Source organism: Synechococcus sp. MW101C3 (genome assembly GCF_002252635.1).
Classification (GTDB): Bacteria; Cyanobacteriota; Cyanobacteriia; order PCC-6307; family Cyanobiaceae; genus MW101C3.
The window spans coordinates 1-57,032 of record NZ_NQKX01000001.1; the positions used below are offsets into that span (position 1 = coordinate 1).

48 protein-coding genes and 2 pseudogenes are annotated in these 57,032 nt (G+C 61.7%); 38 read left to right on the top strand and 12 right to left on the bottom strand.

Annotated elements, in window-relative coordinates:
• Window positions 1–324 precede the first annotated feature (324 nt).
• From CJZ80_RS15225 to CJZ80_RS14770, 3 genes are all read right to left on the bottom strand, one after another.
• A complete protein-coding gene (locus CJZ80_RS15225; protein WP_158217381.1) occupies window positions 325–474 on the bottom strand; it encodes a hypothetical protein in 150 nt (49 codons plus the stop codon).
• 223 nt (window positions 475–697) lie between these two features.
• Window positions 698–1,309 (bottom strand): hypothetical protein, encoded by a 612-nt coding sequence (locus CJZ80_RS14765; protein ID WP_144036849.1) that lies wholly within the window; start codon window positions 1,307–1,309, stop codon window positions 698–700.
• Window positions 1,310–1,457: 148 nt separating this feature from the next.
• A complete protein-coding gene (locus tag CJZ80_RS14770) occupies window positions 1,458–2,624 on the bottom strand; it encodes a hypothetical protein (RefSeq protein ID WP_144036850.1) in 1,167 nt (388 codons plus the stop codon).
• A 100-nt stretch (window positions 2,625–2,724) separates the two neighbouring features.
• Here CJZ80_RS14770 and CJZ80_RS00005 point away from each other — a divergent pair, with 100 nt between their 5' ends.
• The 3 genes and pseudogenes from CJZ80_RS00005 to CJZ80_RS00015 all read left to right on the top strand — a co-directional run bounded on the left by CJZ80_RS00005 (window position 2,725) and on the right by CJZ80_RS00015 (window position 7,344).
• Window positions 2,725–3,912, top strand: coding sequence for an SLBB domain-containing protein (locus tag CJZ80_RS00005; RefSeq protein ID WP_233132665.1), 1,188 nt, complete (start codon window positions 2,725–2,727; stop codon window positions 3,910–3,912).
• Between the two features lie 458 nt (window positions 3,913–4,370).
• Window positions 4,371–5,440 (top strand): annotated as a pseudogene (locus CJZ80_RS00010) (DegT/DnrJ/EryC1/StrS family aminotransferase).
• Window positions 5,440–7,344 (top strand): ABC transporter ATP-binding protein, encoded by a 1,905-nt coding sequence (locus tag CJZ80_RS00015; protein WP_233132666.1) that lies wholly within the window; start codon window positions 5,440–5,442, stop codon window positions 7,342–7,344. Before CJZ80_RS00010 ends, CJZ80_RS00015 begins: the two are co-directional and overlap by 1 nt.
• A 113-nt stretch (window positions 7,345–7,457) precedes the next feature.
• On the opposite strand, the gene CJZ80_RS00020 is transcribed toward CJZ80_RS00015, so the two are convergent.
• Complete coding sequence (locus tag CJZ80_RS00020) at window positions 7,458–7,793, bottom strand: transposase (RefSeq protein ID WP_369802955.1); 336 nt, start codon at window positions 7,791–7,793, stop codon at window positions 7,458–7,460.
• A 626-nt stretch (window positions 7,794–8,419) separates the two neighbouring features.
• Here CJZ80_RS00020 and CJZ80_RS15840 point away from each other — a divergent pair.
• From CJZ80_RS15840 to CJZ80_RS00075, 12 genes are all read left to right on the top strand, one after another.
• Window positions 8,420–9,358 carry a glycosyltransferase family 10 domain-containing protein gene (locus CJZ80_RS15840; RefSeq protein ID WP_094509910.1) on the top strand — a complete coding sequence of 313 codons (939 nt, stop codon included), beginning with the start codon at window positions 8,420–8,422 and terminating at the stop codon, window positions 9,356–9,358.
• 53 nt (window positions 9,359–9,411) lie between these two features.
• On the top strand, window positions 9,412–10,419 hold the full coding sequence (locus CJZ80_RS00030) for a glycosyltransferase (RefSeq protein WP_094509916.1): 1,008 nt from the start codon (window positions 9,412–9,414) through the stop codon (window positions 10,417–10,419).
• Complete coding sequence (locus tag CJZ80_RS00035) at window positions 10,416–11,084, top strand: NeuD/PglB/VioB family sugar acetyltransferase (RefSeq protein ID WP_158217383.1); 669 nt, start codon at window positions 10,416–10,418, stop codon at window positions 11,082–11,084. The genes CJZ80_RS00030 and CJZ80_RS00035 overlap by 4 nt, the downstream gene beginning before the upstream one ends.
• 12 nt (window positions 11,085–11,096) lie before the next feature.
• Complete coding sequence (locus CJZ80_RS00040; RefSeq protein ID WP_158217384.1) at window positions 11,097–12,056, top strand: glycosyltransferase family A protein; 960 nt, start codon at window positions 11,097–11,099, stop codon at window positions 12,054–12,056.
• Complete coding sequence (locus CJZ80_RS00045) at window positions 12,053–13,009, top strand: glycosyltransferase (protein ID WP_094509926.1); 957 nt, start codon at window positions 12,053–12,055, stop codon at window positions 13,007–13,009. Before CJZ80_RS00040 ends, CJZ80_RS00045 begins: the two co-directional genes overlap by 4 nt.
• 37 nt (window positions 13,010–13,046) lie before the next feature.
• Window positions 13,047–13,523, top strand: a complete 477-nt coding sequence (locus CJZ80_RS00050; protein ID WP_094509931.1) for a glycosyltransferase — start codon at window positions 13,047–13,049, stop codon at window positions 13,521–13,523.
• Complete coding sequence (locus CJZ80_RS00055; RefSeq protein ID WP_094509935.1) at window positions 13,523–14,563, top strand: glycosyltransferase family 2 protein; 1,041 nt, start codon at window positions 13,523–13,525, stop codon at window positions 14,561–14,563. The genes CJZ80_RS00050 and CJZ80_RS00055 overlap by 1 nt, the downstream gene beginning before the upstream one ends.
• 378 nt (window positions 14,564–14,941) lie before the next feature.
• Entirely contained in the window at window positions 14,942–16,099 is a 1,158-nt protein-coding gene (locus CJZ80_RS00060; RefSeq protein WP_094509939.1) for a glycosyltransferase family 4 protein, read from the top strand.
• A gap of 554 nt (window positions 16,100–16,653) precedes the next feature.
• Window positions 16,654–17,571 (top strand): hypothetical protein, encoded by a 918-nt coding sequence (locus tag CJZ80_RS00065; protein ID WP_144036851.1) that lies wholly within the window; start codon window positions 16,654–16,656, stop codon window positions 17,569–17,571.
• Window positions 17,572–17,718: 147 nt separating this feature from the next.
• Window positions 17,719–18,444 (top strand): hypothetical protein, encoded by a 726-nt coding sequence (locus tag CJZ80_RS14775; RefSeq protein WP_144036852.1) that lies wholly within the window; start codon window positions 17,719–17,721, stop codon window positions 18,442–18,444.
• An 18-nt stretch (window positions 18,445–18,462) separates the two neighbouring features.
• Window positions 18,463–19,278 carry a class I SAM-dependent methyltransferase gene (locus CJZ80_RS00070; RefSeq protein ID WP_094509946.1) on the top strand — a complete coding sequence of 272 codons (816 nt, stop codon included), beginning with the start codon at window positions 18,463–18,465 and terminating at the stop codon, window positions 19,276–19,278.
• A 598-nt stretch (window positions 19,279–19,876) separates the two neighbouring features.
• Window positions 19,877–20,875 (top strand): glycosyltransferase, encoded by a 999-nt coding sequence (locus CJZ80_RS00075; protein ID WP_094509950.1) that lies wholly within the window; start codon window positions 19,877–19,879, stop codon window positions 20,873–20,875.
• Window positions 20,876–20,975: 100 nt separating this feature from the next.
• Here the strand turns inward: CJZ80_RS00075 and CJZ80_RS00080 are convergent, their stop codons facing one another.
• Complete coding sequence (locus CJZ80_RS00080) at window positions 20,976–21,890, bottom strand: glycosyltransferase (RefSeq protein ID WP_094509955.1); 915 nt, start codon at window positions 21,888–21,890, stop codon at window positions 20,976–20,978.
• Window positions 21,891–23,102: 1,212 nt separating this feature from the next.
• Here CJZ80_RS00080 and CJZ80_RS15520 point away from each other — a divergent pair.
• From CJZ80_RS15520 to CJZ80_RS14790, 17 genes and pseudogenes are all read left to right on the top strand, one after another.
• On the top strand, window positions 23,103–23,252 hold the full coding sequence (locus tag CJZ80_RS15520; protein WP_233132668.1) for a hypothetical protein: 150 nt from the start codon (window positions 23,103–23,105) through the stop codon (window positions 23,250–23,252).
• A gap of 385 nt (window positions 23,253–23,637) precedes the next feature.
• Window positions 23,638–23,967: a class I SAM-dependent methyltransferase gene (locus tag CJZ80_RS14780; protein ID WP_144036853.1), complete on the top strand. Its 330-nt coding sequence runs from the start codon at window positions 23,638–23,640 to the stop codon at window positions 23,965–23,967.
• Between the two features lie 1,283 nt (window positions 23,968–25,250).
• Window positions 25,251–26,189, top strand: coding sequence for a glycosyltransferase family 4 protein (locus CJZ80_RS00090; protein WP_158217386.1), 939 nt, complete (start codon window positions 25,251–25,253; stop codon window positions 26,187–26,189).
• Window positions 26,174–27,097 (top strand): glycosyltransferase family 2 protein, encoded by a 924-nt coding sequence (locus CJZ80_RS00095; RefSeq protein ID WP_094509963.1) that lies wholly within the window; start codon window positions 26,174–26,176, stop codon window positions 27,095–27,097. The genes CJZ80_RS00090 and CJZ80_RS00095 overlap by 16 nt, the downstream gene beginning before the upstream one ends.
• Window positions 27,098–27,107: 10 nt before the next feature.
• Window positions 27,108–27,944 carry an FkbM family methyltransferase gene (locus tag CJZ80_RS00100; RefSeq protein ID WP_094509967.1) on the top strand — a complete coding sequence of 279 codons (837 nt, stop codon included), beginning with the start codon at window positions 27,108–27,110 and terminating at the stop codon, window positions 27,942–27,944.
• Between the two features lie 7 nt (window positions 27,945–27,951).
• Window positions 27,952–29,796 (top strand): asparagine synthase (glutamine-hydrolyzing), encoded by a 1,845-nt coding sequence (gene asnB, locus CJZ80_RS00105; RefSeq protein WP_094509972.1) that lies wholly within the window; start codon window positions 27,952–27,954, stop codon window positions 29,794–29,796.
• A 10-nt stretch (window positions 29,797–29,806) separates the two neighbouring features.
• Entirely contained in the window at window positions 29,807–30,958 is a 1,152-nt protein-coding gene (locus tag CJZ80_RS00110) for a glycosyltransferase (protein WP_094509976.1), read from the top strand.
• Entirely contained in the window at window positions 30,955–32,421 is a 1,467-nt protein-coding gene (locus CJZ80_RS00115; RefSeq protein WP_094509978.1) for a hypothetical protein, read from the top strand. Before CJZ80_RS00110 ends, CJZ80_RS00115 begins: the two co-directional genes overlap by 4 nt.
• A gap of 83 nt (window positions 32,422–32,504) precedes the next feature.
• Complete coding sequence (locus tag CJZ80_RS00120) at window positions 32,505–33,677, top strand: glycosyltransferase family 4 protein (protein WP_094509980.1); 1,173 nt, start codon at window positions 32,505–32,507, stop codon at window positions 33,675–33,677.
• Window positions 33,678–33,690: 13 nt separating this feature from the next.
• Window positions 33,691–34,281, top strand: coding sequence for a WcaF family extracellular polysaccharide biosynthesis acetyltransferase (locus tag CJZ80_RS00125; RefSeq protein ID WP_233132670.1), 591 nt, complete (start codon window positions 33,691–33,693; stop codon window positions 34,279–34,281).
• Window positions 34,274–35,050: a glycosyltransferase family 2 protein gene (locus CJZ80_RS00130; RefSeq protein ID WP_233132671.1), complete on the top strand. Its 777-nt coding sequence runs from the start codon at window positions 34,274–34,276 to the stop codon at window positions 35,048–35,050. Before CJZ80_RS00125 ends, CJZ80_RS00130 begins: the two co-directional genes overlap by 8 nt.
• Before the next feature lie 80 nt (window positions 35,051–35,130).
• Window positions 35,131–35,964 carry a hypothetical protein gene (locus CJZ80_RS14785; RefSeq protein WP_144036854.1) on the top strand — a complete coding sequence of 278 codons (834 nt, stop codon included), beginning with the start codon at window positions 35,131–35,133 and terminating at the stop codon, window positions 35,962–35,964.
• Between the two features lie 78 nt (window positions 35,965–36,042).
• On the top strand, window positions 36,043–36,771 hold the full coding sequence (locus tag CJZ80_RS00140) for a class I SAM-dependent methyltransferase (RefSeq protein WP_158217387.1): 729 nt from the start codon (window positions 36,043–36,045) through the stop codon (window positions 36,769–36,771).
• Window positions 36,772–36,853: 82 nt separating this feature from the next.
• A pseudogene (locus CJZ80_RS00145) lies at window positions 36,854–37,858 on the top strand (IS5 family transposase).
• Window positions 37,859–38,873: 1,015 nt separating this feature from the next.
• Complete coding sequence (locus CJZ80_RS15845; protein WP_094509989.1) at window positions 38,874–39,224, top strand: methyltransferase domain-containing protein; 351 nt, start codon at window positions 38,874–38,876, stop codon at window positions 39,222–39,224.
• A 727-nt stretch (window positions 39,225–39,951) separates the two neighbouring features.
• Entirely contained in the window at window positions 39,952–41,361 is a 1,410-nt protein-coding gene (locus CJZ80_RS00155) for a glycosyltransferase family 4 protein (RefSeq protein WP_094509991.1), read from the top strand.
• Window positions 41,361–42,086, top strand: coding sequence for a hypothetical protein (locus CJZ80_RS14790; RefSeq protein WP_144036855.1), 726 nt, complete (start codon window positions 41,361–41,363; stop codon window positions 42,084–42,086). The genes CJZ80_RS00155 and CJZ80_RS14790 overlap by 1 nt, the downstream gene beginning before the upstream one ends.
• Before the next feature lie 110 nt (window positions 42,087–42,196).
• Here CJZ80_RS14790 and CJZ80_RS00160 read toward each other — a convergent pair whose 3' ends face one another.
• A complete protein-coding gene (locus CJZ80_RS00160; protein ID WP_094509993.1) occupies window positions 42,197–44,602 on the bottom strand; it encodes a polysaccharide biosynthesis tyrosine autokinase in 2,406 nt (801 codons plus the stop codon).
• 76 nt (window positions 44,603–44,678) lie between these two features.
• Here CJZ80_RS00160 and CJZ80_RS00165 point away from each other — a divergent pair, with 76 nt between their 5' ends.
• From CJZ80_RS00165 to CJZ80_RS00175, 3 genes are all read left to right on the top strand, one after another.
• Entirely contained in the window at window positions 44,679–45,476 is a 798-nt protein-coding gene (locus CJZ80_RS00165) for a hypothetical protein (RefSeq protein ID WP_094509995.1), read from the top strand.
• Window positions 45,477–45,544: 68 nt separating this feature from the next.
• Complete coding sequence (locus CJZ80_RS00170) at window positions 45,545–46,375, top strand: archaeosortase/exosortase family protein (protein WP_144036856.1); 831 nt, start codon at window positions 45,545–45,547, stop codon at window positions 46,373–46,375.
• On the top strand, window positions 46,372–46,893 hold the full coding sequence (locus CJZ80_RS00175) for a hypothetical protein (RefSeq protein ID WP_094509999.1): 522 nt from the start codon (window positions 46,372–46,374) through the stop codon (window positions 46,891–46,893). Before CJZ80_RS00170 ends, CJZ80_RS00175 begins: the two co-directional genes overlap by 4 nt.
• A gap of 637 nt (window positions 46,894–47,530) precedes the next feature.
• Here the strand turns inward: CJZ80_RS00175 and mtnC are convergent.
• From mtnC to CJZ80_RS00200, 4 genes are all read right to left on the bottom strand, one after another.
• Complete coding sequence (mtnC, locus tag CJZ80_RS00185; RefSeq protein WP_094510003.1) at window positions 47,531–48,292, bottom strand: acireductone synthase; 762 nt, start codon at window positions 48,290–48,292, stop codon at window positions 47,531–47,533.
• Window positions 48,293–48,294: 2 nt separating this feature from the next.
• Window positions 48,295–48,975, bottom strand: a complete 681-nt coding sequence (mtnB, locus tag CJZ80_RS00190) for a methylthioribulose 1-phosphate dehydratase (protein WP_094510408.1) — start codon at window positions 48,973–48,975, stop codon at window positions 48,295–48,297.
• Between the two features lie 17 nt (window positions 48,976–48,992).
• Complete coding sequence (locus CJZ80_RS00195; RefSeq protein ID WP_094510005.1) at window positions 48,993–49,838, bottom strand: DNA-formamidopyrimidine glycosylase; 846 nt, start codon at window positions 49,836–49,838, stop codon at window positions 48,993–48,995.
• Window positions 49,839–50,355: 517 nt separating this feature from the next.
• On the bottom strand, window positions 50,356–50,565 hold the full coding sequence (locus CJZ80_RS00200) for a photosystem I reaction center subunit IV (RefSeq protein ID WP_094510007.1): 210 nt from the start codon (window positions 50,563–50,565) through the stop codon (window positions 50,356–50,358).
• 211 nt (window positions 50,566–50,776) lie between these two features.
• On the opposite strand from CJZ80_RS00200, the gene CJZ80_RS00205 reads away from it, so the two are divergent.
• Both CJZ80_RS00205 and CJZ80_RS00210 read left to right on the top strand, forming a co-directional pair.
• Window positions 50,777–51,739: a hypothetical protein gene (locus tag CJZ80_RS00205; protein ID WP_233132729.1), complete on the top strand. Its 963-nt coding sequence runs from the start codon at window positions 50,777–50,779 to the stop codon at window positions 51,737–51,739.
• A gap of 67 nt (window positions 51,740–51,806) precedes the next feature.
• Window positions 51,807–53,315, top strand: a complete 1,509-nt coding sequence (locus CJZ80_RS00210; protein WP_198948186.1) for an ATP-dependent DNA helicase RecQ — start codon at window positions 51,807–51,809, stop codon at window positions 53,313–53,315.
• A gap of 37 nt (window positions 53,316–53,352) precedes the next feature.
• On the opposite strand, the gene CJZ80_RS00215 is transcribed toward CJZ80_RS00210, so the two are convergent.
• The gene (locus CJZ80_RS00215; RefSeq protein WP_094510011.1) at window positions 53,353–54,540 is read right to left on the bottom strand and encodes a LysM peptidoglycan-binding domain-containing protein; all 1,188 of its coding nucleotides are present in this window, start codon (window positions 54,538–54,540) and stop codon (window positions 53,353–53,355) included.
• Window positions 54,541–54,618: 78 nt separating this feature from the next.
• Complete coding sequence (locus tag CJZ80_RS00220; RefSeq protein WP_369802956.1) at window positions 54,619–56,034, bottom strand: aldehyde dehydrogenase family protein; 1,416 nt, start codon at window positions 56,032–56,034, stop codon at window positions 54,619–54,621.
• Between the two features lie 121 nt (window positions 56,035–56,155).
• On the opposite strand from CJZ80_RS00220, the gene CJZ80_RS00225 reads away from it, so the two are divergent.
• On the top strand, window positions 56,156–56,806 hold the full coding sequence (locus CJZ80_RS00225) for an alpha-ketoglutarate-dependent dioxygenase AlkB (RefSeq protein ID WP_094510013.1): 651 nt from the start codon (window positions 56,156–56,158) through the stop codon (window positions 56,804–56,806).
• Window positions 56,807–57,032: the final 226 nt, after the last annotated feature.

Genomic DNA, 57,032 nt, shown 5'->3' on the forward strand with positions numbered 1-57,032 from the left:
TGATGATGAATCGAGAGAAGCAAAACACTGAAAGCCACCCGAAAGGGTGGCTTTTTTGTTGGTTGCGTGTTGGCTGGAGGATGGATTGCTGGTGGGGCAGATTCAAGACACATGCTGGGCACCACTATGAATCGCTTGTGAAGGAGCAGGGAGCGCGGTTTTTGCGGCAGCTGTGCACCGCCCGCGGTGGATGCACTGCCCTGCCTGGTGCAAGAGGGGTACTCCCGCTTGTCCTAGGCACGGAGCCTTTCATACCCCTTCTGCTAGCTCATCGTCAGCACCGGCTTGGTGCCTTGGCATCTTGAGCGGCCTGACTCCAGCGGCTCACCTGCTCAGGAGAAAGCCCCCGGTCGCCGTCTCAAAACCCACTGTGAACCTATCTGCAGCGCTCCAGCCATCAAGTTCCTGCTCTGATGCTTGCACCACCTCTACCTGCAACCTCCCTGTCATCCTCAATGTGTAGAGGGTGATCATGTGGATGGCCAGCTAGTCTGCAATCCGGGCCATGCTCTGCTTGAGCGGCGGGCGCATCCGCCTCTTCACATCAGCCCATTGCCCAGCAGAGGCTGTGGCTGGACGGCCTCACTGTAACGACGCATTTCTCTACTCCTTCAGCCCCCGGATGCACGAATGAAAGGGGTGACATCTTCCCTGAAGCCAGGGGGCTTGACTATCTTCGCCGGCAATGATGCCTAGGCTACCGTGACGAATTACCGCCTCCACTACTGCTGGCCCCATTGCCAAAGCAACCAAGAGCAACACAACCAACCAGCGCCCCGGCTCCGACTACGATGAGTGGCAGCAAAATCCAAGCGGCAGAACCACTGCTTGCCCCGGTCACTGCAGTCCCTCCGGGTGCTTCGCTGGCAATGACTGTGAATCTCTTGATTGCATCGGTACAGCGTTCAGACCACGCTGCAGGAAGGTCCACCCGCACGATCTGTGTGGGTTGAATATTCAGGCTTTGCGGAATTGAGAGGGTAAAGCCAGAGATGATTGCTTTAGAAGTGTTGATCCTTGCCAGAATCTCTCCTTCTTCGCTTCGCGCAATGATCTTCTCGTCAGTCAAGGGGCTTAAGCTGGCATTGCATTGCAGGACAAAATCATCTGTCCCCTTCTTCATCTTGACTAGATCATTGCTTGCATCAGACTTGCTGGCAAGATTGGTAGTGGCAAGACGAAGGTCTGGCAGAGCGTGAATGCCGGATCGGTCAATCCGTAAGACCCTAATCCCTCCTTCCGGTATGGCCCTCGCGGGAAGGGTGGATAAGGTGAAGCAGGCTGCCAAAGCGGTCGAAATGTAGCGCATGGCTCATAAGAACTTTTGCACCCGCACGTTAACCTATATGAAGCCTCTTGACTGCGGCTTGGATGACAGGAGCAAGGCTTGCTTGGCATCTGAGCCGGCTTGCCCCCTCTCCAGGCATGCAAACGGGCAAGGCCTGGCTGAGGGTGGTTTAAAATGAAAGCGTCATCTTTCCGTAAAAGCGTGTTCTGCACGGATCGCTTGTGCAAAACCTAGCGATGTATTCGGGACGGTTGCCAAGGAAGTCGGTTGCATAGAGCGACAAGGTAAGTGGAATCTCCTTCATTGGTCTCACTGAAACTCCCGCGCCAAAGCCATAGCCAAACCATTCGGCACCAATGGAAATCCTGCTGTTCAAGTAAAGCTGAATGGAGCCGATTGGCGCCCAGTAGCAATCCCTGCCTTCGGGAAAACGGGGGCTGCTGATGTTGTTGCCGCTCAAGCAGTCGGTGGAGCCAAGACTTCCGCTATTACTGGTGTTGCCATAGCCATAGAAATCTGAGCCGATTCCCACTGTGCCCACGATCCACATTGATTCTGCCGCTTGGCCCAAGGGCACGGCCTGAGAGAGTACGAGATAAAAATTGCGGCCTAAATCAGTGCTGCTATCGAACTGTATAATGTGTTCTCCTCCGAACGCGATGCCGGTGGTTGGGGTGAGATTAAACGCGCTGCGGAATCCAAGGCTCTGCGCCGAGAATTGAGGTGTTCCGTTGCTGCGGCTGCTAAGGCTTTGCACTGCCCATTGGAATCCCAGGCTTGCGCGTTCACCCTTAAAGGGAGTGATTTCAAGATAAGCCACCGCATCGACACAGTCCCTTGAACTCGTTGTCCCCCCTGAAGGCTGGCAGCTCCGCGTGCGGTTCACACCGTCGAGGATGGCGGAAACCGTGAACTCCGGATCCATAGCGAAGCCGTTGGGCACAAAAAGCCCAGCATCTGGAAAGGGGTCCCCATTGACGGTGATCCCTCGGGCCAGACCCCTTACCTGTGTAGCTTGCGGCTTGGGTTCGGGTAGAGCTCCAGGATCCGGTCCCTCCAGTGCCTCTGAGACAGCCTTCTTCTGATCGATCACATCAGCGTCGGGAACTAGCTCCCAAACCAGGGTCTTGCGAAGGATGGCCTCTCCGGGGGGGGCTGGTGCCTGCGTTGGTGCTGCTTCTACAGGCTCCCAGTTCAGCCCAGGACCTGTGTTGGGTGGGGGTGAAGCCTCCAGGCTCCAGGCCCTGGGCTCGGCCCCCGATTCACTGACGCTCAGCACCAGGAGGGTCGGTGCAATCAAAGCTGCCAGTGTGCGAGAGAAAATTCGGAACAGCATCCGCAGACTCTGCCGTAAGGGCAAGAGTAGCGGTTAGTTCAGCTCTTGCTGGCTGCACTGGCGCAGGTCTCTCCACCCAGCCAGAACGTTTGGACAGGATATGCAGACAGCATTTACCATTTTCTTCGTTGACGTTGCCGATACCATTGGCTGCATGGATCCATTCTTTATCACGGAGCCAATGTTCCCGCAGGCCTGCAGGTTGCGCAGTTTTGGCGCCGTGCTGGCTGCGGCGTGTTTGGTGAGCCTTGCTATCCCCTCTGCTCAGGCACAGCTCCCGCTCGGCCAAGTGGAGTCCAGGGGTTCAAAGGTGCAGGGTTCCTTGTTGCAGGAAGATGTCTACATCCTGGGGCCGGGTGATGGCCTGCAGCTTAGGTTTCTTGCCGCCAAGGATCTTTCTGGTTCCCTTGACATCCTCAGCGACGGTACCGCTGCTCTCCCCCTGCTTGGAAACGTGGTGCTTTCGGGACTGACCCTTTCCCAGGCTTCAGAGTGGCTCCAGCTTCTCTACAGAGGGCAGTTGTTGAGGCCTGACCTCCAGCTCAGTCTGGTGCGCCCACGACCGCTGAGGGTCGCGGTAGTCGGTGAGGTGGAACGGCCGGGTCTTTACACCCTCACAACATCGGAAACATCGGCAACCCAGGCTGGGGTTGCGATCTCAGGTGTGTCCACACTCGTGGATGCGGTTCAGAAAGCCGGTGGAGTTACCGGATTGGCCAACCTTCGCCAAGTGACCCTCCAGCGCCGCATTCCCGGCACACCACACCGATTCAAACGGGCCAGGGTTGATCTCCTTGCGCTGGTTCAAGACGGCGATCAGCTCCAGAATCCCGTCCTGTTTGACGGTGACACCATCCGGGTAGAGCGCGCCGTGGAGGAAGTGGCTGAGCTCACAGAGCTGGCTGCCACTACCCTCTCTCCTCGGACCATCACGGTGAATGTGATTGGGGAGGTCAAGGCTCCTGGCCGCATTCAGGTCCCTGCCAGTACGCCGATGATGCAGGCAGTGCTCGCTGCCGGCGGCGTGGCTCCATGGCGTGCAAGAACTTCCAAACTTGATTTAGTACGGATCAACCGCAACGGCACCGCAACGCGCAGGAGCTACGCCTTCGATCTAAACCAAGGAGCATCCACGCTCAGAAACCCACCACTGCGGGAAGGTGACACTGTGATCGTTAACCGCAGCCGTTATGCCATTACTGCAGATGCAGTTGAAGCGGTGAGTCGTCCCTTGACCGGCTTGGTCAATGTGTTGGCGCTGATCCGCATTCTTGACAATAACAATTAGCGGAGATCTTCATGGGTTTGATCTTTGCTTCTGAGTCTATAGACAGTCAGCTTCTTCAGTCTGACATCGTTGATGACTGGCCTATCCGCCAGTACCTTTGGGCTGTTCACTTTTGTCTCCCCAAAGAACACTCCCTCCTTCTCCAGCGGCCCCCCTCAGCATGTCCACTTGCAATCCGGCTCTAGGGCCATGCCAAGCCTCTGGCTCCTCCTCCCTCGGGACTAATCGTTTATGCCTTTCGCGGCGAGCTTCTCAAGCTGCGTGCTTTGTGGAGTGGGACTCCTTCCCTATTGGCACAGAGACAATGTCCTTGCGCTCCACTCTCCACCAGATCACATGAGCACTCTGCTTGGCCTGTGGCTGATTGCTGCCCATACCTGAAGCTATTGATGGACAACCAGGACCTTCATTCGCCGATCTACGTCACCAAGCCTCACCTCCCACCCCTGGAGGATGTGATGAAGCTGTTGGAGGGGGTGTGGGATCGACGCATCCTCAGTAATGGCGGCCCCTTGCATGAGCAGCTTGAACGCGAGCTTGCGCGTCATCTCCAGGTAGAGCATCTCTCCCTGTTTGCGAACGGAACACTTGCTCTGCTGATTGCGCTCAAAGCACTGCGCCTGCAGGGTGAAGTGATCACAACGCCGTTTTCCTTCGTGGCTACGAGTGAGGCCCTGACCTGGAATGGTCTTGAGCCGGTGTTTGCTGATATCCAGCCTGGGACGTTCTGCCTGGACCCTTCCCGCGTGGAGGCCAGCATCACTCCTCGCACAAGCGCTATCCTGGCAGTCCATTGTTATGGCTTTCCCTGTGATGTAGATGCAATCCAGCGCATCGCCGACGACTACAATCTTCGAGTTATCTATGATGCTGCCCACGCCTTTGGAGTGGATTGCCACTGCGGATCACTTCTTCGGCATGGCGATCTCTCTATTCTCAGTTTCCATGCCACCAAGGTTTTTACTACCTTTGAGGGGGCGCGATCGTGAGCCCGGATGCAAAAACAAAGAAGAGAATCGACCGCCTCAAAAACTTCGGATTTGTAGACGAGGTAACTGTAGCGGCGAACGGAATCAATGCCAAGATGAGCGAGCTGCATGCAGCTGTTGGCCTTGCGCAACTTCCTGGGATCGTAGACTCAATCGCAAGACGAGCCGCTGTGGTGCAGGCTTACGCCGCGCTGCTCGCTGATCTTCCCGGGTTGCTATTGCCAGACTTCGGCCAAGTGGGTAAATCTAACTATGCTTACTATCCAGTGATCGTGACCGATCAATCCCTGCTCAATCGGGATCAGCTTTTGGATGTGATGCGCCGACACGGCATTGTTCCCCGCCGTTACTTTCACCCGCTCATCCCTGAATTCCAGTATTACCGCAGCAATCCCAGCGCTGAGCCGTCTCGTTATCCAACAGCGGTGCGGATTGCCAGGCAGGTGCTATGCCTGCCCATCTACCCCGATCTTTCACGGGCGAGCGTGGAGAGGATCAGCGCAGTGATCCGCACAGCACTGCTTGGCGAGCAAACCTGATGGGGCCTTCCCTGCCCAGGTTTGCTTTCCGCCTCTCCACCGCCCTTGGCATGCAAGTAAGCCAGGAACCGGCCTCGCGGCTGATCCGGCGCACGGCGCTGGAGCAGTGGAAGTTGTTGCTGCTTGCCACCGTCAGCACCCTGGGCCGGGCACTGCTGGAGGGGGTGAGCCTCGCCACGGTGTTTCTCGCGGTGGATCTGCTCAGCCAGGGCAGCGCCGGGGCGATGAGCTGGCAGACCAAGCCGCTGATTTCGCGGTTGCCGGCGCTGGTGGCACGGCTGGAAGGCCTGGCGCCCACGCGGCTGTTCGTGGGGTTGATCCTGCTGGCGGTGGCCCTGCAGCTGGCCCAGGCGCTGCTGCAGTTTCTCAACAGCGCGAGCGTGGGCTACCTCGCCGCCCGCTGCAACAGCCGCATCCGGGGGTTGATCCACCGCCGCATCACGGCCCTGAGCTTCGCCTGCGCCAGCGGCTACCGCGTTGGCGACCTCACCGAGCTGGCGGGCACAGCGCCAGAAACGGTGCGCCGCGAGATCGAGGTGAGCAACGCCCTGCTGATCCAGGTGCTGATGGGGCTTACCTATCTGCTGGTGCTGATCAGCCTCTCGCCTTGGTTACTGCTGGCCGCCGGGCTGATCGCACTGGTGGTGCTGCTGCTTCAGAAGCAGTTGCTGCCAAGAATCCGCCGCACGGCCGATCGCCTCACGGCGGCGAGCGTGGCGATCAGCAGCCGGCTCACCGAATCCATCCAGGGGCTGCGGCTGCTGCACAGCCTGGGCTGGCTGGAGGCGGCCGATGCAAGCTTTCAGAGCCAGCTGTGGGAGCAGGAGGCGGCGCAGCGGCGCCAGGCGCTGCTGCTGGCTGTGCTCGATCCGATCAGTGGCCTGCTGCCGCTGCTGGCCATGGCCGCCATCGCCATCGTGAGCGTGGTGGCCTTCGGCACCCGCGCCTCCGGGGTGATGCCCAGCCTGGTGGTGTTCGTGTTGGCACTGCAGCGGCTGAACATGGCCCTGAGCGGCATCGCCAACTCCTACTCGATGCTCAGCACGAATGCGGGAGATCTGCAGCGTCTGAACGGCTTCCTGAGGCCCGAGGACAAGGAGTTCCGGCGGCTGGGCGGCGTGCCGTTTGTTGGGATGCGGGAGGGCATCCGGTTAGAGGGGGTGGGGCTTCGCTACGGCGCCGATCGCCCTTGGGTGCTGCGTGGCATCGATCTGGAGATCCCCCAGGGAAGCGCCGTGGCGCTGGTGGGGGCCAGCGGGGCAGGCAAGAGCTCAATCGCTGATCTGCTGGCAGGCCTGTACGAACCCAGTGAGGGTCGGATCCTGATCGACGGGGTGGGGCTTGGCGTGCTGGATCTGGCCAGCTGGCAGCGGCGGCTGGGGGTGGTGAGCCAGGACACGTTTCTGTTCAACGCCTCCCTGGCGGAGAACATCGGCTACGGCTGCCCGGGGGCAAACCTGGCGGCGGTCGCGGTGGCGGCGGCGCGGGCCCAGGCGGCCGGCTTCATCGAGGCGCTGCCGGATGGCTACGCCACGCTGGTGGGCGAGCGGGGCTACCGGCTGAGCGGCGGCCAGAGGCAGCGCATCTCACTGGCGCGGGCGTTTCTGCGCGATCCGGAGCTGTTGATCCTCGATGAGGCCACCAGCGCCCTTGATTCTGCCAGCGAGCAGCTGGTGCAGGGGGCGATCGAGGCTTTCGAGCGGGAGCACACGGTGCTGGTGATCGCCCATCGGCTGAGCACGATCGTGAATGCCGATCAGATCGTGGTGGTGAATGGTGGAAGGATTGTGGAGCGGGGGCGTCATGGGGAGCTGCTGGACCAGCGAGGGCTCTACTGGGAGCTATGGGAGCGGCAAGCATCGGCTGTGCTGCACCCCCAGGAGATCATCAGCCAGCTCCATTGACATCCCAATAGCGCCGCTGGCTGGGCCTGCGACCCTGATTTTTAGCTCCCTGCCATGCGCTTCTGGCCTCTCGTTCGCGCTCCGCGCGCGCTCTCTCTATGTATCTACTCTCTCTATGTATCTATACGAGCATCAGAGGGGGTGACCGTGCGCAATGGCGGCCTGGTGGCGCCGCTGCAGGGGTGTCGCTGCGCAAGCTGGCCTGGGAGCCCAGGGCGCCCACCAAGGCATCGACCTTGCGGGTGGAGACGGCCGCCGATATACGCCTCGATGATCACGGCGTACAGGGCCTGGTTGACTCGGCGGCAAGGCTCGAGGATCGAGGGCAGGAAGCTGCCAGCCCGCAGTTTGGGAATCAGCAGGTCGAGATCCCCCACTTGGGTGGTGAGGCTGCGGGGCCGGTCGCCGAGCCTTTCACCGGTGCGTTCATGGCGGTCGGCACCGAGCACGACGGCGACCTCCAGCTCGATCAGCTGCTGCAGCCCGTGGCGGGCCAGCTCCGGGATCGCTCACCGGCAGTGCTGCCATCCAGTAGCGGCGCCAAGTCAACTGCGACACGATGGGTCATGGGCATGGTCTGTCTGGTTGAGCTGGTTCTCAAAGCAGGGAAACGGGCCTGCCCACCCCTTGCAACGCCAGCCGTGGAGCCGAATCGCCTGAGGTGCGCGCCTCATCCCGGCTACGCTGGGGTGAGGGTGCCGAGGGAATTACACCACTCCCGGGGACGCCAGCGAACAGGGAGCCGCTGCGCTCCCGGTGACCTCGCATCTCTGGTGGGCAGTTGGCCCATTTCGCAGAGATGGAAGGGTTTTTCAGCAAACTCTTAAATCCTGCCTCGCCAGCTGGCACTCAAAGCATCAGCATTTCATCTTCATCGGGATAGGTTCACAAGTACTCTCATTGATGTATTCTTTCTAAGCAAGGATTCCCGCCCAGGTCTTATGCTCTCAGCGTCACTGCGCAGCGGCAGCATTCATCGGGATAGATGGTCTGTCTTGATGTCGCAATGTCGCCTTGAATTAGCACAGTGAAGTGGGCATTAGTAGAAGGCCACACCTGGCCACAGGAAGGGGATATGGACCAGACAACGTATGGGTTTCGCAACTATCTCTTGCCGACCGGCGACTGTCAGGCCGTAGTCGATCTGGATATAATCAATGCTTGGCATCCTGAGTCTATACCCTATAGCTGTTTTCTTTTCGCAGATGAGCTATGCGAAAGTCGGCTGCCCCTGTACGTCCCTCGGCGGTTTCGAGTTGGCATACTCAAGGAGTCGCCTAACCACATCAAAAAAATCAATACAGCATATCTCCGCAGGCACTTTCCCTTGGTCCTTTCTCATCTAAGGAGTCACATTGAACTTGGCCCTCCTTTCCGCTTGCTTCCATATAGCTCCAACTTTTTGGGAGTTAGACCTTTTTGTCAGACTCCCCGCCTCCCTAGTGTTGGCAGGAAACAGAAGCTTTGTTCATTTGTAGGCAATCTCAATCATGATGTATCTTTTCCGGGATATCGGCTTAGGCGAGATGTCTATCACGTTGTACAAGGTGATTTACGCGTGAGTTGCTACGGTCGAAGTCTCCGCCCTGTTGAGGCCAAAATTGAGGCTCTTGAGCCATTTGCGTTTTCCATCGCCATGGAGAACTCGCGCGAAGACTTTTACTTTACGGAAAAACTGATTGATTGCATTCTGGCTGGAACTATCCCTTTGTATTGGGGATGCCCTTCAATCGCTAAGTTCTTCGACCCATGTGGCATTCTATCATTTTCATGCATTTCTGAGCTTCGCAAGTTAATTGACCAGCTAAGCATAGAAGAGTATCGTAGGCTGCGGCCCTATGTCGAGCTTAATTTTCACAGAGCGCTAAGCGAAAGAGTGGCCGACTTTCATGGCTATCTCCATCGCGCCAGCAAAGACATCCTTTCTCTTGATCTAGCCAATGACGAGTGTACCCATCTGTTGCAATACAGGCCTTCTGACAAGCTCGCCGCTCGCCTGAGAAAGTGGATCTAGTCGCTTCTACAACGTGGCAATGGCCTCAAGCGGGCTGGATCCACAAGGCAGAGATGCTGGCCATTCCGGCCGAGGAGAGTGCTGATCTGGCCGCTCTGGTGCAGCGACCAGCCGTGAGCGTGATCATGTTGGCCTACAACCATGCACCCTGGCTGGAGGAGGCCGTGGAGAGTGTGATGCGCCAGCAGATCGCCGAGCCCTTTGAGCTGCTGATCGGTGAAGACTGCTCCAGCGATCACACCCTCGAGCTGGCCCTCAGTCTGCAGCGGACTTGGCCCGAACATATCCGGGTCATTCACGCCTCCACCAACGTGGGCATCCGCGACAACGTGCTGCGCTTGCTGGTGCGGGCACGGGCCTCAGTGGTCGCCTTCCTTGAGGGCGACGACCACTGGGTGTGCGACACCAAACTTCAGCAGCAACTTGCTCTGCTGAAGGCCGACCCCTCCCTTTCCTGTGTGGCCGGCATCACCCAGAATCGCCCCGTGGCGCTGCCCCCTGGCGGGCGCAGCAGATTCCGGCTGCCGGATCTGCTGCGCCGCTATCCCGTTCATAGCTCGGCACTGATGTTTCGCGCTGAGCTTGCCATTCCTTATCCAAACTTCCCGGAAGGGGCCTTTGATTCGATGCTGCTGGCCCTACTCGCCTCCAAAGGGGATTGCGGCATGATCTTCGAACCCCTCTCCTACTACCGCCGCCATCCCGGCGGCTATTGGACGGGTGCCGAGCGCTGCCAGCGCCTGACCCTGAGCCGGGAGTGCATTGATGCCATCGATGCCTTTTTTTTCGGACGCTTTAGCCGCGAATTGGCCGACCGGGAATTCTGGATTTATGGGATGGACTGGCACCTGCCTGAGCACCAGCCCTGGGCGCATTGGCGCCAGTCGTGGGGAATCCTGTACAACCAGGGATCCAGGCTTCTGGCCCGTTCACCGGGGCGCTTTCTGCTGCTCAGTCTGCGCACGTTGTTGCAGCCCCTCAGCTTTGCGATTGGATGGCTGCGCCGGAGAGCGGCCCTGGGCAGTCGCTTCGGGTTTTTCCTTGGCATCTCCCAGCCGTGAGCGAGGTTCCGCTGCTGCTGTTCGGCGCCGGTGGCCATGCCCATGCGCTGCTTGCCGTGCTGGAGCGGCACGCTGGCTTCACGCCTGTGGGCCTGATTGATTCCTTCCAGACCCCAGGCACGTTGGCCCACGGGATTCCCGTCCTTGGTGGCGAGAGCGATTTGCCTCAGCTGTGCCAATCCCATGGGGTACACCATCTGCTCGTTGCCATCGGAGCCAACCTTCAGCGCCAGGCGATCACGCGTCGTCTGGCCGCCTGCCTGCCGGATGTGATGTTCCCGGCCCTGATTGATCCCACCGCCGTGGTGGCCGCCGATGCCCACCTCGGTGCCGGAGCGGTGGTGATGGCCCAGGCCCATGTGGGCGCGGGCTGTGAGCTGGGTGAGGGAGTGCTGGTGAACACCCGGGCCAGCCTTGATCACGATTCACGCCTGGATGCCTTTGCCAGCCTTGCCCCCGGGGTGATCGCCGGCGGACGCGTGTGGATCGGCGAGCGCAGCGCCATCGGCCTCGGCGCCATGCTCCGCAACGACATCGGAATCGGTGCCGACACGGTGGTGGGGGCAGGCTCTCTGGTGTTGGGGGATCTGGCTGCAGGGGTGATGGCCTACGGAGCGCCCGCCCTGGTGATCCGCAGTCGCCAGCCCGATGAGCCCTATCTCTGAGCCTGGATGCCGATGAGTGAGCTTCTCGTTTCCACAATCATTCCGGTGTTCAACCGCCCTGAGATGGTGCGGGCGGCCGTGGCCTCGGTGCTAGCCCAGACCCACCGGCCCATCGAGATCCTGTTGGTGGATGACGGCTCCACCGACCACACGCCACAGGTGCTGGCCGAGCTGCAGGCGGCCCATCCCGAAGAGATCCGGGTGCTCGGCCAGACCAATGCCGGCGCCGGTGCCGCGCGTGAAACCGGTCGCCTTGCCGCCGGCGGCGCGTTCATCCAGTACCTGGACAGCGACGACCTGCTCCTGCCCAACAAGTTCGCAGACCAGTTGGCGGCCCTTGAGGCCCATCCCGACTGCGCGATCGCCTACGGCACCTCCCGCCACGTGCATGCCGATGGCCGTGTGCTGGAGGATCCCAGCCGCCACACCGCCGAGCAGATCGATTACCTCTTCCCCCTGCTGCTGGTGGAGCGCTGGTGGCACACCCACACGCCGTTGTTTCGCCGCTGGATCAGTGATGCCGCCGGCCCATGGCCTCCCTTTCGCCCGGAAGACTGGGATCTCGAAGCCCGCATGGCTGCTCTGCAGCCCCGGCTGATCCACTGCGGCAGCACCGTCTCGGTGCAGGTGGACCATGAGTCGGCCAACCGGGTCACCCGGGGCTCCGGCGGGGCCGCCCTGCGCGATGCCGCCCACTTCTACCCCCGCCTCTATGGCGCTGCCCTGCTGGCCGGCGTGCCCTTCGATGCCCCCGAATGGCAACGGTTCAGTGACGAGTGTTTCGTGAGGGCGCGGCTGTTGCATCAGGAGGGGGAGGAGGCTCTCGGCGATCGCCTGCTGCAGCTGGCGGCACTCAGCGCTTCCGATAAAGGCCGGTTGATCCGAAGCTACGGGCTGCTCAGCCGGCTGCTCGGTCCGGCACTGGGGTCGCGCCTGGCGCAGTTGCTGCGCACCGGCCGCTGGCCGGTATGAGTCCGCACGCCCCACCCCTTGTGAGCGTGCTGATGCTCACCCATAACCACGCGCCATACCTGCAGAAGGCCATTGCCTCGGTGCAGGCCCAGACCTGGACCCACTGGGAGCTGCTCATCGGTGAAGACGCCTCCACTGACACCACCGCGTTGATCGCCTCCGCCGCTGTCGCCAGCCATCCAGCGCGCATCCAGGTGTTGTCGTCACCCGAGGGAGCGCTCGGCTTTCACCGCAACTTCGCCCGCCTGCTTGCACGGGCGAGCGGCGAATACGTGGCCTTTCTGGAGGGCGACGACTGGTGGCTGGAGCCCACCAAGCTGGAGCGCCAGATGAGCCTGCTCGACGCTGATCCCAGCCTGGCCTTCTGCGGTGCCCGCACCCGGGTGGTGGATGAGCGCCAGGCTCCAACCGCCGCCAGCACACCGCCCGAGATCGGTCCCCCGCCCGGCACGAGCCGCCTGAGCTTTGAGCAACTGATCGATAGCTATGGCTTCCACTTCTCCAGCGTGCTGATGCGGCGTGAGGTGGTGGAACTGCCGAGCTGGATCTTCGAGCAATACTGCCTCGACCGCCCCCTCTATCTGCTAGCAGCCAGCCATGGCGATGCGGCTGTGCTCGATCAGGTGGTGTCGGCGTATCGCCTTCATGACAGCGGCGTGTGGGGTCCCCTCTCGCCACTGCAGAAGGCCCGGCGCAGCCGGGCGCTGTTCCGCTGCTTCCGCCGGTATTTTCCGGTGCGCCACCGCCGCAGGTTCCGCATCGCCCTCAGCCACATCCTCTGGAGTTATCTGGCCGATGCCTTGTGCCAGGGCCAGCGACGTGAAGCACTGGCGATCCTGGCGATGGGGGTTGCAGCGGCTCCGGGGTTGCGGCTGCGGAGGCAGCCCAGGATCACCCTCGGCGCTCTGCGGCGATCGCTGATTCCGCCAGCCGCTCGCCTGCCATGCCGGTGATCTGCCACAGCCATCCCCCGGCAACGGCCGTGGGAAGGTGCTTCGGCCGGCGGAAATCGGCCTCAGCCCGCCACCCCACACTCCTGCCGAGCATTGGCGGCAGCGGCCGCTGCGGCTACTGTTCGTGGGCCGGCTGGAACCGGTGAAGGGGGTGGATGTGCTGCTCAATGCCCTCGCTCTGCTGCGCGATCGGGGCGTGGATGTGCAGCCGCATGAGATCCGTCGTGCCAGCCCCAACCAGGGTGCGGATCTCGACTGCCGGATCCGGGAGCTTGGTGCTCTGGTGCAGCGCCTGGGCCCGATTCCTCGCCGCGACTTGACTAAGCACCACCGCCGCTGCCATCTGGTGGTGGCTGGGGAGACGGGGGGGCTGGCGGATGCCCTGGAGCAACTGGATGCTGATCGCCTCACCGTGGCGCACCTGGCGGAGAAGGCGCGCGCGAGAGGGTTGCAGTTCGGCTGGGAGGCCAATGTGAAGGCGTTGCAGTGGCTGATCACAGCCACTCCGGTGTGATGGCATCGACACCCGTAAGCCAGCCTCGCGTCTCTGTTTTGATTCCCACCTACAACGGTGGCGATTGGCTACTGGATGCGATCCGCTCCAGTGTGGATCGTCAGAGCGTGAGCGTCGAGGTGATCGTGGTGGATGATGCCTCCACGGACGACACATCGGAGCGGGTCGCACGCAGCTTCCCCGAAGTGCAGTTGATCCGACAGCCTTGCAACAGCGGCTCGGGGGCCCGTGGCCGTAACACTGGCTTGGAGCATGCTCGTGGCGACTATGTGAAATTCCTGGATCACGACGATCTGCTGGAGCCGGAAACACTGCCCCTGGAGGTTGCTGCAGCAGACGCTGAATCCGCTGACATGGTGATGTGCCGATGGGGAGATGTGCGCACGGATCCCCAGGGCTCTTTGATCGAAGCCACCAGGCGTGTGTTCATCCCCCCAGCACCGGATCGGCTTGTGGAAGCGATCCTGCTGGACGAAAAAGTGCCCTACACGGCGGGGGTGCTCTATCGCCGAACCTACATCGCAGATCAGCGCTGGGATGCACGCCTTACGATCAACGACGACTTTGACTGGTTCTGCCGCAATGCCCTCAGAGGTGGGCGCATCATCCGCCTGGATCATGTGAGCTATTACTGGCGGCTGCACAGCCAGTCGATCCAGGGGCGCCAGGGTGCGAATCGGATGAGCTTCTTGGAAGCAGTCTATATCAGGAGTCACGTCTACAGCCAGGTGATGGATTCCCTTCTTCTCGCTGGGGGGATGACACCTGAAAGGGGAAGGCTGCTGGTTCGCCAGCTCTATAGCGGCCTACGCTGTTTAGCACGTTTTGATACAGCCGCATGTCAGAAAGTCTTGCAGCGCATCCAGCAGCTTGAGCCCCGCTTCCAGCTCGATGAAACCTGCGAGCCGAATCGCACGATTCGTGCGGTGGTGTCTGTGCTGGGGCTACGCAGATGGCTAGGCGTCTATCGCACTCTAAAAATTCCTCAGGATCGCCTCTGTCCACTCCAGGGGCGAGTGGAGTTCTTTACGAATAGCTGAAGCGAATGGCTCATGTTCAGCAAACTAGGTTTGTGGAACTCTGCATCGAACGAATTCCTGGAGTGGCGGAATCAGGCCGTGTCCTTGAGGAAGGCAGCTGGGCTGCCTGCGGGGGGGCGCAACCATCCTATGGATGCCAATGTCGAGGATGCGTTTTCTCAGCTTTGATTGAAATTCAACCCATCGCCCTGATCCTGAACCGATATTGTGTGGCCATGGTCTTTGTACGCTGTCCAGGAGTTAGAAAGACCCTAAACATGACCATCTCAGCTTGCATGATGCTAAGGGTCCCGGAGAATCACCCCAAGGATCTCCGGCCTCCCGCAGATGTGGAGCATCCGTGCGTGAGCTCCACACACCCTGGCGGGATCTGAATTCATGCGGATCGCCGCTGTGCTTCAGGAGCTTGATGGGGGTGGCTCCGTGGCCAGCTGTTGCCTCAACCAGCTTGCCGTCCTCGCCCATTCTCACCAGTGTTTTCTGATCACTACGGCTGGTTCTGGTGAGGAGCTTGTCGCCATGCCTGCCCCTGTGCGGGTGCGGAGGCTATACGTGCCAAGGCTGGGCTTGTTGCACCGCTTTGCCCATGTTCCGCGCCAGATCCTGTTCATCCTTTTGGTGGGTGTGGCCCTCTGCCGCTGGAACAAGCGGGAGCGACCAGACTTGGTGCTGTTCCACAGCCATCCCCCCACAGCTGTGTTGGCGCCCATTCTTCACAAGGTGCTGGGCTGCCGGGTGGCGATGGTGATGCATGGTGACATCCGCGATCGTCCGGCTGGTACCTACGATCCGCGTCTAACGTGGTGGTATCGGGTCACCACACCCGTCGCCTACCGGAGCGCAGATGCCGTGTTGGCTCTTTCGCCCTACATGGCCCAGTGGGCCATCGCCGGAGGGGCGGATTCCGGCAACGTCTATCTCACTCCCAACGGAGTGGATGCCGACGAGATCGGTGCCGATATGCCGCCCACCGCTCCGCTCGGGGAGGGTCTGCTGTACGTGGGGCGCCTCGAACACAACAAGGGGGTGGATCTGCTGATCGAGGCCTTTTGCCGCATCGCGCCTCAGTGGCCGGCCCTCCGCCTCACTTGCATCGGGAGTTCATCCCACGCGTTTCGCCTGGGGCTGGACCTGATCTTGGACACAGCACGCCTCTCCGACAGGGTTACCTTTCTCCCGCCCCTGTCACGCAAGCTACTTGGCCGTTTCTACCGAGAGAGTGTTCTGGTGGTGATCCCCTCCCGCAGCGAAACCCAGTCCACCGTGGCGATGGAAGCGATGGCGGCCGGCCGTGCCGTTCTCGCCTCGAACACTGGTGGTAACCCGATGCTGGTGGATGTACCCAGAACTGGTCTGCTGTTCACCAACGGTGACGCCGACGATCTCACCGAGCGGCTCGAGCAGTTGCTCCACAGTCCTGCAGAGCTTGCCGCCATGGGCCATGCGGGCTACCAACGACATCAGGCTCACTTTTCCCGGCAGAGAGCGGGCGAGAGGTTGCAGGTTGCCGTTGATCGCCTCACAGGACGCCGGTGACGCCCCTCAGCCTTGAGTTGGTCATCGACCTTGCCCAGCCCGCTCAGCAGACAATCGCCACACGGCTGCGAGAGGGTCTCAGGCCTGGTGAGGAACTGCGGGTTGTGCCTAGGCAGCATTGGCTTCCAGGCCTCTGTCGCAACCCTGGGGCAAGCGGCAGCGCTGCGGTGTGCGTGCTTCTGGCTGCGGCGGGGTGGCAGCCGGGGCAGGGGGGAGCCGCCGACCTCCCAGCCGCCGTGCTCATGCTTACTGAGCATGTGGACGGCCGTGCTCTCGAGATCGGCCCGGCCACAGGGCTCATGGCTTCAGCGCGGGGTGAGCCGGCCTCGCATTTTCTCATTGGCAGACCCTTCGTAAGCCAGAGGTCCGCGGAACTGCTCGGCCTGGTGCAGCTGACGGTGCCCAGCCTGGCCCGCTGGAGGTTCCACCAGCAGCGCTGCCTCCGGGGCGCTGCCGACTATCTGCTCTGGTGGTTGCGTCTCTGCGATCAGCGGCAGGCTCTGCTGACGATCACGCCGTTGTCACACAGGCTGCCCCTGCAACCGGCCCTACCCATGAGCCGCCGTCTTCAGCTGGGGGCCAGTGGCCGCTGGGCCCTTGCCGGCACCCGGCGCCGCATCGGGCAGCGGTTCGCGGGTGAGGCCCAACCCTGGCGGGTCGGCATCGGCCAGCTTGAGCCAGGGGGCCAGCGACTGCAAGTTCTGCACGAGCTACCACCGCGCGGCACCGATTGGTTCGCCGATCCCTTCCTGGTGCGAGATGGGCCGAACACGTGGCTTTTTTGCGAGCGATGGGATGGGGCGGAAGGCCGTGGGGTGATCGATCTGTTCTGCGTGCGCTCGTGCGGCCTAGAAGCCTGCGGCACCGTGATTGCAGAGCCTTTCCATCTCTCCTTCCCCCGTGTGGTTCAGCACTCCGGTGCCTGGTTCGCCACAGTGGAAAGTGGCAGCAACAGCGATGTGCGCCTCTACCGAGCTCTCGCCTTCCCCCATCGCTGGAGGCTGGAGAGGCAGCTGCTCAGTGGCGAGGCCTGGATCGACCCGATCCTGATCCCTTCCTCGGCGGGCTGGTGGCTGCTGGTCAACACCCATCACTGTCCGGCTCTGCCAGCTTCTTCGGCGGCCGAGTTGCACCTGTTCCATAGCCCTGATTTGCTGGAGGGGCAATTCACCCCCCACCCGGGTTCACCACTGCGTGTGGACAGCACTTGCGGTCGCAACGGAGGCCTGCTGCATCTGGAGGGTGAGCTTTTGCGGGTAGGCCAAGGCACCGGCATCGACAATGCCTATGGCCAAGGAATCCAGCTGTACCGGATCGACCAGATGGACAAAGGGCACTACAGAGAAACTACCCACGAGCTGGCATGGTTACGGAAGCTGCCACGAGACCTGAGAGCAAGCCATCTTCACACTCTGAACAACGCTGGCCCTTGGATGGCGGTAGACTATCGCACACATCGGCGAGGTTTTTGAGCTGTCATGTTGCATGCAATCAGCCCAATCAATATCAACCTGCTGAGTTCAAAGTCCAGGATTGCTGAAGCTTCTTGAAAGCACTGATACCTCCTCCTCCCATTTCCTTTGTTAATCCCATTAAAAGTAGATGGGGAACGGTGATCAATGATTGTCCTCATTCCAGATCATTACAAGAAGAGAGCCTTGCCCGTGAGGCATGTCTGGTTTGCTGAGCGCCCAAGGCTGCGGGACAGTTTGCTTCCGTCAATCTATTTTCATTCTCAATCCAGAGAAACCATTCCTGGTTTTAGCAGAAGAGTTCGCTACACCGGCTTAGTGCGTGTTGACAGAGAGGATTCAGAGTTGTTAAACTCTTTTTCGAAGAATACAAGGTACGAGATACGAAAAGAAAGTGCGCAGGCTGATTGGGCAATTAGCTTTGTCGAGCCTATCGGGATTTGGGAAGATGGCCCAATCGATTGCATTAAGAGCGGCGCTAAATACTACGCTGATTGCACTGTGATTAGTCGAGCAGTCTTCGATCACGAAGGAAGTGTCGAGCATCATTATGTCGTCGACAGAAAACTTGGAAGATCTCACCTCTTGCGCTCTCAGTCCGACTACGGCCAGTGCACGGACGCAGACAAGAGAAACAGATTTGGCCGGCTCAATCGGCTGCTTCACTTTAGGGACATGCTGTATTTTCGAGATCGCGGCGTTGCCACCTATGACCTCGGCGGGATGGCAAACGTCCGGCGAGGCAGCAAGTTGGGCAATATTGACGGATTCAAGCGAGGGTTCTCTGCCCAGCTTGTTGAGGAAAGCATTTATGTCAGCCTGTCATTAGTCCTTTACAATCGTGTCGTTCACCAGGCTCGAACAGCTGCCTAGTGGAAATCTGCTCGCGCAATGATTCTTGTGGAAATCCAGAACATTAATCATGCCTCCTACAGCAACAAGTCTGTTGCCAGGTATTGGGCGTCTTATTCTGACAACTTGCTCTACGGTGAGCAGCTAATCCTGCAATCACTCCATGACCAACTTGCCTGCGCTGATTTTGCGGACATTGGCGTGGGAGGAGGGAGGACAACTGGTCATTTAGCCGGCAAGGTGAGGAGCTACACCGGCATTGATTATTCGCAGCCACTTGTTGAGGCCTGCAGAAAACAGTATCCCAATGTGGACTTTCACTGTCTTGATGTCTGCGAGTCGTTATCGCTTGGCGAGAGCTCATACGATTTCATCTTCTTTTCCTTTAATGGTATTGATTGTCTGACTCAGGCCGAAAGAGATTCCTTCTTGAAGAATGCATTTGTGTCGCTGAGGCCTGGTGGCAGGCTGCTATTCTCTTCTCACAACTACTTCAAGGCTTCTCTGCCCATGCGCACACGAGAGGCGCTTTTAAAACTCCTGATGCAATCTGTTGCGGCTCCCTACAGGCCCAGGGTCCTGTACCATGGAATCCTGTCTTTCATTCGCTATTGTCGATTAAAGCATCATCAACGTGTCGCTGACGACTTTGCATCACTGCTGGATGCTGCCCAAGGCAATCGTGAGCTCTTGGCCTGGATAGATCCAGTGAGGCAGATCAATGATCTCGAGTGCCATGGTTTTAATGCCATAACTGTCTTCGACTGGTATGGCGTCTTGGTTCCGTCCAGTCATCTTCGCCGTATTGACACGTATTCTGTCTATTACTTGTGCCAGAAATCTGGAGGCGCATAGATTGTTGTCCTTGGATTCTGGCTTGCCTGGCTTTCACGGGCATAAGCTCTCGTTGGCAGTGCAGAATGGCCTGTGCCACTGGTTTGTATTCGGTGCCATTCTGTTGTAAATTGAGTGCAGCGTCCTGGAGATTTACGAGAAATGTCGCTGAAGCTTCTCCAAGACTGAATCTGCCGCCGTGTTCCAATGGAACGGCGCATTGTTTTGTTGTTGGCGGCCACGAACTGCTCAATCGAAGAGATCATCTCTCGCGCGTGGTGCTACGACCGGCATCCTCATGCACAAGCTGTGGCCAGCATTCAAGAGCGTAACCTGAGGCTTGTCAGTATAGAAGAGCAGGCCTGTATCTGCTCGTCTGCAGTGATGACTGAATTGAGCACACAGCCCGGCTGACTTTCAGCTTTCAATGGACCACCATGCCAGGAATACCCCTGTGCAAAGGCACCTACCGCATGGAATCGCATGTTGGCAATGGTTTTGGTGGACGCGCATTGCTGGTAAGCTCTGTTGAGTCCGTGGGTGGCATGGCCTGAGCATGGTTACCACGACATGCTTGCCATGATTCCAGCGGGGCTGTCTCTTCCAATGGAATTCCACATTGGCTAGCCGCGGCGAGACAGATCACTGTCCCCACCTTTCAGTCGTGATAGCGGCCCATGGTGAATCAACAGCTCTCCTGGACAGCTTGGATTCGGTGTTCTCACAGCGAAGAAGGGACTTTGAGTGCATTCTTGTCGTCGATGGTGGCTTGGATGAAGGCACAGAGGTGAACCTCTCTGCGCTAGTAGCCTGCGATCACCGTCTGCGGGTTCTTCGGCAACCTGCCTCTGGCCTCACCAAGGCACTGATCCGCGGCTGCGCTGCAGCCCGTGGTGAATGGATCGCCCGCCTCGATGTCGGTGATGTCATGGCAGCACAGCGGTTGGATCGTCAGGCCGAGGCTCTGGCCAGCTCTCCGGGATGTGTGCTGGCCACCAGCGACGTAGAGGTATGTGGGCCTGTCTGGGAGCATCTCCGTTTCGATTCCCAGCCCCAGCCCCAGGCACAGGCCACAGGCCATCCGATCCGGGCGGATTCCATCCCGGCGCAGCAAGGCCTCTCAATGGACATACCCCACCATGCCTCAGTGATGTTCCGCCGCAGTGCCTATGAGGCTGTAGGAGGCTATCGCCCGGAATTTTATTTCGGCCAAGACTGGGACCTGTGGTACCGCCTGGCCAGCCAAGGCCCCTTTGTGCACATCCCGGAGGTGCTCACACGTGTGCGCCTGTTCCCAGGTGGAATCTCTTCCCGGCACTGGCGAGATCAGCGCGCCATCGCTCAGCTCTCGCTGGCCTGCCATGTGGCCCGCAGTCGTGGTGAATCCGAACAGCCACTGCTCCAGCAGGCTGCCGCTATCCGGCCCCGTCCTCCTGCCATCCGAAAGCCCTTGTTCGATGGTGCTCGTGCGGACGGGGCCTACTTCATTGCTGAGGCTCTGCGTCGCAACGGTGATCGCCGCTGCTGGGCCTACTTTCGAGAGGCCCTGCGGCATGGCTTCTGGAAACCGTGGATCTGGCTGAGGGCGTTTCAGAGCCTGTTGCTCTTTGTTGCTTAAGGAAGGTCTAGATAACTCATGCCGTCGGCCAGGGGTTGACCAGACCTTCTTTCATGGGGTGACAGTTACTGCGCAAAACTTATCAATTTGAACTGTATATCTATCGGAGTATTCTGATTAGTATGCCGAGTGATACGCGTATCGTTTTGAAGTTCGAGAATCCATGGCGGGTCCTGAGGAACAGTGCATGCAATCGCATCGTTTTTGATTCATTCTCGTCAACTGCGATCTCATGGGACAGGACTTGAATGCGAGAGCGGATAATCTCGCCGCATGTGGTCCGCATCTTTCGATCGGACCAAAGAATCTTTTCTTGGAGTAGGAGACCTCTTCGCCTTGATGTATTGTTTGATCCTTGCCAAGTTCCTTGAGAGTGAATGCGATAGGCGGACATCTTGTCCTCCATGTATCTTATGTATCCAGTCTTTGCTGCTAAGTACAGAAAAAATGTATCGCATGCATGAGACGTGAACCATTGAGGAGGATTGTCATTTAGTATTGAAGCCCTAACGAGCAACGAGCAAGTTGGAAATCTTCCACGCAAGCTCTTCATGCTGTCTTTTAAGTCAAATTTATTCTGCAGATGATTGCAGTAGCTTGACGCGGTGACCCTTCCATCTGCATCTGTAACAATTGCGTCATGTATACATCCTGCATAATCAGCTTCTTTGTCAAGAAATGCTACTTGCTTTTTTAGCTTTGAAGTGGATATCCAGAAGTCGTCGCCTTCGCAAATCGCTATATATTGCCCAGAGCATAATTGCAAAGCTTTGAGAAAATTCCTGTAGGGTCCAAGGTTGAAAGGGTTTTGATAAATTCTTACAATTTCCGGATTTTTCCTTGAATAACTATTTAGGATGTCGTGAGTGTTGTCGGTGCTTGCGTCATCGACAGCTACTATTTCGATCTGGAAATCAATGTCCTGTTCTAAGATTGAATCTAGCGCCGCAGTGATAAACTTCTCGTGATTGAATGTTATGATGCAGACACTCACCTTTGGCTTCCGGCTTTTCATTTGGCTTGTGATTGCTCATGCTGCCATCTTAAGCTCTGCATCTTTCAAAAGAGCTTCTCAAGCAAGGGTTGGTGGCATAAAACGACTGAAGGCATGTTCCTTTAGTCATTCTCTTGGCCTGCCTGCGTAATGATCTACGACTTAATTTATAGAGCCGGCTATTATTGTTGTTAATGACTGAGAACCACTGCCCTGAATTGGTAAAGCGAGAATGCTCGGGCAAGCATGCGTCCTTTCATCTTCTTTGTGCTGTAGCAGGGCTAGGATCGCTCATACAAGTGTTTAGCGTGTACTTATTGAAGGGTCATCCCTTGACTTCAATGACTATACTGTTATGCAATAACGCTTTCACGAAGTAGGGAAGCTCTAGAGAACTGGGCCCGCCTGTGGGTCAATGGCCCTGTGATCGCTTCCCGGGAATGTGTTGGATTGGCGGCAATCAGCTCGGCTTCTCTGAATGGGAGCAGACCCCCGCCAATAAGCAGATCAAGCAGGTGAAGTCCCTAGCGGAGATGGAGGAAGTAGTGCACAGGAAGGACTGATCGTTCTGGTCGAGCCCCACCCCCTCAAAACCAAGAGAAAGGGCGGGAGGCCTCCATATACGCATGGCCACCATGCTGCGGATTCATCTGCTGCAAAGTGGAATTCTCTCTGCCATTCAACGATGGAATTATCCCTGATCGAGGTTCCCACCATGCGCGGGTTCGCTGGAATCGAGCTGATCAACGAACGCATCCTCAATGAGGCCACGATTCTCGCCTCCCTCACTTAATTGCAGAAGCAGGGCTTGGACGAGAAGATCTTTGAAGCCGCCAAGGCTCACCTGAGCGCGCGGGGTATGACGGTGCTCCAAGGCACGTCTGCGGAACCCACCTTGTTCTTAGTTCCCAGCTCCACCAGGAACAAGGATGGGAAGCGGGATCTGGAGATGCATCATACCAAGAAGAGCAACACGTGGTATTTCGGGATGTAGAAGCAGGCCCGCGAAGCGGTAGGTTCACCTGGGTAATGAGAAGGTCTCAGGTCTGAATCCACTTAGTCGTCACCACGGCCGCTAACGACCACGATCTCGCCACAGCTGCCGAGCTGCTGCATGGCGAGGGGGAAATCGTTTGCGCTGACGGCGCTTACCATGGAATTACCAAGAAGTCCGAGATGGAGAGCAAGACAACAACGTCTCGTTTGGCGATGCGACCTGGATAACGCCGGGCATTGCCTGCCACCGCTCATGGAAGGCTGCAGGATCTCATCGATACCGCCAAGGCCCGCATCAGTTCCAAAGGCAAGCACCCCTTCCGGGTGATCAAGCAGCAGTTCGGCTTTCTGAAGGCCCGGCTGCGAAGGCCGGCCATGAACCGCTGAAGGATTAATGTGCTGGCGGCACAATCCAATCTGTTTCTGGCCCGTCGGCAGTTGATCCCGGTAACCTGAGTACGGGATTGCGTGTGTAAATCCCTTGATACCCCTCCCAAAGCAGAGTCCAATGTGGCTGGACACGAGCTCATAGAGACACCACGAATTGGACTCATAGGCTATTCAATTCTACAGTCAGCTTGTGCTGAGACCATCATTCACTGATACTGCTTGGCAGCCTTAGTGCTTCCAGCGATTCAGTGGCCGCACAGACGCTGATTCGCTAGCGCTTGATATCGGAAGCGGCTCTCATCCTCGAAACCCTTTCGCGTGCTCTAGGGCATTCGGACTCGATGTTCGACCTTCTTAAGCGGTGATTCAATGTGATCTTTCGGTGGCTCCGATTCCTTTTCCTGATGCATCAGTGGGTGTGGCTACGGCATTTTCCTTCTTAGAGCATGTGCCACGTGTGCTTTCTGTTGTTGAGCCTGATTCGGCCGATACCATGTGGTTCCCATTCCTAGAGCTGATGAACGATGTACACCGCGTGCTCATCAAGCCAGGAGGACTTTTCTTCTCTAGCACTCCCTCCTATCCGTGGCCGATGGCATTTGCCGACCCGACCCATGTGAATATCATGACCGAAGAGACGATCGTTCACTCTTTTGCCAGCCGAGGCTATGGGTGCGCATGTTTGGCTTTTCAGGAGACTTTATGTTTCTAGATTGCAGATTGATTGTCATTACAATGCCCTTATCCAGAAGGCCGTATAGCAATGATGAATTCCGAGGCCTGCCATTATGCTCAGCTTGTCTTCACTAGAGGAGCAGGGCTTGGTAATCGTTTACTTCAATGGTCAAGAGCTCGGGCATGGTGTTATGAGCATCACGCCAGGATTGTTGCTCCGATCTGGCTCCGATTCTCCTGCGGCCAACTGTGGCGCCAGACCGTTCCTTTGTGTGATTTCCCTGGGAGGATTGCGTTGGCTGGACACTTTCTTGCTGATCCTGCCGACCTTCAAGCAATTGCTAGCCCCTGGCTGCACATGCGCTGCCGTGTGATCAGAGAAACGCGAAGCCCCTCGTGGAACCTCTCTGGCAATGATCGCAGCGTGCTTCGTTATATTGACGGCAGGGATGATACCTATTCTCGGTTGAATCACCACCAGGGTCGCCTCAGAGGCGACCTCCTGCGCATCGTTTCTACGCGCCAATGCCTGCGTGTCAATCAGCTGGCTGTTCCTCCGGTTGGCATCCATATCCGACTAGGAAAGGATTTCTCTCCACCTCCACCTCCAGAGCACTTGACTGAAGGATATGATTGGGTCGGCTGGCTCCAGCAAACGCCGATTTCTTGGTTCATAGAAACATTGGAGTAAATCCGGTCTCATGTCGGATGGTGTGTGCCTGCTGTTTGCTGTTGTGGTTTCCGACGGCTCAGCCTCTCAGTTGCTTCCACTCCTTAAGGCTCCCTCGGTTGAATGGCTCACTCCGTCCAACGCAGTCGTTGATTTCCTGTTATTGAGTCGCACGCAACTATTGCTTGGGTCTGGATCGTCAACTTTCAGTGCATGGGGCGCCTTCCTTGGTCAGCAACCAGCCTTCACGGCGCCGGGCCATCCGTTCACGAGGCTCAACCTGGAGCCCTTGGCGGGGCAGATGATCAGTGTTTTCGATCCCAGACGCCCAGACCGGAATGCCCTTGGGGCCATGAGCGCTGCCGTATCAAACACTGATCCCACTCCTCAACATCTACTGTTGGCCGATGAAACAGGCTCCATCCTACTCGTGCAGCTTAGTGATCATCCAGAACCGCGAAACCCAATTCGATGCCCCGCTCTATCAGTTGATCCACCAGAGTGAGTCCTTCTCTCTGCAGGTGATCTACACTACACAGGCCAACCCTGCGAACGAGGTAGACCCCGAGTCGGGCCGTGCACCGTGTTGGGATCATCTCAACCCTCAGGCCTATCCCAGGCGGACTCTCCAGCGCACACACCCCTGGGCGATGGCGAAGCTGGCCAGGCAGCTGCGGTGCCAACAGCCCACCCTGGTTCTGATCTGCGGCTATTTCCCCCGGAGCCATCTGGTGTTGGCGTTGCTGCTGCGTCTGCAAGGCCAGCGCATCGGCCTCCGTTCCGACAACACGCTCACCCATACGGCCTTCACTGGGTTGAAGGGGCGGCTGAGACGTGTGGCCGTGGGCTGGATCCAGGGGCTCTTCCACAGCTGGCACCCTGTAGGGGAGCAAGCCCTCGCCTACCTGTACACCCTCTCGGGAACGGAGCGCCCCAGCTTCCGCTTTGCCTACGCCGTGGACAACGAATGGTTCGCCGCCCAATCCGCACGCTCCCGCCTGGATCGCCCTGCCTTCCTCCATGCCCGCAGCTGGCCGGAAGACGCGTTTGTGGTGCTGGGGATTCTGAAGTGGACGCCTCGCGAGGATCCCCTCACGCTGGTGGAAGGCTTCCGCCGTCTGCAACGGGCCTGCCCCCGCGCCAGGCTGATCCTGGTCGGTGACGGGCCCTTGAGGAACGAAGTGGCTGCAGCCTGTGCTCGGCTCGCCGATCGGGTGCATTGCCCCGGCTATGTGCCCTATTCCCAGCTCCCCCTCTGGTATGGCCGCGCTGATGTGTTCGCACATCCGGCACCCGATGAACCTTGGGGTGTGTCGGTGAATGAGGCGCTGGCTTGTAGCCTCCCGGTGGTTGCCGCAGACGGTGTGGGCGCAGCTGTCGAGATGATCACCCTTGGGGTGTGTGGCTCTGTGTTCGCCAGTGGCAACGCGGCCGAACTAGCCGGCCAGCTGGAGGCCATGGCTGCCATGCCCGATGCCCGCCGTGCGATGGCACCGGCCTGCTGTGCCGCTGCGGATCGCTGGCACTACCGCCACAGCATCACCGCGTTCGAGCAGGCCCTCCAGGAGGTCGGATGCTCTCCATCGTGATCGTCACCTACCGGCGCGAGCAGGTTCTGCTCGACACCATTGAATCTCTCCAGCCGCTAAGGGCGGCCCTCCAGCAGCCATCTGAGTTGCTGATCATCGATCAGACCGAGCTGCATCAGCCCTCCACACAGGAAGCCCTGCAGCGGTGGGCTCAGGCTGGGCAGATTCGCTGGTTGCAGCTGCCTGCCCCTCACCTCACCCGCGCCATGAATACCGGCCTTCTGGAAGCCGGAGGCGAGATCGTTCTGTTTCTTGATGACGATGTCGTGCCTTCTCCAGGCCTGCTTCAGGGCCACGTCATGGCCTATGCCCGTTTCCCCGATGCCTGGGCAGTTGTTGGCCAGGTGCTGCAACCCGGGCAGAAGCCTGAGAACCTGCCCAGGAAGCCGCATGCCTCGGCCTTCTGGAGGGATCTTGATTTCCCGTTCCACTCCAACCTTGAAACTTTGGTCGAGAACGCGATGGGTTGTAATCTAAGCCTCAAACGAAGGCAGGGTCTTCTGATCGGTGGATTTGATGAGAACTTTCCACCGCCTGTGGCCGCTCGCTTTGAGTCTGAATTTGCCAAGCGTCTGGTTCGAGCTGGCGGCTGCATCCGTTTTGCGCCGGATGCTTCTCTTCGCCACCTGGCGGTACGAAGTGGCGGCACGCGTAGCCACGGATCGCACCTCACCAGTGCCTCGTCACGTTATGGCGTTGGTGATTGCTATTTCGCTCTACGCTTTGCTAAAGGCTGGGATCGGTTCTGGTATCTTGCACGCAAACCTTTTCGTGAGGTTCGCACACGGTTTCATCTCCGGCACCCCTGGTGGATTCCGGTGAAATTAGTGGGCGAGATCAGGGCGCTGCTGCTAGCACTCCGTATCAGTCGCAAGTCTCCCGCGTTGTTGATAGCTCCGCACGACTGATCCAATAATTATGTCTTCAGAATCCTGTCCGCTGCCAAAAGGGCTTGCCTTCCTTCGTTCCCTGGCTTTGCCGCGGAAGCTCGGCCTCCTAGAACGGCTGTTCGGGCGCAGGCTCGCCTCAAGAGGGATTGCAGAGGTCTGTCTTGCCAATGGTTGCGTCTGGACGATTGATTTCGGTGAAGTCACGCACCGCTGGATGGTGTATGGAGCCTATGAAGGGCCGGTGCAAATGAACTGGCTCAAGGGCTGGCTGAAGAACGGTGGAGTGTTTGTTGATAGTGGTGCCAATATCGGCCAGTTCGTTGTGAGCCTCTCGGCTTCTCCGGGTATTTGCACGTTTGCGTTTGAGCCTGTACGTGATCAGCGGCGGTGGCTTGAAGGCTGCCTTTGCCGATACCCGCAATGGGATGTTTCTGTGATTCCACTCGGGCTGGGAGATGCTGAACAGCAGGCGATGATCAAGCTCGCGGGTGGTCGCTCCACCCTTCGCCAGGATTGGTATCAGGGTCAGCAGCTCACCCAGGAGCTGATTGAGCTCACGACCCTTGATCAGTTTACGAGCCGTGAGGGGATTGATCGCATCCGCCTCTGGAAGCTCGATATGGAAGGCTATGAACCCAAGGCACTCGCGGGTGCGCAGCATCTACTTGCTCAACGGCGCATTGATGCCTTGCTGATCGAAGCCCAGACAGCCACGATCCCAAGGATCCTGGAGATCCTCTCCGCAGCTGGATATGGGCTTTACCGTCTCCAGGGATCCGGTAGCCTTTCGGCGATTACCGAATCAGTGTGGGCAGGTGGATTCGAAGGCAATCTGATCGCCCTGCCTCACGGTTCCGGTCGTTAGTGATCGCATGTGTGGCATTGCCGGCTGGCTGAATCCGGATCATTTCGGCCCGCATCCTTTGACTATTGCGGATCTCCTTCACGCTGCCCTCTCCCACCGCGGCCCCGATGATTCCGGCAGCTGGCAGGAGGATTCCCCAGAAGGACCCAAGGCGCTTTTGATCCATCGCCGCCTAGCCATCCAGGATCTCTCCGCGGCCGGTCATCAGCCGATGGTGTCGGCCTGCGGTCGCTACGTGCTGGTGTTCAACGGCGAGATCTACAACCAGCTCCAGCTGCGCATCGAGCTGGAAGCCCAAGGGCATCGCTTCCACTCCGGCAGCGACACCGAGGTGCTGCTCGAACTGCTGGCACGCGAGGGTGAGGCGGCCCTGACGCGGCTGCGAGGCATGTATGCCTTCTGCCTCTGGGATCGCCAGCGCCACAGCGCCCTGCTGGCCCGTGATCCCTATGGCATCAAGCCGCTCTACCTCTGGAACGGTGCGAGCGGGGAGCTGCTGTTCGCCTCGGAGGTGCGGGCCCTGCTGGCCAGCGGCCTGATCGAGCGGCGCCTCGATTCCCGAGCTCTCGTTGGCTTTCTGGAGACAGGCAGTGTGCCCGAGCCCCTCACCCTGGTGGCCGGCGTGCGCAGCCTCCCCCCTGGCCACTGCGGCGCCTGGCAAGAGGGCCGTTGGAGCCAGCGCCGCCACTGGCAGCCCAGCTACGCCCCTGCCGGCGCAACCGTGCCGCAGGCCGAGGCACCGCAGCGCGCGCGCCAGGCCTTGGAGCGCTCCGTGCAGGCCCACCTGATCGGCGATGTGCCGGTGGGGCTGTTTCTCTCCGGTGGCCTGGATTCATCGGCCCTGCTCGCCCTGGCCCCCACGCCGCTCACCACCCTTTCGATCGGTTTCGCACAGCAGGGGTTCGATGAATCCCAGCGGGCAGCGCAGCTGGCGCGCCACTTCGGCGCCCAGCATGTGCCCCTGCAGTTGGATGCGCCGGCCGCCGCGGAGTTCCTGTCGGGCTTCCTGGGCGCCATCGATCAGCCCTCGGTGGATGGCTTCAACAGCTATTGCGTGTCGGCCCTGGCCCGCCGGGAAGGGGTGAAAGTGGTGCTCAGCGGCCTGGGCGGCGATGAGCTGTTCGGCGGCTATCCCAGTTTCCGTGCCATCCCCCGCCTGCTGCGGCTGCATCGCAGCCTGGGGCCAGGCCGTGTGTCCATCGCCCGTGTGCTGGCCCGTCGCCGCACACACCGGGCCCGCCGGCTGGCGGCCTTTCTGGCCGACGCGGCCACCCCCGAGGCCGCCCATCGTTGCCAGCGGGGGTTGTTCGCCCCGGATGAGGTGCGGCAGTTGCTTCGGCACTGGCAGATCGATGCACCGCTTCATGTGCCCGCTCCGCCTGAGGCGGACGTGAATGAGCTTCCGGCTGTCGCCAGCCCCACCTTGGCCGACCGCATCGCCTGGCTGGAGAGCAGCCGCTACATGGGTCCCCAGCTGCTCCGCGACAGCGACACTTACTCCATGGCCCATGGCCTGGAGCTGCGCCTGCCCCTGGTGGATGCCCAGCTCTTTGGTGAACTCACCGCCATTCCCGGCCGCCAGCGCCTGGCCCCGGGCAAGCGGCTGCTGCAGCGCGCCGTGCCCGAGTTGCTGAAGGCGGTGCCTCTGGAAGGGAAACGCGGCTTCGCGTTTCCCTTCCAGAGCTGGTTTGAGCAGCCCGGTTCGCCCTTGCGTCCTGGCCATGGCCCGCTTGTTCTGCCCGGCTGCCCAGCCGACATCGATCTGCGCCCCTGGGCCCGCCGCTGGGCTCTGATCGTGCTGCGCCACTGGCTGCAGCAGCATCTGGGGCTGGCCCTGCCGGCGTCTCCATGACCCTGGTGGCATGAAGGTTCTCCATGTCATTCCGTCGATCAGCCCACTGCGTGGCGGGCCTTCCGCTGCGGTGCTGACGATGGTGGCGGCCCTGCGCCGCCGTGGCGTGGATGCGGCGATCCTCACCAGCAACGATCATGGGCCCGGCGTCGATCCCTCTCTGCCTCTGGGCGATTGGTGCGAGCGGCAGGGTGTGCCGGTGCTGGCCTTTCCCCGCTGGAGCCCGCCGCTGCGGCCGTTGCGGGAATTCGCGGTCACCCCCGGGCTCAACCAGTGGTTGGCCCGCAATCTTCACGGCATTCAGCTGCTGCATGTGCATGCTCTCTTCTCCTGGCCCTCCACCACTGCCATGGCCCAGGCCCGCCGCGCCGGCGTGCCCTACGTGCTGCGTCCCATCGGTCAGCTCAACCACTGGAGTCTGCGCCGCAGTGTCGGCCGCAAGCGCCTGCTGCTGCGACTGATCGAACGCCGCAACCTGGAGGGGGCGGCCTCGCTGCACTTCACCAGTGACGCGGAACGGCAAGAGGCCATGGCCCTCGCTCTATCCACCCCCTGCTTGGTGTTGCCGCTCGGCGTGGCTTCTCCTGCTGCCGGTATGGCCAGGCTGACTCCACCTCCAACGGTGTTCCTCTTCCTCTCGCGCCTCCACCCCAAGAAGCGGCTGGAGCACTTGCTGGAGGCCCTCGCCCTGCTGCGCCGCCATCACCCTGGCGCCGCCTGGGAGCTGCACATCGCTGGAACTGGCGATGCCGTTTATGTGGCTGGCCTGCAGGATCTGGCCCGCCGGTTGGGAGTCGCACACCAACTCCGCTGGCTGGGCTTTCTGGAGGGAGCGGCGAAGTGGCGGGCCCTGTGCGAAGCCCACTGGTTTGTGTTGCCCTCTGCCTCCGAAAACTTTGGCATCGCTGCGGTGGAGGCCCTGGCTGTCGGCACTCCGGTGATCCTTTCCCCGGAGGTGGCCGTGGCCGCGTCAGTGAAGCAGGCCGCTGCCGGCTTGATCTGCCCCGCCGATCCGCCGGAGCTGGCTGATGCCCTGGCCAGAGCCCTGGGAGGTCCGTCAGAATCCATGCAGCAGGCCGCCAGCCGGCTGGCGGCTGACCAATACAGCTGGCCCGGAATCGCCGAACGCCTGGAGCACCTTTACGACTCCTTGATTCATTGATCCTGTTGCTGCTGCTGGTGCTCTTCGGCCTACTGGCCCTTGTGCTGCTGAGTGGCGACTGGCGGGCCGGCCTCCTGCTCACCCTGGTGATCGGGTTTCTGCAGGACCCGATCCGCAAGCTCACCCCCGGACAACCGGGACTCTTCGTGGGGTTGGTGTTGATCGCCTTCCTCGCTTCGGCGTTGGTGCTACTGCAAAGGCGCCGAGGCCTGTTGGAGCTGCCGACCATGTTCTGGTCGGCGCCGGCCCTGCGCCGCTGGGTGCCGCTCTTTGTCCTGCTGATCGTTCTCCAGGCGCTCCACAGCCTGGTGCGCTTCGGGATTCCCCTGCGCACCGTGATCGGCGTGGGCTTTTATCTGTCCCCTCTGCTGGGGCTGTGGATGGGCTTCCAGATCGGCCGCGATCAATCCTTTCTGCGCCGCCTTTTGCAGTGCTACCTGCTCGGTTCCGCTCTAGTGGCCGTCACGGTGTTTCTCGACTATCAGGGGCTGGACTTCCCCCTGTTCCGTGAGGTGGGCGGCGGCATCCTCATCCACTTCCGCGCTGGTTTCTCCGTCTTTGGTGCCAGCGGCCTCTGGCGCACCAGCGAGCTGGCCGCCTGGCACCTCAGTGCCGCCGCCGCTTTGGCGATTGTGATGGCCGTGGCTGTCCGGAATCCGCAGCAACGGCTCAGCTGGCTGCTCCTGGCTAGCTGCTTCGCGCTGCTCACCCTTACCACCGGCCGTCGCAAGGGGATCGTTTTCCTGGCGGTGTTTGTGGTGGTGTTTGTGGGTCTGCTGGCCCGCAACACGCCCAGACGATCTGCCGCCCGCCTCCTGGGCATTCTGCTTTCGGCTGCAGGCCTGGCCCTGGTGCTGGTTTTTCTCCTGCCGGAGACCATTCTCGGCGACGACTTCGGGGCCTACCTGAGCAGGGCCGCCACGGTGCAGGAAGACCTGCTGGAGCGCTTCAGCGTGCTTGGCGTGCGCGGATTCCTGCGCGGGCTCGAGATCTCCGGGGGGCTTGGGCTCGGTGTGGGCACCCTCGCTCAGACCGGCGACCTCCAGGTGGGTGCGGCTGCCGGTGAGGGGTTCGCGTTCGTTTCGGAAAGCGGTGCGGGCAAGCTGATGGCGGAGTTGGGCCTCCCCGGCCTGCTGATCCTGGTGGCCATTGGCCTGGCGCTGCTTCGCACTGTGCTCCGCAACCTCCGCCTCATCCGCCAGCTCCCCCCAGCCACCGCCAGCCTCGAGCTCGGCCTGCTGGCCTTCTCGCTGGCCCAGGTTCCTTTCTTTGCAGCAGCAGCAGGGGTTTACGGCGACCCGTTCGTTCTACTGCTCTGTGGTCTCTGCATCGGCACTGTGTTTGCGGTGCCTTCCCTGTTGGGCGAGTATCAGCAGCGCCAGTCCCTCGCGGCTGCCGCATTGCTGCCCTCACCACTCCCCCCGCCTCCCGTGCCGACGGCTCCCGTGGGCTCTTCCTCCTGACATCCGCCCGCCCCTCCACCAGGTGCCTGATCAGCACGATCCAGCCCGAGAGCGGGGGCGTTCCTGCCAAGCTGCGCTGGGTGATGGCAGAGCTGCGCCAGCTCGGCATCGAGCCTCTGGTGGCCTGGTACGAGCCATGGAGTTGCCATCCGCAGCTCTCCGTGCCATTGCATCGCCTCGGGTGGTGGCGTAGGCCTGACCAGCTGCGGCGGCCTCTCTATGCAGGGAGCGAAGCCCTTGCCAACGAAGCCCCACCGATCGAAGGCCACGGCATCGGTGCCTGGCTGCCGGAGCTGGAGTTCACCCACTACCTGCCAGACCGATATTGGCGCAGGCTGATCGCCAGCGCCGATCTGCACCTCGCTGTCACGGGTACTCCGCTCTGCGCCCATCGCTTTCTCCCGTCCCAGGTGCCGTTCCTCGCCTGGATCGGCACGCCCTGGCTGGGCGACAGGACCGATCGGGTGCGCCGCTTCCCCTGGCCGCGGCGGCTGCTCGATCGTGCAGTGAATGGGCCGGTGCTACAGGCGATGGAGCGGCGCGTGCTGCGCGCGCCCCAGGGGCGGCTGCTCACCATCAGCCGCCACACCGCCGGCGAGCTGGAAGCCCTCTCGGGACGGGCCCCTGCTGGGGTGCTCCACCTCCCGCCCGACCCAGCCCTGTTCGTCCACGAGCCCGGCGCCCGGGTGCCGTGGCGCCTCGGTTTTGCCGGGCGCTACAGCGATCCCCGCAAGCACATCACGCTGCTCCTGGATGCAGTGGCCTGCTTGAGGCATCAGGGCCAACCCGTGCGGCTCGAGCTGGCCGGTGAACCCCACGGCGACGACCTGCTGGCACCGGCACTGGCGGCACGGGGTCTCCAGGGGGTGGTGCTCTGCCATCCATACCTCACGCTCCGGCAGCTGGCGGCAGTGCTGCAGCGCTGGGATCTTTTTGTGATCCCCTCCCATCAGGAGGGGCTTTGTATCGCGGGACTGGAGGCGATGGCTTGCGGGGTGCCTGTGGTGAGCACCCGCTGTGGCGGCCCGGAAGACTTCGTGCTGCCCGGCACCACCGGAGCTCTGGTTGTGTCCGACGCGGCAGCGATGGCGGCGGCCATCTCCGCGATCTGCACCGACCCCGAGCGTCGGCGACGACTCAGCGTTGGCGCTCGGGCCTGGGTGGCCCGCCACGCAGATGTTTCTGCCGCTCGCCTCAACTTCCGCGCCCATCTGGCCGCGGTTTACCCCCATCTGCGGATCGCCCATGCCGATTGAGTGGCTCCTCCCGATGCAGCGTCTTGATACGTACAGCACCCCGCCCCATTGGCATCCTGGCGCTACCGCTGCGGTACGCACGGTGTGGTTCTGCCTTGGATCGCCGTTGCTGGCGGCCCGCTGGCTACCGGGCTCGGCCTGGCGGGTGGCGCTGCTGCGCGCCTTTGGAGCGCTTATCGGTAAGGGCTGCCGCATCAAGCCCGGTCTGCGGGTGCAGTTTCCTTGGCGGCTGGAAGTGGGCGAGCACTGCTGGCTGGGCGAACACGCGTGGTTCGATAATCTCGCCCCGGTGAAGATGGGCCATCGGGTGTGTGTGTCGCAGGGGGCCTATCTCTGCACCGGCAACCACGATTTCCGTTCGCCGGGCTTCGAGCAGCGGCTGGCAGGTATCACGGTGGAGGATGACGTGTGGATCGCCGCCCGGGCGGTGCTGGCACCCGGCACGGTGGTGGGCGCCGGGGCCGTGATCTGCCTGGCGGCAGTGGTCCATGGGGCGGTGCCAGCCTGCGCCATCATGCGCGGGAATCCAGCGGTGGTGGTGGGCCAGCGTGGCCAAACCGCTGCGACTCCCACCACCCTGCCCGGTGCCCAATCCTGTGGCTGACCCCCTCGATCAGGTCACCCCGTTGATCCTCAGCTTCAACGAGGAGGCCAACATCGGCCGCACCCTTGCCGGGCTCACCTGGGCGCGGCGCATCGTTGTGATCGACAGCGGCAGCACCGACCGAACCCTAGACATCCTGGCCGCTGCGCCCCAGGTGGAGGTGGTGCACCGGGTGTTCGACACCCACGCCCGCCAGTGGAACGCCGGCCTGGAGCAGATCGACGACGGCTGGGTGCTCAGCCTCGATGCCGACTACGGGATCACGCCGCTTCTGCGGCAGGAGATGGCCGCAGCGTTGCAGGGCGCGCCGGCGGAGGTGGGCGGATTTCGCATCCCCTTCCGCTACTGCGTGGCCGGCCGCCCATTGCGCGGCAGCGTGCTGCCGCCGCGCATCGCCCTGTTCCGCCGCGCCGCGGGCGACTACATCGACGACGGCCACACCCAGGATCTGGTGCTGCAGGGCCGTTGTGAGACGCTGCGCGAGCCGATCCTCCACGACGACCGCAAGAGCCTCTCGCGCTGGTTCTGGGCGCAGGAGCGCTACTTGCGCCTGGAAGTGCAGAAGCTGCGTACCACCCCGCGCCACCAGCTCTCCCGCGCCGACCGTTTGCGCCAACGCCACTGGATCGCACCCTTCGCGGTGCTGCTGCTCTGCCTGATCTGGCACCGCGGACTGCTAGATGGCTGGCGCGGCTGGTATTACGCCTTCCAGCGGATGCTGGTGGAGCTGATGCTCAGTCTGATGCTTTGGGGGGCAGAAAAGCAGTAATAGGGTTCAAGCTGGTCTCACCAAACATCCGAAAAGGATCGACCATGCACCCAGCTGATCGCGAATGTCTTCCACGCCTAATGCACCATCCGCAGCGTCGACGGCTCGGTGAGGCAGCAAGCAGGGTTCTTGTTGTTGTTTATCGAGAGGATGTAGGGCAGCTTCAGCAATTTTTTGAACAGGAAGGATTCCTGGTTCAGCAGGTCAGGAAGCGCTACTCTGAGGAGGAGATGGGCTACCCAGCGCAAAACCGTTGTCTTCTGAGTCATCGAGATGCGTGGAATATTGCTAAGGATTTGCCGGATTGGACAATCGTTGTCGAAGCTGACTTTGTGCCATGCTTGGGATTCGGACTCTTTCCGCTTCCATTCAATGAATCAGAGCCTGATCCTAAAATTGGGTGGCTGTACTCGGTTGGTCCAGTAGTTTATCATGAAGATGATTCGGGTGGTTTTTTTGGACACAATGCGGGAACTGTGGCCTATATTCTCAATTCTGCATCTGCCCAGTGCTGGCTCCGAGTTTTTGATGAGTGGACCGGTGAAAGAAGTCTTGATACCTATGAGCAATTTGAAGTTATAATGCCAATACATCTTAGACACCGTTATGGCGTACGACTCTATATTTCTCCCAAAAGCTATGGCGAGCATGGAGGCCTTGCCAATCCTGAGCATACAAGGCTTGGCTATCGAGCATGGCATCAAGCTGATTCGCTTCAATCCCCGCTGGCTTTCTTGCCCGCTTATGCGCAGGGTAGTCAGTTGAGATATCTGTTGATTCGCTTGCGGTCTCGGCTGCGATATGTTTACAAGTTTCTGCATGGTAAGTACTTTGATTCTTGGAAGACATATTGGAAGTTGCCAGAGCCGCGACTGCGGAAGCTTCGTTTTGCGTTTAGAAGAGCCTTCTTGTGAGTGTAACAAATCTCTCGTCGTATGAATTGTACAGCTCTTAGCGATTAATTCCGCATGCTAGTCTATGGGCTGTACCGTATGTTCTTTGAAGTCAAAATGCCCAGTCCTTCGTTATGGATTAAACAAGTGTATCGCTTGATTCTGCCTGCTTCCATGAGAAGTAGTAAAGTAGTGTCGAGAGTGAAGAAGTTGATCGTCAACTCTCAACTCTTTCCTCATGACATGATATACGATGAAGATTACTACAGCAATGTAATCGAGGCCGCCGCAAATCGAAGTAGCGAAGTGATGGCCCAATCGATTATAGATGAATTCAATCCACAGAGTGTAATTGATGTTGGCTGTGGAACTGGTGCGCTGCTCGAGCGATTTCAAAAGAATGGATGTACAGTGATTGGCTTAGAATATTCCAATGCTGCACTTGTGATTTGTGATGCTCGGGGCATTAGGGCGCTTAAGTATGATATTGAGATCGGGCAAATGCCTGATCTGGGGACATATGATGTGGCGGTGAGTGTCGAAGTTGCAGAACACTTGCCTCAGGCTTGCGCAGACAGTTATGTACGCCTGTTAACTTCGCTTTCCGGTGTGATTGTTTTTGCCGCTGCGCCACCAGGTCAGGGAGGCACAGATCATGTGAATGAGCAGCCACCGGAGTATTGGATATCTAAATTTTCAGAGCATGGCTTTGAGTATTCAAGTATTATTTCGAATCGATGGAGAGATGCCTGGAAGTCTAGTGGCAAAGTCGAACTCTGGTATCACATGAACCTCTTGGTCTTCCTGAGCAGTGCTGATGCACAGTGATCTGAACAAGCCAGGGAAACTCTGGAAAACCCAGTCCACCTGCGGGACAATGGCCCCGTGATGGCCGGTCAGGGCTGTGTTGATGGGCGGCAAGCAACTCGGCTTCTCTGACTACGAGCAAACGACTGCCAAGCAACAGACCAAGCGCGAGAAGTTCCTGGCGGAGATGGAGGCGGTGGTGCCCTGGCAGGTACTGATCGCGCTGATTGAGCCCCACTACCCCAAAACCAGCAAGAAGGGTGGGAGGCCTCCTTATCCCCTGTCCACGTAGCCCCTGGCTTCCGCGAAGCGGTTGCTGAGGATTAACCTGTTGCAGCAGTGGTACGCACTCAGTGATCCGGCGATGGAAGAGGCCCTGATTGAGGTGACCATCATGCGCCGGTTTACGGCAATCGATCTGATCAGTGATCGGATCCCTGATGAGACCACGATTCTCACCTTTCGCCACCTGCTGGAGAAGCATGGCCTGGGCGAGCAGATCTTTGCGACCGTCAATGCTCACCTGAGCGCACGGGGCATGACGATGCGCCAGGGCACGATCGTGGATGCCACCTTGATTGCAGCGCCCAGCTCCACCAAGAACAGCGAGGGGAAGCGGGATCTTGAGAGGCACCAGACCAAGAAGGGCAACCAGTGATACTACGGAATGAAAGTCCATATCGGCGTCGCCCAGGATTCCGGGCTGATCCACTCCGTCGTCACCACGGCCGCCAACGTGAACGATCTCACCCCAGCTGCAGAGCTGCTGCAGGGCGGTGAGGAGGTGGTCTAAGCCGAGGCCGGTTACCAGGGCATCGCCAAACGGTCCGAAATGACGAGCATGACAGCGGAGTTCCGGGTGGCAATGCGGCCGGGACAACGCCGAGCTCTGCCCACCACCCCAGATGGAAGGCTGCAGGATCTGATCGAGACCGCTAAAGCGCACGTCCGCGCCAAAGGTGAGCATCCGTTCCGGGTCATCAGGCAGCAGTTCGGAGTTCAAAAGACCCAGCTGCGCGGGATGGCCAAGAATCGTTGCAACGTCAACGTGATCGCAGCGCTCACAAATCTGTTCTTGGCGTGGCGACAGCTGCTTGAGGCGTCATGAACGGCGGGAATGCTGTGCGTGGGGGGGGGACTGCTTGGAACTCCAAATCACGAAGAAACGGGTGACAACGAGCGGTAGAAGCCTGATGAAATGGCTGCTGCGTTGAGCCACAGGCAAACGTGGCGATTGCGACCGCTGTCCCGTGTCAATCTTCTGTTGCCCAGAGATTCCCTAGCCATGCACCCCCCCCTACACCAGCGCTCTAGTCACATGCGGATAGGTCGCCGATGGACTGAGATGGATGATGCCGAAGAGCCCTACCAGACCTGGTCGATTGCCTTATTGCGTCTGATAGGTGCCAGATGAGTGCTCCTGATTGGTGTTCAAGCACTCATGGGGAAGCCTTCCACTGGCTGGAGCATCAGGTTGGCAGACGGGATTACGGTGAGATGCCTGAGATATCCAACTTGTACAACCTCTGCTTCAAGCGATACCGAGGACTGGCAAGTGTCGATTACGGCAAGGCGTTCCGTAGCAGGTGATTGTCAGATCCGACAACGCTCCCAGACCACCGCACACACCCCTCTCCCGCAGCTCTCTGTTGGGCAAGCTGGACCCGCAGGGACTCCACTGGCAGCGCGACCGCCCCGGGCTGTTTGGGCCACGGTGGTGAAGCATTTCTTCCCCCCGTCTGGCGGCCTGCGGCCTGCTGAACCCCGGCCTACGACTGGACGACAGCCAAACGCTGGATCAGGACTCAGAACTTTCTGTGCATCTGGATGGTCAGGATCCTGCCTCCTCCTTCCCCCATCGGCGGATTACGGGTGGGATCACGGTGTTCCCCATACCCACGCCTACCTGACGGGACCGTTGCTGCACTTGCTTGATCAGGGCTCAAGCCCTGGCGACCAGAGTCTCGATGTGGGCTGTGGCAACGGTGCTCTTTGTGGGTTGCTCAACCGCCGGGTTTTCAGGTTGTTGGTGTTGACCCAAGTGCCAGCGGCATCGCAGCGGCGCGGCAATCCTTTCCCACGATTCCCTTTCATCAGGCGGCAGCAACCCCCGAGGAGATTGGGTGTTGGCTTTACCGCCTTTCGATGTGGTCATCAGCACGGAAGTTGTGGAGCATTGCTACGCTCCACGATGTTGGGCAGCCGCCACGTATTCCTGCTTGAAGCCGGGTGGCCAGCTGATCTGTTCCACGCTATATCATGGCTATTTCAAGAATCTTGCCCTCGCCCTCAGCGGCAGGTTGGATGCGCATTTCACCGCCCTCTGGGAGGGCGGGCACATCAAATCCTGGAGCCGAGATACGCTCTCTCAGTTACTCATTACTGCCGGTCTTACGGATCTACGATTCATTGGTGCGGGCCGCTTGCCGTGGCTGTGGATGTCGATGCTCGTCACAGCTCGTAGATCCTGGTAAACGCAACTCGAGAGCCATCAGCGTGGTGCTATCCGCATCAGTGCAAGTGGTAGTGCTGCCACGGGTTGATGCCAGATCAGCGAATTCCGCGACGGAGGCCGGATTTCTGCATGGTCGATGGTGTTTCTCAGTTGTGTGAACAATGGGCTGTCACGAGGACCAGCTTGATCGCTTCTCCATGTGCTAAGCGCGAAGGCGCTCCCCCAAGGACGACTAGGTGGGCTCGTGGCAGCACTAACAACGCCGAAAGAGGCGATACCATGGCATGAATTCAATCTGGATGCGGCAGAACAATTCTTGGATCACGGATCGCCCCTATTGTTGCTGGAAGAATCTGGGTGAATCGTCCCCTGGGTATTTGCTAAACAAGGAGGTTTTGGAGTTCCCCCTGAGGTTTCAGCTCAGGTCAGTTCGCTTGATGCAGGAGTTCATGCAGGAAGTCTTGGGGCTGCTGGAGGTTCCATCGCGACTGAAGCACAACCGTTGCTCATCCCATCCCGTCGCTGTCTCCGATGGCTTTTCTCGGCCGTTGGCTTGGACTTGCGCCTCAGGGCATGCGCCGACATGGCGCATTGTCGGAGCGACCCCGGGCAATTCAGCCACGAGCGGGCGCGTTTGATTAGCAACTGCCTGCTCGCGAGGCCAGCCACTTTGCATACTGCCTACGAATTGTTGAGGGAGCGGTTAGGCTGGCGATGCTCTGCTACAAGCCGGACGGCATTTCTTGATGGATCGCCAGAGTGGGTCGATCCCTGGTGTGCACGCCCTGGCCCACCTGCGCCAGCGGGCACGATGGCGGCGCAACCGCAGCCGAGCGGCGCGGGTGACGGTCGTCAATCAGTTTTTCCCGCCCGATTACGCCGCCACCGGCCAGCTGTTGGCAGACCTAACCGGCCGCCTGTCGGCGTCCGGTTTGCAGATCCAGATCCTCACAGGGATGCCGGCGTATGCCGGGCCGGCCACCGAAGCCGAGCGGATCGAGTTCGAACCCAACCGCTGCATCCGTCGCACGCGTGTGTCTCGCTTCTGGCCACGGCGCATCCGCGGCCGGGCTGTGAACAGTGTGATCTTCTGCATGCGCAGTGGGCTGCGGCTCTTGCGTTACGTGCGCCGCGGCGATCTGATCGTGTACACAAGCGAACCGCCCTACCTGCCGATTGTGGGCTGGCTGGTGCACCAGGTCACCCGCACCCCCTACCTGCTGATCGTCTACGACCTCTATCCCGATGTGCTTGAGGAGTTGCGTGTGCTCCCTGCGAGCCATTGGCTCTGCCGGCTCTGGCGCGGGCTTCATCGGCCGGCCCTCACTGGCGCCGCGGAAGTGGTGGTGCTGAGTGAGCTGATGGCCGAGCGTGTGCTGGCGCAGGCTCCCGGCATCGCCGAGAGGCTGCACGTGATCCCCAGCTGGGCTGATCCTGAGCTGATCCGGCCCTTGCCGAAAGATGCCAACTGGTTTGTGCAGAGGTATCGGCTGGAGGATTGCTTCACCGTGCTCTACTCCGGTAATCAGGGCAGATGCCATGATCTGGTCACTCTGCTTGGCGCTGCCCTGATCCTTAGAGGCAATCAGGCCGTGCGTTTCCTGATCGTGGGCGATGGGCCGCAGCACCGCCGTCTCCTGCAGCTTGCTCACGAGTGGGACCTTGGCAACGTGTGTTTTCTGCCGTATCAGGATCTTGAGGCCCTGCCCCAATCGTTGGCGGCGGCGGATCTGGCGGTGGTGAGTGTTTCGATCGAGGCGGTGGGCGTGGTGGCTCCCTGCAAGCTGTATGGCCACCTGGCCGCTGCCACTCCGATCGCCGCCATCACTCCCTCAGGTTCAGAGCTGCGGCGGCTGGTGGAGAGCAGCGGCTGCGGTCGCTGGTTCGCCAATGGCGATGCTGTCTCCCTGGCGGCGTGGATCCAGGACCTGGTGGTTGATCCAGATGCTGCCTTGGCTCACGGTGCTGCCGGCCTGGAGCTCCTGCGCCGGACCGCTACCCCGGAGCTGGTGAGCGAGCGCTATCGGCAGCTGATCTGCCGTCACTTACCGAATGGACGTGCGGTGGCCACCCTCTCGAGTCGAATGGATGTTGAGGCCACTAAGCCGCAGGCCATCAACCCCAAAGCGGCGAATGCACTTCAGGATGTTTGCTAATGGGTGAGCTCTATCGCCGCCCAATTAGTGGTTCAGCCTTGGCGGTTCAGGCAGATGCGATGCCAACGGCTAACCTGGGAACCATGAAAGTGAAGCCGCATGCAACGGATCCAGCAACCTTCAAGGGGGGCAAGCTGGCGATGTTTGGCCTTCAAGCGATTGCTGGCTTGGCGGTCATCTCGCTGAGCGATTGCCGGCCTGCAGAGGCCATCACGATCACGATCAATAACTTTACCGATGTTTATTCAGTATCTAACTGGACATCCATCCCCGGCACGGGAAGCATCAGCACGGCTGGCGCCCCCAACTCGATCCAGCTCACAAGCGGAAACAATGGGAGTAATTCCCCGAGCCAGACGAGCTTTAGCATTGTGGCTCAGGGAGCTGGCAATATTACATTTCGGTGGAGTTTCGTCACCTCAGACCGGGATGGCCCCTTGTGGGATCCTTTCGGTTACACACTGAATTCTACGTTTGTCCAGCTCACTAACAATATAGGGCCCAATTCCCAGGGTGGAACTGTTTCCGTGCCTGTTGTGATTGGTAGCGTCTTCCAGTTCACCCAGCGTACACAAGATAATCGGTTTGGTAGTGCCACTACTACGATCGATCAATTCACCGCACCCAAGTTAGTCCCAGCACCAACTCCAGGAGTGATGCTTTTCCCCTTGCTCACAGCGCTGGCAGTCTTACGCCGCCGCTACCGGCGACAATCTCTGAGGTGAGGGAAGTTGGTTGTTTGGTTGTAGAAGCTAAATCGTGTAGGCGGCAAGAGAACTATCCAGGCAGCAATGGAACGGTGCAAGTGTGAAAGAATCCCGTAGTTCAACTCTCCTCAGCAGCCGTCGAGCCACTGCCGAACTCTGCGACCCCAGCGCTGGCGGTTGGCTGCGTTCGGCAGCAGGGAACGCAAGCCTCTCTGCTTTGCCGCAGCCGCCTCGCCATCGCGGTAATAGGCGTACGAGCTACTCGGATCGAGAGCCGCCTCTCCTGCAAGTGTTCTATAGCTGCCATAGCCATAGCCATAGCCGTAACCCCCTTCGCTGCCACTGTCCTCCACCCGGGAATTCGTGAGCACACCAAGCAGAGGCGCCCCGGCGGCCTCGATACGTTTAATCGCCTCGGCCGGCAGGGCCCGGTCAACCCGGTTGAGGCTCACGAGCAGCACGATGCCATCCAGGTGCTCGGCCACCAGCGCCGCATCCGCCAGCCCTAGGGCCGGGGGCGTGTCGTAGAGCACCAAGTCATACCCGCCATGGGTGGCGATGTCCGACACCAGCTCACCCATCCGAGCCGAACTCAATAGCCGCGGTGGATCCGGCGGCCGCTGCCCTGCCGTGATCACATCCCAGTTCGGGTAGTCCGGCACAGTCTGCAGCACATCGCGCCATGCCCAGCCCTCCTCTGCGAGCAGATTGCTGAGGCCGGCGTGGTTGTCGAGGCCCAGGCGATGATGTATCTGCGGCTTGCGCAGGTCGGAATCCACCAGCAGCACGCGGCGGCCCAACTCGTGCATCGTCTTTGCAAGCAGCACGATCGCTAGGCTTTTCCCCTCTGAGGGCTGGGAACTGCTCAGCGCAAGGGATCGCAACGGCTTCTCCGTACTTAGAAATCGCAGGCTGGTATAGAGGTTCCGAAAGGCCTCTTGGTAATGGAAGCGCTGATAGCGCGCTACCCCACTCTCCTGGTTGTCAAGTTCCTTGAGCAGAAAGCGTTTTTCTGCTCTCACTCCCTCAAAAAAGGAGATGTAGGGGATATGGCCAAGCTGGGGTTTCTTCAGCTCGTCACGCACCTCTCCGGGGCTGTGGAACACATGATCGAGCCGGTCGCGCAGCAGCGCCACGCCAGCACCGGCCACCAACCCGAACAGCAAGCCCTGCAGCAGGCCCCGTCCCAGCTGCGGTTCCACGGGCGTCGAATTCACCACCGTGGGTGCGATCACCTTCCAGGGAACATTGTTCTGTGCAATCTCCAGCCTGAATTGCTCCCGTGTGCTTTGGTAGCTGGCCAGGTTGGCTTCGGCCGCCTTGAGTTGCCGCTGCAAGTCTTCGTATTCCCGCAGCAGCCCCGGCTGGCGCTCAAAGCGGCCCTCCAGCTGCTCCACCTTGGCCTGGTTCATCGCCATCGCCCCATCCAGCTTCTGGACCGCCGCATCCACGGCTTCCATCTCCTTTCTCTCCAACTGCGGCCGCAGCTGGTTGCGCGCCGCCAGGAGGTTCTGCAGGAATGGGGAGGAAGGCTGGAAGGTGACGCGGGCTGCGGCGATCTGCTTCTCGACGTTGCTGAGCTCTTCCAGGATGGCCTGATCCGGAAGGTTGACCCGCACGTTGGTGCCCAGGCCACTGTCAACACTGCCTTCAAGTCCGCTGGCGGCGCTGCTGCGGCTGTCACTGCTGAAGTCGCGCAGGCTTAGGCGCCCCGCCGCCACGTCGTCGCGTAGGCGGAGCAGCTGCTCCCGCTCCGCCTGCTGGCTGGCCAGCCGGGAGCGCAGCATGCCCACCTGCTGGCGCACCGCCGTGGCCTCCTCCGCAGGAAGCAGGACCCGGTTGGAACGGCGGAAGGCCTCGACCTGGTTCTGCAGGGTACGGAAGCGCTGTTGCAAGGCCGGCGCCTGCTCATCAAGGAAGCGCACCCCCTCGCTCAGCTTCTCGCGTCGCTGCTGCAGAGACCACTGCAAGTAAGCCTTCTCCGTGAGTGAAAGCGCACGGCCCACCAGATCCGGGTCTTTGCCGCGGGCATTCACTGCCAGCACCCCAGCTGCCAGCAACCCGGGTGCGTTGCCCCCGGCCGGCACCAGCGAGACCGATACCCCTGGCATGGCCTGGCCCGCATGGCTCTTCTGCAGTTGCTCGTACACCGGCCCCAGCACCGCCGGGCTTTCCAGCACCCGCATCAGGGTGGGCACATCAAGGCGGCTTTCATTGAGAGCCACCGAGGCGATGTCGGAGCTACCGGCTGTGCTCCCGCTGCTGCCCGAGCGCGGCTGGTTGATCGGATCGCTGATCAGGAGGGTGAAACCGCCTTGGAACACCGGTGCGTTCATTCGTTGCCAGACCGTTCGCGCCCCAAAGGCCACCGCGACCAGCACCATCGTGATCAGAAAGGGCCGACGCCTACGCCGCAGCACCCGTAACAGGTTGCCGGGGCGGAAGCCGGACTCCTCTGTATCAAAGGCCTCTGGTAGCGGAAGGGCCACCATGCGAGCTGAGGGCAGGCCCTTGGGCGGGGAGCCGCTGCTCATGGCGAAATGTCGATGGGCTGATTGTATGGGTGATCGAACGGCGCCGCCCAACCACTTCCCGTAAGGTGATCGCGTGATGGATTTCAGTGCCCGTCGGGCCGGCACACTGGCCCGCTTGAGTGCCTACACACTGCTGGTCACCTTTCTGATCACCTTGGTCGGTGGCTTGTTGCCCTTGCCGTTGGGCGATAGCCAGCGATTGTTCTCGCTGCTAACCGAACTGATTGCCAACTCCACCGTGCCGGTGGTGGCTCTCTTCCTTCTTTTTTACGGGCTCGCAGGCGAGGGTCTGCCTGCCCATTGGGAGTGGAGGTTGCTATGCGCGGTGCGGCCGTTGTTGCAGTTGGCAGCGCTTCTCTACCTGCTCACTGCTCTGGCGCTGGTGGGGGTGTTCCTTCAAGTGGAGAGCACCGCCACCGCTCACCATGATGCCGAGCTTCGGAGCGGTCTGGCCGAGCTGCAGCGGTTGCGGCAGGCCTTGCAGGCTTCCTCGGATGCCACTGCCCTCCAGCAGCTCTTAGCCAGCCAGCCGGGTCTGCTCCAGGCCGTCGATGCCAGCCAACTTGGGGGGCGTGTGCAACCTTCTGCAGCCCCGGCCCCTTCCGTGGCTGAGCGCCGGCGCCAGGCTGCTCTCTTGCTCGATCGCGCCGAGGCCAGCCTGCGTTTACAGGTCACCCGCCGCCGTGCTGATGCAAGCGGCAACCTGACCCGGCAGGTGTTGCGGTTGGGGCTAAGCGCCCTGGTTTACGCGCTCTTTCATTTGGTCTCCTCGCTGCTTTGGCCTCGCTCCCTGCTCCACACCCGCGAGAGCATCCTCGAGGCCCGTGCTGCCCGCCTCGCTATGGAGGAAGAGCAGCACGCCGAGCAGCTGTGACGGCCGTGGAGCCGGTGGATCCATGGCCTCGGTGGGAACGGTACTGCCGGCTTGCTCTCCTGGCCGGCTTGGCCTCCAGCCAGCTCACCCTCGCCGCCCGGGGGGGGGTGGGCGATTTCACGATTATGGCCGCACTTACCTGGCTGGCTGGCGCCATTCTGCTGTTGGAGCTCGAGCAGGGGGGGGGAGTGTGTGCCTTCGGGGCCATTCCGACCGGCCGGTGGTGCTGCGGTGTGCTGGCCCTGCTCTGGTGTCTGTTGGTCCTCAGCTTCGGCGGCCGCCTTTACGACCCGCTGTTCTGGCTGCTACCTCTGATGGCACTGCCTGGTCTTGCCCTGCTGGCCGGTATCGGCTGGCGGGCAACGCTGCTGCACCAGCTTGTAGTGCTCGGCCTGCTGCTGCCCTCCCAGGGGCTCTTCAATGTGGCCATCCCCGTAGCCCCGCTGGCACACGTCACCGCCCGAGTGACCGCCCAGTTGCTCTGGCTGTTCGGCCAGTCCGCGTATGCCCAGGGGGATCGCATTGTTACCACCACGCAGACGCTGCTGGTGGATGGCCACTGCACTGGCCGCAGCATCCTCGGCTTCAGCCTCGCCACCTTGGTGGTGCTTCTGATCCTGCTGCCCCTGCCCCGCCGCGGCCGCTTCGCCACCATCGCTGCATTGGCAGTAGCCACCTTCTCTGCAGTATTCCTGCTCAACGGAGTGCGCATTGCCCTGCTTGCCTTCACAATCCGGGATCCCGGACCCGGGCCATTGGCAGCATTGCGCGGTTTCGAGTTCTGGCATTCCGGCCTCGGCTCCCAGCTGTTTACCCTGGCTGCTAGCGCCCTGGTCTGTGGCACCTATGTGATGCTGCTCGAATGGCGGCTGCGCCGGCACGGACCCCGCGCAGGATGACCGCACTCCTTGATGGCTCCCAGCTTCGGCGGCGCCTGGTGCTCTGTTCCCTGGCCGGTTGGGCCTCCCTGCTGTCGCTGGAAACCCTGCTGCGCCAGCCGGGCTTTGCCCCCGCAGCCACCCTGCCACCCCAGCTGCGACTCGATGGGGTGCTGTACGCGCGTCGTCCGGCATCACCGCTGCAGCAAGACGCGCCCCAGCTGGATCTTCCTCCTGGTGTGGTGAGGCTGGCCGCCGCCCGCTACGGCGAGCACTCCGTGCTGCTACTGGGCCATACACGCAGCGGTGCAAGCGGCCAGATACCTGTGGAAGCCATCAATACTGCCCTCAGTCGTTCACCCAAGGGCGGCCGTTGTCTTGTGGTGGATGGGGCTGGCGATATACGGGCCGAGCTTGATAGCGCCGCCGATTGGTTGGCCTGGCGCCGTGCCCATCCTGCTACTTCTGCTCAGACGCTTGCATGGCTGGTGGGTCTGCAGCCTCGTCAGGCCAATCTCTGCCTGTGGATGGCCACGTGACAGCCGAATGGTCGCCCCTTGCTGCTGCTGTGGGAACTGCTTCTGCAGCCGCCTCATTTCCAACCTGGTGAGGTGGGCTGTTTGATCTGAGGGTCGGGCATGTGGGCCTCATTTGATGGTCATCATCAACCGCCGCTAGGTGAGGCTCACCGCAGCATTTTCCAGCAGCGATTGGGTGGAGATGCCTGGTTCGGGGTGTGAGCAGCAGTGCCTGGAGCAGGATCAGCAGGATCGCGCAGGCCAGCTCACTGGCACCAGAGAAGGCAAGCCGGTTCAGACGGTCCATCTGCTTCTCACCAGCCTGCACATCACCTCAGAACCCTTGCTGCAACTTGTGCGGCACTGGCGGAGGATTGAGGGCTGGCACTGGATTCATGACACCCTGCCCCATGAGGACGTTCACCGTTACCGGGGGCAGTGGTGCCGGCACGATGGCAAAGCTGCGAACTGCAGCGCTCAAACTGCTGAGGCTGGTGGATGTTTCGTCGATCCGAGCCGGTTTGCAGGCGGTGGGTGATGCATGGCATCACGGCCCTGCTGGCGATGGCGCGGCGCCAGCCAGCAACCCTGCTTTAACTTTTAGTCAGCTTTGGGGCAATCGGCTGGAGTGTGGGAACGTTCCTGTTGGAGGATGGAATCACCCGGAATAGACGCCGGCGAAAGACTGAACAACGGGAAACGTGCCTGCCTCGCGGGAGGGATTGCCGGGCCGGTCGCTGAGCAGGGGGTGCATGCCGGCGGTGTTGGCGGCGTCCAACTCCGCGATCGCATCGCTGATGAATAGAATGTGTTCGGGCTCTACCTTCAGTTGGGTGGCGATTCTGGTGTAGCTGGAGGATTCTTGTTTGGTACCGATGCGGGTGTCGAACCAGGCGGCGAAGAGTGATTGGAGATTGCCGGCAACGCTGTGTCCGTATAGCAACTGTTGCGCTTTTACCGATCCTGAGGAATACACCCCAAGCTCTATTCCCATCCGCGTCCAGCGCTGCAGCGCTGGTGGAACATCTTCGAAGAGGGGGGCGCACAGGTGGCCGGCCGCATAGCCACGTTCCCAGATGAGCCCCTGGAGATCCTTTAGCGGAGTCAGTTTCCTGTCGCACTGAATCAGCCACTTCAGATAGGGCAGCAGGCGTTGCGCCGTTGAGCCGTTGGCGCTCAATCGAGCCTTTGCCAGCAGCTCAAGCGCTTCGTTGTGATCCTCTTGCTCCCAGGCCTGCTCGACGGCCTGAAGCAGGACCTGTACTTGGGGAGTGCTGGCTTCTGCGGCAAGGAAGCCTTCCAGCTGATCTGCGGCATAGGGGAAGAGCGTGTCTTTCACAAAATCGAAAGGACAGGTGGTGCCTTCGATATCAAGAAGGATGTGGCTGATGGCTGTGCGAGCCGGGAGAGTGGACGTCATGGCTATGGCGCCGGTGTTGAGTGGGCAGATGCTGTCGGGTGCAGGGACTTGACCACCAATTCTCTCCATGCCTGATCAAGGAGGAACTCAAGAATTTCCACGTGCCGTTGGGCTGTGAACAGATTGCTGCCCCAGGCATAGAGCCCATGGCCGCCGACCAGCAGGCCATGGGGGGCGTCGTTGAGCAAAGGGGAGGCAAGGTCACTCAGCCGACGCAGATCCTGGTCGTTCGGTACCACCGGCAGCACCACGCGGCTGTGATGGGTGGTGATGCCTTCAAGTCCCTTCATCATCTCCAGCCCTTCAAACACAACCCCCGCAGGGCCATGTTCGTTGTGCTGTTGGCTCTGGAGAGCCAGGCGCGAAAGCAGGGTTGCCGCCGGTGAATGGGTGTGGAGCACAGCCCCCGCACCGCAGGTGTGCACGATCTCCAGGTGCAAGAGCGTCTCTGCGCTGGCCTGTCCGTTGCCCTCCACCACAGCGCCCGCTTCGTTCACCTGCACCAGGTCGGCGCCACGAACAGAACCTTTGTGGATCCCGCTGGGCGCCATGAGCAGCCGCAGAGGATCCCTGCTCAGTACGCAACTGAAATTGCCACCGGTGCCATCACACCAGCCGCGGCGATGAAGGTCCTGGATCAGGCTGGCCAGAGCCTCAGCGGTTGTGGGTGGATCGAAAGGCATCGGCAGATTGCAGCCCTTCAATGCTGGCAGGACGGGCACCAGTGGGTTCCTCGCCCAGCCAGCCGCTCCCGTTGGATTGGTGTTCCGCACGTCCGGCAGGGCTGGCCGCCGCGTCGGTACACCCAGGCCATGCCGCCGTAGTTGCCGTTGGTGCCGCTGAGATCTCTGAAATCGCTGAAGGTGGTGCCTCCCGCTCCGATGCTCGTTTGCAGCACCCGCACCACGGCCTGGTGGAGCCGGTGAAGCTGCGCCACCCCAAGCCTGCCGCTGGGGGTGTGCGGATCGATGCCCGCGGTGAACAGAGATTCATCGGCATAGATGTTGCCGATGCCGGCCACCAGCGCCTGATCCAGCAGGGCGTTCTTGATCGGTCGCTGCGACCCCTTCAGGCGTTGCCGCAAGTAGGCGGCGTTGAACGCCGCACTGAACGGTTCAGGACCGAGACGGCTGAGGCCGTGCATCACCTGGCTGGGCTCGCATCCCGCAGGAATCCACCACATCTGGCCGAAGCTGCGCGTGTCCACGAAGCGCAGTTCGTGACCCTGGAAGTCGTGGAACCGCACGCGCGTGTGGCTGCATGGTTCGCGCTCGTGATCAAGCCACTGAAACTGGCCTGTCATGCGCAGGTGCACACCCCACAGGCCGGCGGGCTCGCCATCGCGGCTGAGGCTGGCCAACAGATACTTGCCACGGCGCTGCCACAGACCCACCTGGGTGCCTTCAAGGGCACGACAGAACGCTTCGGGGTCGGCGGGATGGGCCACAGCCCTTGCTCTCAGCACACTGACGCGCTCCACAGTGAAGCCCGCCAACTGTCGCTCGAGGCCGAGACGCACGGTTTCGACTTCAGGCAGCTCCGGCAAGACGGTTTCTGGCGCGTTGCTTCAGGCTCCCATGCCGGCGCGCCGAGCCCACAGGTGCGGGGCTGCCTCTGGGGTTGCCCGCGTCGAGGGGGAGTAGGCGGCCAGAGGAACGCGCACGCACAGAACAGCCCAAGGCTGTAGGGGGACTGATGGATCGAGCTGGGGAATCAAGCCCGAGATGGCAGTGACGTCTCTGATCTGCGGTTGTGCAGCTGGAGAATGGTGGATAGACCACTCAAGCCAGCTGCTGGATAGGGGCGGCCCCAGCGGTGGGGCCCGGCGTGTTGGATTGGCCTGGGAAGCGAAGGCTTCGGGTTGGGAGAGGAAGGCTTCAACTGAGGGCCGCAGGCTCAGCAAACGCAACACCAAGGTGAGCTGATGGAAGCCCCTGCAGGGTGATAACGGCCAGTGAAAAAATGCTGCTTCTACGCAGGCGACTGGTGGAGAGAATCCCTGTGGATCAGACCGTGTGCGGGGGCAGCCCTGCAGATGCTGGATGTGCCCCCGGGATTGGGACTCAGGCCTTCTCGAGCTCGGCTTCGGAGAAGTTGTTGGTATTGATGCCGCCTTCCGAACCGCTGAATCCGGTGTAGTTCACTTTCTCGAAGCGCACCACCACGGGGTAGCGGATGCCGGAGGTGTCGATCGACGCCACGGTGCCGACGTCGTTGAACCAATAGGACTCGGGTCGCTTGATGCGCACTTTGTCGCCGCGGGAGATGGCCATCGCTGCGCTGGAGAAGGTTGATTGCCAGTCGGAAGATACCCGAGGCCGGCGGGCCCAACGGTGCCCGTGTCATGAATCGTCGTCGCCGGAGCAGGGCCGCCATGGGGGCGGGCGGAGCGTGGCACGATCGGCTGCTGCCGCCCCGCCGTTGTTGGAGCCCCCCATCCTCGATCTCGAGCTCCCCGATCCCCAGCGCGACGACATCAGCACGATGGAGTTCCTGGCGCGGCTGGAGGAGGCATGGGGGGTGTGCGACCGCTTCGACCTGCAGACGGAGATCTGGCGGGGACGCATCCTGCGCGCTGTGCGCGACCGCGAGGTTCGCGGCGGTGAGGGTCGGGGTACCGGCTTCCTGCAGTGGCTCAGGGAGCGGGAGATCAGCAAGACCCGGGCCTATGGGCTGATCCAGCTGGCGGAGTCTGCCGAAAGCCTGGTGGGTGATGGGCCGCTGGAGCAAAGCAGCGTCAACAACTTCTCGAAGCGCGCCTTCCTCGAAACGGCCCAGGCCGACCCGGAGGTGCAGCTGATGATCAGCGAAGCGGCCAATGAGGGGCAGCAGATCACCCGCAAGCAGGTGCGGCGCCTCTCTGATGAATTCACAGCGGCCACCAGCCCGCTGCTGCCGGAGGAGATCCGCCAGCGCACCCAGGAGAACCTGCTGCCCCCGCGGGCGGTGGCGCCGCTGGTGAAGGAGCTGGCCAAGCTGCCCGAGGCCCAGCAGGACGATCTGCGCCAGGCGCTGCGCGATGAACCCGAGCTCGACCGGGTCAGGGACGTGACCAGCACGGCCCGCTGGCTGAGCAAGGCGGCCGAGGCCGGGGCTGCGGTGCGCGCCTTTCAGCAAGGGGAGCTGCAACTGGAGAAAGCCCTGCAGGAGGCTCAGCGGCTCGACGCTCTTGGTTTGCTGGCCGATGCGGTGGGGCAGGCCCAACAGCTCGAAAGTGCCGTGCTGAAGCTGCACACCAGCTGGCGACGGCTGGGGGGATTGCAGGAGCGTCTCTGGGTGGAGAGCGGCAGCAGCACGCCCCACCTGCGGGCCATGCTGACCGTGCTCCAGAGCCTGAGCGGTAGCACCCTGCGGGTGTCGTTGGGGGAGCTGGCCGGCGGCAAACGGGTGCGGCTGCAGCTGGTGGAGGAGAGCCCCGACCAGCTGGACGCACCGCCGTTGCCATGAGCCTGCCTGGCCACCAGATCTGGGGCCGCTAAGGTCGGGCCGCACCAGGGCTGTGGTCGGTTTGGCGATGGAAGCGCTCGAGGATTCCCTGGAGCGTCATTTCGGCTGGTCGCGCTTCCGGCCCGGTCAGCGCCCGGTGGTGGAGGCCCTCCTGGCGGGTCGCGACTGTCTGGCGGTGCTGCCCACCGGTGGCGGGAAGTCGCTCTGTTTTCAGCTGCCCGCCCTGGTGCGGCAGGGCCTGGTGCTGGTGGTGTCGCCGCTGGTGGCCCTGATGCAGGACCAGGTGGCGCAGCTGCAGCGCCGCGGCATCCCGGCCGCCTGCCTGCACCAGGGGCTCGATGCCGGGTCGCGGCGGCAGCTTCTGCATCGCCTCGCCGACAATCGCCTGCGCCTGCTCTACTTGGCACCGGAGCGGCTGCAGGCGGAAGCCACCCGCGCCCTGCTGGAGGACGTGCTGGAGCAGGGCCGGCTGGTGGCGCTGGCGGTGGACGAGGCCCACTGCATCAGCGCCTGGGGCCATGATTTCCGCCCGGATTACCGCCGCCTCGGGCAGCTGCGCAGCCTCTGTCCCGGTGTGCCCCTGGTGGCGCTGAGCGCCACGGCCGCGCCGCGGGTCCGCGCCGACATCATCCGGCTGCTGCAGCTGCGGCGCCCCCTTGTGCAGGTGCGCTCCGCCCGGCGCGCGAATCTCGTGTACGCCATGCAGCGGCGCCCCCCTGATCCGCTGCCACTGGTGCTCGACACGGTGGCGGCTGCGTCCGGGGCTGTGCTGATCTACGCCCGCACACGGCGGTCGGTGGAGCACTGGGCGGCGCGGCTCTCGGCTGCCGGGGTGGAGGCGATCGCGTATCACGCCGGCATGGACCCTGAAAGCCGCCTGCTGGCGCTTGAGCACTTCCAGCACCATCCGCGGCCGGTGCTGGTGGCCACGGTGGCCTTCGGCATGGGTGTGGACCGCCCGGATGTGGGACTGGTGCTGCATCTGGATCTGCCTGCCAGCGCGGAGGGGTACCTGCAGGAGTCGGGGCGGGCGGGGCGTGATGGCCAGCCCGCCCGCTGCCTGGTGCTCTTTGATCCGATGGACCGGCGCTCGCTGGGCTGGGCGATGCGCGCCTCCGGCCGGCAGCTGACCCCGGAGCTGCAGGAGCAGGAGAGGTTGCGGCTGGAACTGGCCCAGCAACAGCTGCGGCGCATGGAGGCGGTGGCGGAGGGGACGGGCTGTCGCGAGCAGGCCTTGCTGGAGGCCGTGGGCGAGCTGGTGCCCCCCTGCGGTCGCTGCGACCGTTGCCACAGCCGTGGGGTGCCGATCGACTGGTCGGCGCAGGCGGCGCAGGTGCTGACCCTGCTGCAGGAGCGCCGGGGCCTGGATCTCCCCCGGCTGGCCGATGACCTGGCCGATCACTCCGGTGCGGAGGACACCGCCGCTGCGGAGGGAGAGCGCTGGGGCTGGCTGGCGCGCCGGCTGGTGCAGGAGGAGCTGATCTGCGAAAGCGACGACGGCAGCCAGCGGCTCTGGATCCGGGAGGCCGGACGCCGCTATCTGCAGGAGCCATGGCCGTTGCGCTGGGCGGCATGAGCGGCAGGCGGGCCGGCACGCGTGGGCTGGACGGGGCTCAGCCGCCGCCGACCCTGCAGAGGTCTCTCACCAATTGCTGTTCAAACTCGCTCTGCGGGGCATCCCAGCTCTTCCAGGCACCAGCTTCGCCGGTGGCATTGAGCTTGCCGGCCGTGCAGTTGACCGCCAGGAAAATCGATTGGCCGGCGCTGTTCAGGGCCGGGGCCACCATGCTGCCGCCCAGAGGCTGCCAGTTGGCGAAGTCAACCTGAATCGGGCCGTAGGTGCGCCATTCCGGCGGTTTGGGGCCGGCCGATCTGGCAGCGGTGGCCGCCGGTTTGGGACGGGGGGCGGGTGCTGCCGCAGCCGCTGGCCTGGGTTGGGGGGCTGCTGCTGCTGGGGCCGGGCGGGTGGCAGCGGGCGCGGGTTGGGTGGCGGCTGCCGGTGCCGGTCTGGGCTGGACTGCTGTAGCCGTGGCAGCAGGTGCGGGGCGCACGGGCGCCGGCTGGGCTGCAGGTGCCGGTTTGGGTTGGGCGGTCGCTGCCGGCGCCGGCCTGGCGGCCACTGGTGCCGGTTTGGGTTGTTGCGTTGTTGCTGGTGCCGGGCGCGCAGGTGCGGGTTTGGCGGCGGCGGGCTTGGGCGGCGCGGGCTTTGCGGCGGCGCGGGCGGGTGCGGGTGTGCTGGTGCGCAGCACCAGGCGGCTGCCGGCCTGGATCTCGTCGGGTTCGGTGAGCTTGTTGAGCGCCATCAGCCGCGACATCGGCACCCCGTAGCGATCGGCGATGCCGGAGAGGGTTTCACCTGGTTGGACGGTGTGTTCGCGGGCGTTCCTGTTCACCGCTGCGGGACGGGCGGCGGCGGGGGCGCCGGGCACCACCAGGCGGGTGCCCTCGGCCACCATGTCCGGGTCGCGGATGCCGTTGAGCTCGATCAGGCGCTGCACCGTGGTGCCCAGCCGGTCGGCGATCTCGGAGAGGGTTTCGCCCGGCTTCACGGTGTAGCTGCCGCGCCCACCAGTGGAAGAGCCGGCGCCGGAGCTGGCTCCACCGGGCACGGTGAGGCGGGTGCCGGCCGTGACCAGATCCGGATCCTTGATGCCGTTCAGCTGCATCAGGCGGTTGAGGGACACGCCATAGCGCTCGGCGATCTCCGAGAGCGTCTCCCCGGGCTTCACCACGTGCTGGGCGGCCAGTCCCGGCAACGGGAGCAGCAGGGCGAGGGCCAGGGCGACGATGGCGCGGCGCATGGGCAACGATCAGCTGGTTGAACCTTAAGGAGAACCCTCTGGCGCGCCAGTCCCCCGGCGCCAAATCGTTGGTCCGGTTCAGCCCATCAGCCGCTTGATCAGGCCGAGACGGTCGCCGTAGGGGGGATAGCGCAGCGGCACATCGAAGCGGAACGGGCGCCGCAGCACGCTGCGCAGGTGCGAAAAGGTGTCGAAGCCCGACTGGCCGTGGTAGCGGCCCATGCCGCTGGGGCCGACGCCACCGAATGGAAGCTCGGGCACCCCCACCTGCATCACCACGTCGTTGAAGCAGACGCCCCCCGAACTGGTGCCTGCCAGCACCTGCTCCTGGGCGGCGGCACTGCTGCTGAACAGATAGAGCGCCAGCGGCTTGGCTCCACGCCGCACCCGGGTGATTGCCTCATCCAGCGAAGCCACAGGCAGCACCGGCAGCAGGGGACCGAACAGCTCCTCCTGCATCAGCGGATCGTCGGCCGCATCGACCGCCAGCAGGGTGGGGGCGATGCGCAGGCGCTCCGGATCGATCTGGCTGCCGGCCAGCAGCTGCCCCCGCTGCCGGGCGCCCTCCAGCAGGCCGCACAGCCGCTCGAACTGCGGGCGGTTGACGATGCGGGCCAGATCCGGCGACGCCAGCGGGTCCTCGCCGTAGCAGCGCGTGATCTCCCGCGTCAGCCGCTCCACCAGCGCCGGCCGCACTGAGTCTTCCACCAGCAGATGGTCGGGGGCGATGCAGGTCTGACCGGCGTTGAGCCCCTTGCCCCAGATCAGGCGACGGGCAGTGGTGTCGAGGTCGGCGTCGGCCAGCACGATGGCCGGGCTCTTGCCGCCCAGCTCCAGGGTGACCGGGGTGAGGTGACGCGCGGCCGCCTCCATCACCAGCCGGCCCACCCGGCCGCCGCCAGTGAAGAAAATGTGATCGAAGCGCAGCTGGAGCAGCGCGCTGGCCACAGCTCCGTCTCCTTCCACCACCTGCACCACATCGGGCTCCAGGTGGCGCGCCACCAGCTGGGCGATCAGGGCCGAGGTTTGCGGGGCCTGCTCCGATGGTTTCAGCACGGCGCTGTTGCCCGCCGCCAGCGCACTCACCAGCGGCTGGATGGTGAGTGAGAAGGGGTAATTCCAGGGGCCGATGATCAGCACGCAGCCGAGCGGCTCCGGCATCAGCCGGGCCTGGCCCGGCTTCTGGCTGAGCGGCACCGGCACCGGTCGGGGCGCCATCCAGCGCCGCAGCTGGCGCTGGCAGAGGCGCAGCTCCTGACGCACGGCCACCACTTCGAAGTAGGCCTCCACCGGAGGCTTGCCCAGGTCGGCGGCGAGTGCCGCAAGGATCGCCTCCTCCGCACCATCGAGCAGCGCCGTGAGCCGCGCGAGCTGCTCGCGACGCCAGGCCAGCGGGCGGGTGAGCCCCTGGCTGACCGGCTCACGCAGGCTGTCCACGGCGGGCATGGCCACGGCGGGCATGTCCGCCATGGGCATGGCGGTGGAGGCGGTCATGGGAGCGGGCGAACGAGAATGGCTCCAGCATGGCGGCTGCTACCCGGCCACGGGGCCTGCTGGAGCGGGTGTGGGAGCGGCTGGCGGCCACAGCTCCAGCACGATGGTGAGGGCGAGAAGGATGGAACAGCAACTCGATCTCCTGCAGCCAACGCCGCCGGCCGGCACCCCTCAGACGGTGAGGCGGGAAGGACTGGCGTTGCGCTACTGGCCCTTGTGGCTGGCGGATGCGGCGTCCTGGCTGGTTCAGCTGCGGACTGACGTGCCCTGGCGCCAGGAGCACATCACCCTGTTCGGCCGCACCCATCCGATTCCGCGGCTTACCTGCTGGATGGGCGATCCCGGTTGCCACTACGCCTACAGCGGTGTTCACCAGGCGATCGAGCCCTGGACCGCCTCGCTGCAGCAGCTGCGCCGGCAGGTGGAGGCCGCCGCCGGTTGCCGCTTCAACTCCCTGCTGCTCAATCACTACCGCGACGGCAACGACAAGCTGGATTGGCATGCGGACGATGAGCCCGAACTTGATCCCGATCAACCGATTGCCTCCCTCAGCCTCGGGGCGGCGCGCAGCTTTCGGCTCAAGCCCCGGCAACCTTCCGCACATGCAGAGTCACCGCTGAGCTTTGAACTGGGCGAAGGCGATCTGCTGGTGATGGATCCACCCACGCAACAGCACTGGTTGCATCAGGTGCCCCAGCGGCGGCGGGTCGCACGTGACCGCATCAATCTCACCTTCCGCGTGATTCGAAGGGGAGCGATTGCACAGCGGTGAGCTCGATCGGGGCGTGTGGTTGCAAGGGTGTTGAGCTGAGTCTTTGGCAGGGACTTCGTGAGTGAGTGCGCCTAGGCATTCGACAGCATTTCAATCAACGCCATTGCGGATCGATGGTCGCCCTCTGTGACAAGCAGGCAGGCACCACCACGGATACCTGGCGACGCGAGCAGCGAGCCATCCTCCCCAAGCGATCCGGCCCCAACTCCGCCCGTCGCCCCCATTG

What these genes read in the sequence shown, in the direction of transcription:
- CJZ80_RS00140 (WP_158217387.1), top strand. Translation starts at nt 36,043, where the DNA reads ATGTTCTTTGAAGTCAAAATGCCCAGTCCTTCGTTATGGATTAAACAA.
- CJZ80_RS00210 (WP_198948186.1), top strand. Translation starts at nt 51,807, where the DNA reads ATGGAAGCGCTCGAGGATTCCCTGGAGCGTCATTTCGGCTGGTCGCGC.
- CJZ80_RS00030 (WP_094509916.1), top strand. Translation starts at nt 9,412, where the DNA reads ATGCTGGCCATTCCGGCCGAGGAGAGTGCTGATCTGGCCGCTCTGGTG.
- CJZ80_RS00225 (WP_094510013.1), top strand. Translation starts at nt 56,156, where the DNA reads ATGGAACAGCAACTCGATCTCCTGCAGCCAACGCCGCCGGCCGGCACC.
- CJZ80_RS14785 (WP_144036854.1), top strand. Translation starts at nt 35,131, where the DNA reads ATGCACCATCCGCAGCGTCGACGGCTCGGTGAGGCAGCAAGCAGGGTT.
- CJZ80_RS15225 (WP_158217381.1), bottom strand. Translation starts at nt 474, where the DNA reads ATGATCACCCTCTACACATTGAGGATGACAGGGAGGTTGCAGGTAGAG.
- CJZ80_RS00040 (WP_158217384.1), top strand. Translation starts at nt 11,097, where the DNA reads ATGAGTGAGCTTCTCGTTTCCACAATCATTCCGGTGTTCAACCGCCCT.
- CJZ80_RS00065 (WP_144036851.1), top strand. Translation starts at nt 16,654, where the DNA reads ATGAGCCGCCGTCTTCAGCTGGGGGCCAGTGGCCGCTGGGCCCTTGCC.
- CJZ80_RS00215 (WP_094510011.1), bottom strand. Translation starts at nt 54,540, where the DNA reads ATGCGCCGCGCCATCGTCGCCCTGGCCCTCGCCCTGCTGCTCCCGTTG.
- CJZ80_RS00165 (WP_094509995.1), top strand. Translation starts at nt 44,679, where the DNA reads ATGGATTTCAGTGCCCGTCGGGCCGGCACACTGGCCCGCTTGAGTGCC.
- asnB (WP_094509972.1), top strand. Translation starts at nt 27,952, where the DNA reads ATGTGTGGCATTGCCGGCTGGCTGAATCCGGATCATTTCGGCCCGCAT.
- CJZ80_RS00055 (WP_094509935.1), top strand. Translation starts at nt 13,523, where the DNA reads ATGGCATCGACACCCGTAAGCCAGCCTCGCGTCTCTGTTTTGATTCCC.
- CJZ80_RS00090 (WP_158217386.1), top strand. Translation starts at nt 25,251, where the DNA reads ATGGCGAAGCTGGCCAGGCAGCTGCGGTGCCAACAGCCCACCCTGGTT.
- CJZ80_RS00120 (WP_094509980.1), top strand. Translation starts at nt 32,505, where the DNA reads ATGGCAGAGCTGCGCCAGCTCGGCATCGAGCCTCTGGTGGCCTGGTAC.
- CJZ80_RS14765 (WP_144036849.1), bottom strand. Translation starts at nt 1,309, where the DNA reads ATGCGCTACATTTCGACCGCTTTGGCAGCCTGCTTCACCTTATCCACC.
- CJZ80_RS00060 (WP_094509939.1), top strand. Translation starts at nt 14,942, where the DNA reads ATGCGGATCGCCGCTGTGCTTCAGGAGCTTGATGGGGGTGGCTCCGTG.
- CJZ80_RS00080 (WP_094509955.1), bottom strand. Translation starts at nt 21,890, where the DNA reads ATGAAAAGCCGGAAGCCAAAGGTGAGTGTCTGCATCATAACATTCAAT.
- CJZ80_RS00125 (WP_233132670.1), top strand. Translation starts at nt 33,691, where the DNA reads ATGCAGCGTCTTGATACGTACAGCACCCCGCCCCATTGGCATCCTGGC.
- CJZ80_RS00110 (WP_094509976.1), top strand. Translation starts at nt 29,807, where the DNA reads ATGAAGGTTCTCCATGTCATTCCGTCGATCAGCCCACTGCGTGGCGGG.
- CJZ80_RS00070 (WP_094509946.1), top strand. Translation starts at nt 18,463, where the DNA reads ATGATTCTTGTGGAAATCCAGAACATTAATCATGCCTCCTACAGCAAC.
- CJZ80_RS00160 (WP_094509993.1), bottom strand. Translation starts at nt 44,602, where the DNA reads ATGAGCAGCGGCTCCCCGCCCAAGGGCCTGCCCTCAGCTCGCATGGTG.
- CJZ80_RS00095 (WP_094509963.1), top strand. Translation starts at nt 26,174, where the DNA reads ATGCTCTCCATCGTGATCGTCACCTACCGGCGCGAGCAGGTTCTGCTC.
- CJZ80_RS14770 (WP_144036850.1), bottom strand. Translation starts at nt 2,624, where the DNA reads ATGCTGTTCCGAATTTTCTCTCGCACACTGGCAGCTTTGATTGCACCG.
- CJZ80_RS00205 (WP_233132729.1), top strand. Translation starts at nt 50,777, where the DNA reads ATGGAGTTCCTGGCGCGGCTGGAGGAGGCATGGGGGGTGTGCGACCGC.
- CJZ80_RS00220 (WP_369802956.1), bottom strand. Translation starts at nt 56,034, where the DNA reads ATGACCGCCTCCACCGCCATGCCCATGGCGGACATGCCCGCCGTGGCC.
- CJZ80_RS00045 (WP_094509926.1), top strand. Translation starts at nt 12,053, where the DNA reads ATGAGTCCGCACGCCCCACCCCTTGTGAGCGTGCTGATGCTCACCCAT.
- CJZ80_RS00200 (WP_094510007.1), bottom strand. Translation starts at nt 50,565, where the DNA reads ATGGCCATCTCCCGCGGCGACAAAGTGCGCATCAAGCGACCCGAGTCC.
- CJZ80_RS15840 (WP_094509910.1), top strand. Translation starts at nt 8,420, where the DNA reads ATGGACCAGACAACGTATGGGTTTCGCAACTATCTCTTGCCGACCGGC.
- CJZ80_RS00155 (WP_094509991.1), top strand. Translation starts at nt 39,952, where the DNA reads ATGGATCGCCAGAGTGGGTCGATCCCTGGTGTGCACGCCCTGGCCCAC.
- CJZ80_RS00100 (WP_094509967.1), top strand. Translation starts at nt 27,108, where the DNA reads ATGTCTTCAGAATCCTGTCCGCTGCCAAAAGGGCTTGCCTTCCTTCGT.
- CJZ80_RS14790 (WP_144036855.1), top strand. Translation starts at nt 41,361, where the DNA reads ATGGGTGAGCTCTATCGCCGCCCAATTAGTGGTTCAGCCTTGGCGGTT.
- CJZ80_RS14775 (WP_144036852.1), top strand. Translation starts at nt 17,719, where the DNA reads ATGATTGTCCTCATTCCAGATCATTACAAGAAGAGAGCCTTGCCCGTG.
- CJZ80_RS00175 (WP_094509999.1), top strand. Translation starts at nt 46,372, where the DNA reads ATGACCGCACTCCTTGATGGCTCCCAGCTTCGGCGGCGCCTGGTGCTC.
- CJZ80_RS00005 (WP_233132665.1), top strand. Translation starts at nt 2,725, where the DNA reads ATGCAGACAGCATTTACCATTTTCTTCGTTGACGTTGCCGATACCATT.
- CJZ80_RS00015 (WP_233132666.1), top strand. Translation starts at nt 5,440, where the DNA reads ATGGGGCCTTCCCTGCCCAGGTTTGCTTTCCGCCTCTCCACCGCCCTT.
- mtnC (WP_094510003.1), bottom strand. Translation starts at nt 48,292, where the DNA reads ATGACGTCCACTCTCCCGGCTCGCACAGCCATCAGCCACATCCTTCTT.
- mtnB (WP_094510408.1), bottom strand. Translation starts at nt 48,975, where the DNA reads ATGCCTTTCGATCCACCCACAACCGCTGAGGCTCTGGCCAGCCTGATC.